At 58.2% G+C, this 55,465-nt stretch carries 57 protein-coding genes and 1 tRNA gene (2 of these 58 cut by a window edge); 25 read left to right on the top strand and 33 right to left on the bottom strand.

Annotated features, from left to right (window positions below; all coding sequences use genetic code 11):
* The 6 genes in view from ADH66_RS02750 to ADH66_RS02725 are tightly spaced (at most 17 nt apart) and all read left to right on the top strand, a layout consistent with a single transcriptional unit that may run on beyond the window.
* Positions 1–648: the end of a CdaR family protein gene (locus tag ADH66_RS02750; protein WP_066535956.1), read on the top strand. Its footprint begins 789 nt before the window's first position; 648 of the gene's 1,437 nt are visible here — the last part of the coding sequence; its start codon lies beyond the left edge, outside the window; the stop codon is at positions 646–648.
* Between the two features lie 17 nt (positions 649–665).
* Positions 666–851, top strand: coding sequence for a DUF951 domain-containing protein (locus ADH66_RS02745; protein ID WP_066535958.1), 186 nt, complete (start codon positions 666–668; stop codon positions 849–851).
* 1 nt (position 852) lies between these two features.
* Positions 853–1,185, top strand: coding sequence for a putative quinol monooxygenase (locus ADH66_RS02740; RefSeq protein ID WP_066535961.1), 333 nt, complete (start codon positions 853–855; stop codon positions 1,183–1,185).
* 9 nt (positions 1,186–1,194) lie between these two features.
* Positions 1,195–2,262 (top strand): peptide chain release factor 1, encoded by a 1,068-nt coding sequence (gene prfA / locus ADH66_RS02735; RefSeq protein WP_066535963.1) that lies wholly within the window; start codon positions 1,195–1,197, stop codon positions 2,260–2,262.
* On the top strand, positions 2,259–3,878 hold the full coding sequence (locus tag ADH66_RS21460; protein ID WP_066535965.1) for an L-threonylcarbamoyladenylate synthase: 1,620 nt from the start codon (positions 2,259–2,261) through the stop codon (positions 3,876–3,878). Before prfA ends, ADH66_RS21460 begins: the two co-directional genes overlap by 4 nt.
* Positions 3,875–4,447, top strand: a complete 573-nt coding sequence (locus tag ADH66_RS02725; protein WP_066535968.1) for a lytic transglycosylase domain-containing protein — start codon at positions 3,875–3,877, stop codon at positions 4,445–4,447. The genes ADH66_RS21460 and ADH66_RS02725 overlap by 4 nt, the downstream gene beginning before the upstream one ends.
* 7 nt (positions 4,448–4,454) lie before the next feature.
* Here ADH66_RS02725 and ADH66_RS02720 read toward each other — a convergent pair whose 3' ends face one another.
* Positions 4,455–4,841, bottom strand: a complete 387-nt coding sequence (locus ADH66_RS02720; protein ID WP_066535969.1) for a hypothetical protein — start codon at positions 4,839–4,841, stop codon at positions 4,455–4,457.
* A 179-nt stretch (positions 4,842–5,020) separates the two neighbouring features.
* Between ADH66_RS02720 and ADH66_RS02715 the strand changes: the two genes are divergently transcribed.
* Positions 5,021–5,096, top strand: a tRNA-Thr gene (locus ADH66_RS02715).
* Between the two features lie 313 nt (positions 5,097–5,409).
* Here the strand turns inward: ADH66_RS02715 and ADH66_RS02710 are convergent.
* Entirely contained in the window at positions 5,410–6,618 is a 1,209-nt protein-coding gene (locus tag ADH66_RS02710) for an acetate/propionate family kinase (RefSeq protein WP_066535971.1), read from the bottom strand.
* A gap of 123 nt (positions 6,619–6,741) precedes the next feature.
* Between ADH66_RS02710 and ADH66_RS02705 the strand changes: the two genes are divergently transcribed.
* Positions 6,742–7,917, top strand: a complete 1,176-nt coding sequence (locus ADH66_RS02705) for a tRNA(Met) cytidine acetate ligase (protein ID WP_066535974.1) — start codon at positions 6,742–6,744, stop codon at positions 7,915–7,917.
* On the opposite strand, the gene ADH66_RS02700 is transcribed toward ADH66_RS02705, so the two are convergent.
* Complete coding sequence (locus tag ADH66_RS02700) at positions 7,914–9,239, bottom strand: RsmB/NOP family class I SAM-dependent RNA methyltransferase (RefSeq protein ID WP_257789559.1); 1,326 nt, start codon at positions 9,237–9,239, stop codon at positions 7,914–7,916. The genes ADH66_RS02705 and ADH66_RS02700 overlap by 4 nt on opposite strands.
* Positions 9,240–9,248: 9 nt before the next feature.
* Positions 9,249–9,785 (bottom strand): GNAT family N-acetyltransferase, encoded by a 537-nt coding sequence (locus tag ADH66_RS02695; protein ID WP_066535983.1) that lies wholly within the window; start codon positions 9,783–9,785, stop codon positions 9,249–9,251.
* Positions 9,786–9,944: 159 nt separating this feature from the next.
* On the opposite strand from ADH66_RS02695, the gene ADH66_RS02690 reads away from it, so the two are divergent.
* Positions 9,945–10,130 carry a hypothetical protein gene (locus ADH66_RS02690; RefSeq protein ID WP_066535986.1) on the top strand — a complete coding sequence of 62 codons (186 nt, stop codon included), beginning with the start codon at positions 9,945–9,947 and terminating at the stop codon, positions 10,128–10,130.
* 144 nt (positions 10,131–10,274) lie between these two features.
* Here ADH66_RS02690 and ADH66_RS02685 read toward each other — a convergent pair whose 3' ends face one another.
* The 11 genes from ADH66_RS02685 to ADH66_RS02635 form a co-directional block, all read right to left on the bottom strand.
* A complete protein-coding gene (locus ADH66_RS02685) occupies positions 10,275–11,189 on the bottom strand; it encodes a YitT family protein (RefSeq protein ID WP_066535989.1) in 915 nt (304 codons plus the stop codon).
* Between the two features lie 97 nt (positions 11,190–11,286).
* On the bottom strand, positions 11,287–11,688 hold the full coding sequence (locus ADH66_RS02680; protein WP_084384275.1) for a Mini-ribonuclease 3: 402 nt from the start codon (positions 11,686–11,688) through the stop codon (positions 11,287–11,289).
* Positions 11,689–11,702: 14 nt separating this feature from the next.
* Entirely contained in the window at positions 11,703–12,974 is a 1,272-nt protein-coding gene (gene obgE, locus ADH66_RS02675) for a GTPase ObgE (protein WP_066535992.1), read from the bottom strand.
* A 3-nt stretch (positions 12,975–12,977) separates the two neighbouring features.
* The gene (locus ADH66_RS02670; protein ID WP_066535994.1) at positions 12,978–13,493 is read right to left on the bottom strand and encodes a GNAT family N-acetyltransferase; all 516 of its coding nucleotides are present in this window, start codon (positions 13,491–13,493) and stop codon (positions 12,978–12,980) included.
* Between the two features lies 1 nt (position 13,494).
* Positions 13,495–14,196: an alpha/beta fold hydrolase gene (locus ADH66_RS02665; protein WP_330397677.1), complete on the bottom strand. Its 702-nt coding sequence runs from the start codon at positions 14,194–14,196 to the stop codon at positions 13,495–13,497.
* Entirely contained in the window at positions 14,197–15,000 is an 804-nt protein-coding gene (locus ADH66_RS02660) for a P-loop NTPase family protein (protein WP_066535996.1), read from the bottom strand.
* Positions 14,997–15,608, bottom strand: a complete 612-nt coding sequence (locus tag ADH66_RS02655) for a DUF1349 domain-containing protein (protein WP_066535998.1) — start codon at positions 15,606–15,608, stop codon at positions 14,997–14,999. The genes ADH66_RS02660 and ADH66_RS02655 overlap by 4 nt, the downstream gene beginning before the upstream one ends.
* 71 nt (positions 15,609–15,679) lie before the next feature.
* On the bottom strand, positions 15,680–15,958 hold the full coding sequence (rpmA, locus tag ADH66_RS02650) for a 50S ribosomal protein L27 (RefSeq protein ID WP_066536004.1): 279 nt from the start codon (positions 15,956–15,958) through the stop codon (positions 15,680–15,682).
* 38 nt (positions 15,959–15,996) lie between these two features.
* Entirely contained in the window at positions 15,997–16,314 is a 318-nt protein-coding gene (locus ADH66_RS02645; RefSeq protein WP_066536007.1) for a ribosomal-processing cysteine protease Prp, read from the bottom strand.
* On the bottom strand, positions 16,314–16,622 hold the full coding sequence (gene rplU, locus ADH66_RS02640) for a 50S ribosomal protein L21 (RefSeq protein ID WP_066536014.1): 309 nt from the start codon (positions 16,620–16,622) through the stop codon (positions 16,314–16,316). Before rplU ends, ADH66_RS02645 begins: the two co-directional genes overlap by 1 nt.
* Before the next feature lie 139 nt (positions 16,623–16,761).
* Entirely contained in the window at positions 16,762–16,989 is a 228-nt protein-coding gene (locus ADH66_RS02635; protein WP_084384276.1) for a helix-turn-helix transcriptional regulator, read from the bottom strand.
* 152 nt (positions 16,990–17,141) lie between these two features.
* On the opposite strand from ADH66_RS02635, the gene ADH66_RS02630 reads away from it, so the two are divergent.
* Complete coding sequence (locus ADH66_RS02630; protein ID WP_066536016.1) at positions 17,142–17,342, top strand: hypothetical protein; 201 nt, start codon at positions 17,142–17,144, stop codon at positions 17,340–17,342.
* Between the two features lie 30 nt (positions 17,343–17,372).
* On the opposite strand, the gene ADH66_RS02625 is transcribed toward ADH66_RS02630, so the two are convergent.
* Both ADH66_RS02625 and ADH66_RS02620 read right to left on the bottom strand, forming a co-directional pair.
* On the bottom strand, positions 17,373–18,953 hold the full coding sequence (locus ADH66_RS02625; RefSeq protein ID WP_236757163.1) for a DUF4091 domain-containing protein: 1,581 nt from the start codon (positions 18,951–18,953) through the stop codon (positions 17,373–17,375).
* Positions 18,954–18,979: 26 nt separating this feature from the next.
* Positions 18,980–20,977 carry a DUF5054 domain-containing protein gene (locus ADH66_RS02620; RefSeq protein WP_066536021.1) on the bottom strand — a complete coding sequence of 666 codons (1,998 nt, stop codon included), beginning with the start codon at positions 20,975–20,977 and terminating at the stop codon, positions 18,980–18,982.
* 153 nt (positions 20,978–21,130) lie between these two features.
* On the opposite strand from ADH66_RS02620, the gene ADH66_RS02615 reads away from it, so the two are divergent.
* The 3 genes from ADH66_RS02615 to ADH66_RS02605 all read left to right on the top strand — a co-directional run bounded on the left by ADH66_RS02615 (position 21,131) and on the right by ADH66_RS02605 (position 23,282).
* Positions 21,131–21,823, top strand: coding sequence for a hypothetical protein (locus ADH66_RS02615; protein ID WP_066536023.1), 693 nt, complete (start codon positions 21,131–21,133; stop codon positions 21,821–21,823).
* Between the two features lie 22 nt (positions 21,824–21,845).
* Positions 21,846–22,460, top strand: coding sequence for a hypothetical protein (locus tag ADH66_RS02610; RefSeq protein ID WP_066536025.1), 615 nt, complete (start codon positions 21,846–21,848; stop codon positions 22,458–22,460).
* An 84-nt stretch (positions 22,461–22,544) separates the two neighbouring features.
* Positions 22,545–23,282, top strand: a complete 738-nt coding sequence (locus ADH66_RS02605) for a TraX family protein (protein ID WP_066536030.1) — start codon at positions 22,545–22,547, stop codon at positions 23,280–23,282.
* Between the two features lie 37 nt (positions 23,283–23,319).
* Here the strand turns inward: ADH66_RS02605 and ADH66_RS02600 are convergent, their stop codons facing one another.
* From ADH66_RS02600 to ADH66_RS02580, 5 genes are all read right to left on the bottom strand, one after another.
* Positions 23,320–23,736, bottom strand: a complete 417-nt coding sequence (locus ADH66_RS02600; protein ID WP_066536033.1) for a YjdF family protein — start codon at positions 23,734–23,736, stop codon at positions 23,320–23,322.
* A 167-nt stretch (positions 23,737–23,903) separates the two neighbouring features.
* On the bottom strand, positions 23,904–24,647 hold the full coding sequence (locus ADH66_RS02595; protein ID WP_066536035.1) for a YebC/PmpR family DNA-binding transcriptional regulator: 744 nt from the start codon (positions 24,645–24,647) through the stop codon (positions 23,904–23,906).
* A gap of 41 nt (positions 24,648–24,688) precedes the next feature.
* On the bottom strand, positions 24,689–25,276 hold the full coding sequence (locus ADH66_RS02590; protein ID WP_066536038.1) for a flavodoxin family protein: 588 nt from the start codon (positions 25,274–25,276) through the stop codon (positions 24,689–24,691).
* A gap of 63 nt (positions 25,277–25,339) precedes the next feature.
* Positions 25,340–25,840 carry an NUDIX hydrolase gene (locus ADH66_RS02585; protein ID WP_066536040.1) on the bottom strand — a complete coding sequence of 167 codons (501 nt, stop codon included), beginning with the start codon at positions 25,838–25,840 and terminating at the stop codon, positions 25,340–25,342.
* Between the two features lie 44 nt (positions 25,841–25,884).
* Positions 25,885–26,454 (bottom strand): manganese efflux pump MntP, encoded by a 570-nt coding sequence (locus ADH66_RS02580; protein ID WP_066536042.1) that lies wholly within the window; start codon positions 26,452–26,454, stop codon positions 25,885–25,887.
* 90 nt (positions 26,455–26,544) lie between these two features.
* Here ADH66_RS02580 and ADH66_RS02575 point away from each other — a divergent pair, with 90 nt between their 5' ends.
* The 5 genes from ADH66_RS02575 (at position 26,545) to ADH66_RS02555 (ending at position 32,806) form a co-directional block, all read left to right on the top strand.
* Complete coding sequence (locus ADH66_RS02575) at positions 26,545–27,612, top strand: branched-chain amino acid aminotransferase (protein ID WP_066536043.1); 1,068 nt, start codon at positions 26,545–26,547, stop codon at positions 27,610–27,612.
* 9 nt (positions 27,613–27,621) lie between these two features.
* A complete protein-coding gene (locus ADH66_RS02570; protein WP_066536045.1) occupies positions 27,622–28,353 on the top strand; it encodes an AAA family ATPase in 732 nt (243 codons plus the stop codon).
* Between the two features lie 31 nt (positions 28,354–28,384).
* On the top strand, positions 28,385–28,882 hold the full coding sequence (locus ADH66_RS02565; protein ID WP_066536048.1) for a hypothetical protein: 498 nt from the start codon (positions 28,385–28,387) through the stop codon (positions 28,880–28,882).
* A 158-nt stretch (positions 28,883–29,040) separates the two neighbouring features.
* Positions 29,041–30,582: a 4-alpha-glucanotransferase gene (gene malQ / locus ADH66_RS02560; protein WP_066541687.1), complete on the top strand. Its 1,542-nt coding sequence runs from the start codon at positions 29,041–29,043 to the stop codon at positions 30,580–30,582.
* Positions 30,533–32,806, top strand: coding sequence for a glycogen/starch/alpha-glucan phosphorylase (locus ADH66_RS02555; protein ID WP_066536051.1), 2,274 nt, complete (start codon positions 30,533–30,535; stop codon positions 32,804–32,806). Before malQ ends, ADH66_RS02555 begins: the two co-directional genes overlap by 50 nt.
* A 134-nt stretch (positions 32,807–32,940) precedes the next feature.
* Here ADH66_RS02555 and ADH66_RS02550 read toward each other — a convergent pair whose 3' ends face one another.
* The 6 genes from ADH66_RS02550 to ADH66_RS02525 form a co-directional block, all read right to left on the bottom strand.
* A complete protein-coding gene (locus ADH66_RS02550) occupies positions 32,941–33,492 on the bottom strand; it encodes a DEAD/DEAH box helicase family protein (RefSeq protein ID WP_066536054.1) in 552 nt (183 codons plus the stop codon).
* 76 nt (positions 33,493–33,568) lie between these two features.
* Entirely contained in the window at positions 33,569–35,260 is a 1,692-nt protein-coding gene (locus ADH66_RS02545) for an FtsW/RodA/SpoVE family cell cycle protein (protein WP_066536056.1), read from the bottom strand.
* Positions 35,261–35,280: 20 nt separating this feature from the next.
* Positions 35,281–35,946: an acyltransferase gene (locus ADH66_RS02540; protein WP_066536059.1), complete on the bottom strand. Its 666-nt coding sequence runs from the start codon at positions 35,944–35,946 to the stop codon at positions 35,281–35,283.
* A 15-nt stretch (positions 35,947–35,961) separates the two neighbouring features.
* Positions 35,962–36,756 (bottom strand): hypothetical protein, encoded by a 795-nt coding sequence (locus tag ADH66_RS02535; protein ID WP_066536062.1) that lies wholly within the window; start codon positions 36,754–36,756, stop codon positions 35,962–35,964.
* 66 nt (positions 36,757–36,822) lie between these two features.
* Positions 36,823–39,576 (bottom strand): preprotein translocase subunit SecA, encoded by a 2,754-nt coding sequence (gene secA / locus ADH66_RS02530; protein WP_066536065.1) that lies wholly within the window; start codon positions 39,574–39,576, stop codon positions 36,823–36,825.
* Positions 39,577–39,664: 88 nt separating this feature from the next.
* Complete coding sequence (locus ADH66_RS02525) at positions 39,665–42,754, bottom strand: glycosyltransferase family 39 protein (RefSeq protein ID WP_066536071.1); 3,090 nt, start codon at positions 42,752–42,754, stop codon at positions 39,665–39,667.
* A gap of 210 nt (positions 42,755–42,964) precedes the next feature.
* Here ADH66_RS02525 and ADH66_RS02520 point away from each other — a divergent pair, with 210 nt between their 5' ends.
* Genes ADH66_RS02520 through ADH66_RS02505 form a run of 4 tightly spaced genes read left to right on the top strand, consistent with a single transcriptional unit; the run spans position 42,965 to position 48,242 of the window.
* Entirely contained in the window at positions 42,965–45,991 is a 3,027-nt protein-coding gene (locus tag ADH66_RS02520) for a glycoside hydrolase family 2 TIM barrel-domain containing protein (protein ID WP_066536072.1), read from the top strand.
* On the top strand, positions 45,988–46,419 hold the full coding sequence (locus tag ADH66_RS02515; RefSeq protein ID WP_066536075.1) for an RNHCP domain-containing protein: 432 nt from the start codon (positions 45,988–45,990) through the stop codon (positions 46,417–46,419). Before ADH66_RS02520 ends, ADH66_RS02515 begins: the two co-directional genes overlap by 4 nt.
* Positions 46,412–47,278, top strand: coding sequence for a PQQ-binding-like beta-propeller repeat protein (locus ADH66_RS02510; protein WP_066536081.1), 867 nt, complete (start codon positions 46,412–46,414; stop codon positions 47,276–47,278). The genes ADH66_RS02515 and ADH66_RS02510 overlap by 8 nt, the downstream gene beginning before the upstream one ends.
* A 55-nt stretch (positions 47,279–47,333) precedes the next feature.
* Positions 47,334–48,242 (top strand): sugar phosphate isomerase/epimerase family protein, encoded by a 909-nt coding sequence (locus ADH66_RS02505; RefSeq protein ID WP_066536083.1) that lies wholly within the window; start codon positions 47,334–47,336, stop codon positions 48,240–48,242.
* 148 nt (positions 48,243–48,390) lie between these two features.
* Here ADH66_RS02505 and ADH66_RS02500 read toward each other — a convergent pair whose 3' ends face one another.
* The 3 genes from ADH66_RS02500 to ADH66_RS02490 are packed head-to-tail and all read right to left on the bottom strand — an operon-like array spanning position 48,391 to position 51,967.
* Positions 48,391–48,936: a GNAT family N-acetyltransferase gene (locus tag ADH66_RS02500; protein WP_201448063.1), complete on the bottom strand. Its 546-nt coding sequence runs from the start codon at positions 48,934–48,936 to the stop codon at positions 48,391–48,393.
* A 35-nt stretch (positions 48,937–48,971) separates the two neighbouring features.
* A complete protein-coding gene (locus tag ADH66_RS02495) occupies positions 48,972–49,808 on the bottom strand; it encodes a metallophosphoesterase (RefSeq protein ID WP_066536087.1) in 837 nt (278 codons plus the stop codon).
* Positions 49,805–51,967, bottom strand: a complete 2,163-nt coding sequence (locus ADH66_RS02490; protein ID WP_066541693.1) for a Tex family protein — start codon at positions 51,965–51,967, stop codon at positions 49,805–49,807. The genes ADH66_RS02495 and ADH66_RS02490 overlap by 4 nt, the downstream gene beginning before the upstream one ends.
* Positions 51,968–52,148: 181 nt before the next feature.
* Here ADH66_RS02490 and ADH66_RS02485 point away from each other — a divergent pair, with 181 nt between their 5' ends.
* On the top strand, positions 52,149–52,694 hold the full coding sequence (locus ADH66_RS02485) for a helix-turn-helix domain-containing protein (RefSeq protein ID WP_066536097.1): 546 nt from the start codon (positions 52,149–52,151) through the stop codon (positions 52,692–52,694).
* 266 nt (positions 52,695–52,960) lie between these two features.
* On the opposite strand, the gene ADH66_RS19820 is transcribed toward ADH66_RS02485, so the two are convergent.
* Together ADH66_RS19820 and ADH66_RS02480 are read right to left on the bottom strand one after the other, a co-directional pair.
* The gene (locus ADH66_RS19820) at positions 52,961–53,119 is read right to left on the bottom strand and encodes a hypothetical protein (protein ID WP_157130606.1); all 159 of its coding nucleotides are present in this window, start codon (positions 53,117–53,119) and stop codon (positions 52,961–52,963) included.
* 71 nt (positions 53,120–53,190) lie between these two features.
* On the bottom strand, positions 53,191–53,922 hold the full coding sequence (locus ADH66_RS02480; protein WP_066536101.1) for a histidine phosphatase family protein: 732 nt from the start codon (positions 53,920–53,922) through the stop codon (positions 53,191–53,193).
* 321 nt (positions 53,923–54,243) lie between these two features.
* On the opposite strand from ADH66_RS02480, the gene ADH66_RS02475 reads away from it, so the two are divergent.
* Both ADH66_RS02475 and ADH66_RS02470 read left to right on the top strand, forming a co-directional pair.
* Positions 54,244–55,005, top strand: coding sequence for a class I SAM-dependent methyltransferase (locus tag ADH66_RS02475; RefSeq protein WP_066536107.1), 762 nt, complete (start codon positions 54,244–54,246; stop codon positions 55,003–55,005).
* Positions 55,006–55,142: 137 nt separating this feature from the next.
* On the top strand, positions 55,143–55,465 hold the 5' portion of the coding sequence (locus ADH66_RS02470; RefSeq protein WP_066536110.1) for a PadR family transcriptional regulator. 4 nt of this gene lie beyond the right edge of the window; 323 of the gene's 327 nt are visible here — the first part of the coding sequence; the start codon lies at positions 55,143–55,145; its stop codon lies off the right edge, out of view.

Below are 55,465 nucleotides of genomic sequence, written 5' to 3'. Positions count from 1 at the left end.
CCGGTGGTGGTCACTCTGGCCCACAGGCCCGCCCAGTTCTCCGACAGCCGCATTACCGTGGAGCCCGAGAGCATCGATCTGGCCGGCTCCGCCGAGGCTCTGGGGAGCGTCTCCGAGATACGTATGGACAACGTGATGGACTTTGCCGAGCTGGACCTGAGCCACGGCACGGTGACAAGGAGCTTTGAGATACCCATACCCCAGAACACCAGGGACATCACCAACACCGGCACAAACACCATCAGCCAGGTGACGGTGACCATCAACCTTAACGGCTACCGGCAGCAGACGGTAACCGTGCCCGAGGACAATATCCAGGTGATAAACGGCCCCACAGGCGAGCTTGCGGCCCTGCCCATTGCCAAGACCCTGGACGTGGCGGTGGCCGGACCCGAAGCCCACGTGAACAAGCTTACCGGGGATTCTGTAATGGTGCAGGTGGATATGAGCAACGTGACGGCCAGCTCCGGCAGCGTGGACGTGCCGGTTACCGTGAGCATACCGGGCTCGGCGGGAGAGGCCTGCTGGGTCATCGGCAGCTATACCATGGCCGTGACCATCGGCAGCGCCCAGGAGGCCATAGCCCAGAACGAGCCCGCCCCCAAGAACTTCTCCGGGGGCCTGGCGGCCACGCCGCCCTCTGATTAGGGAGGCGGCGGAATAGTATGGACGTACAGGTGGGCGACCGCTTACAGATGAAGAAGAACCACCCCTGCGGCAGCCGGGAGTTCCTGGTGCTGCGGGCAGGGATGGATTTTAAGCTCAGATGCACAGGCTGCGGCCGGGAGGTCATGGTCTCAAGGCGCAAGATAGAGAAGAATATAAAGAAGATAATCCGGGAAGGTGAATAGAGTGGCGATTACTGTCAATATATACTATACGGGCAAGGACGGCAGCGCCGGGGAGTTCGCTAGGGAGATGACAGAAACTGGCGTTGTGGACCGTATCCGCACCGAGGAGGGAAACCTCAGGTATGAGTATTTCATACCCGTGGACGACCCCGGGACAGTGCTCCTCATCGACAGCTGGCGGGATCAGGCGGCCATAGACGCTCACCACGCCACGCCAATGATGGACGAGATAACCCGGCTTCGGGAAAAATACGACCTGCATATGCGGGTGGAGCGCTATGTAACCGACGAGGGCGGCGTGCCCGAGAGGGACGCGGCGTTCCTGCGGGAGTGAGGAAAATCGATGTTTGAGAATTTGCAGGTGTTCGAGAACCGCTATGAGGAGCTTTCGGAAAAGCTCTATGACCCGGAGAGTGCCGGGGACCCCGCCCTCTTTACCGCCCTTATGAAGGAGAGCCGGGAGCTGGAGCCAATAGTTACGGCGTACCGGGAGTATAGGCAGTGCGAAGGGGCCATAGAGGACGCAAAGGAGCTGCTGGAGTCCTCTGACAAGGAGCTTCGGGAGCTGGCTCAGCAGGAGCTTCGGGAGAATACCCAGCGGGCCGGGGAGCTTTCCGAGGAGATAAAGCTGCTGCTGCTCCCCAAAGACCCCAACGACGAAAAGAACGTAATAGTGGAGATACGCGGCGGCACCGGCGGTGAGGAGGCGGCGCTGTTTGCCTATGACCTCTATAGGATGTACACCGCCTATGCCGAGGGCCGTGGCTGGCGCACGGAGATAGTCTCCCTTAACGAGACGGAGCTGGGGGGCTTTAAGGAGGTCAGCTTTCTTATCGACGGCCAGGGGGCCTATAGCAGGCTGAAGTTTGAGAGTGGGGCCCACCGGGTCCAGAGGGTGCCCGAAACCGAGACCCAGGGCCGGATACACACCTCCGCCGCCACGGTGGCGGTGCTGCCGGAGGCGGAGGAGGTAGAGATAGACATCGACCCCAAGGACCTGCAGATAGACACCTTCCGCTCCAGCGGAGCCGGGGGCCAGCACATCAACAAGACCTCCTCGGCCATACGCATCACCCACCTGCCCACAGGGATGGTGGTGGAGTGCCAGGACGAGCGAAGCCAGTATAAGAATAAGGACAAAGCCATGAAGGTATTAAGAGCCCGGCTCCTAAACCGCGAACAGGAGAAACAGAGCAGCGAGGTGGCTGAGGCCCGCCGCTCCCAAGTGGGCAGCGGGGACCGCTCCGAGCGCATACGCACCTATAACTTCCCCCAGTCCCGGGTGACGGATCATCGGATAGGCCTGACCCTCTATAAGTTGGAGGAGGTGCTGGCCGGTGGGTTGGACGCTCTTATCGACCCCCTAATCGCCGCCGACCGGGCCGAAAAGCTGCGGGAGAGCGTATCATGATAACGGAGATACTGCGCGACAGCCAGGGGGGCTTCGCCCGGGCCGGCGAGATACTGCGGGCCGGGGGCTTAGTTGCCATACCCACCGAGACGGTATACGGCCTTGCGGCCAACGCCCTGGACCCCGAGGCCGTTAAGGGGATTTTTAAGGCCAAGGGCAGGCCCGGGGACAACCCGCTGATAGTGCACATCACAGAGGTCAGCCAGTGGGCCCCGCTGGTGAGCTCCCTGCCCGGGAGAGCTCTGAAGCTGGCGGAGAGGTGCTGGCCCGGCCCCCTGACCATAATACTGCCAAAGTCGCCGCTGGTGCCATACGAGACCAGCGGCGGGCTTGATACCGTGGCTGTGCGCTGTCCGTCACACCCGGCGGCGAGAGCCGTTATAAACGCGGCAGGCGTGCCTCTGGCTGCGCCCTCGGCAAATATTTCAGGACGGCCCAGCCCCACCACCTTCGCCCATACCTATGAGGACCTCTCGGGCCTGGTGGACGCGGTGCTGGACGGCGGCGACTGCCAGGTGGGGGTAGAGTCCACGGTGGTGTCCCTCTGCGGGGATGTGCCCAGGCTCCTGCGGCCCGGCGGGGTCACAGAGGGGCAGCTTCGCTCCGTCTTGGGGGAGCTTGAGGTAGACCCTGCCGTTATAGGGGAGCTTAAGCCCGGAGAGCCCGCCCGGTCCCCGGGGATGAAGTATAAGCACTACGCCCCCAGGGCCCGGATAGAGGTGATTGACGGCTCGCCTGAGGAATATATAGAGTATGTAAACAGCCTCGGGGAAACACAGGGCACATACGCCCTGTGCTTTGACGAGACGGCGGCAGAGGTGAAAATGCCCGCCCTAGCCTATGGGCCCCGCTATGACCGGGAGACCCAGGCAAGGCGGCTGTTTTACGCTTTGCACCGTCTGGATGAGTTAGGGGCCAAAAGGGCCCTCGCCCAGCTGCCAGGCAGGACGGGGGTAGGCCTTGCCGTGTACAACCGGCTGGCCCGAGCCGCCGGGTTCTGTATTGAAAAGCTGCCGGGACCCATGATAGTGGGTCTGGTAGGGCCCAGCGGCGCGGGAAAATCCACCGTGGCGGCAGAACTTGTAAATCGGGGTTTCCAGTTGATAGACTGCGACGGACTGACCCGGCGCGACGACGTATACGACGCGGACTGTATAGAAAAGCTTTGCAGGGCCTTCGGGTCAGAGGTGGCCCCGATGGGTAAGCTGGACCGGCGGGAACTGGCGGCGCGGGCCTTCCGGGACCCGGAGGGCGTGGAGCTCTTGGGCGAGATAACCTTCCCCCCCATTCTCCGGGCGGTCCGGCGGGAGCTAAAGAGCCTGAAAGACTCTGGACTTTCCGGCCCGATGCTTTTGGACGCGCCCACCCTGTTCGAGGCGGGTCTTGACAGGATATGCCGGAAGATACTCGCCGTGACCGCCCCGGAGGCCATAAGGCTGCGGCGGGTTCTGGAGCGGGACGGACTTACCCGGGAGCGGGCGCTGGAGAGGTTTCGGTCCCAGCAGCCCGAGGGCTTCTATGCCGCGCGGGCGGACTATATAGTTGACAACGGCGGCGGTACCTTAGAGCCCCAAATAGAGCGGATATGCGCAGAGCTGAAGGGGGCAGTCGGATGAAAAGAAGAAGGAAATGGCTGTTGCCGGTGATGGCGGCGTTGGCGGTCCTGGCCGTGGCCGCAGCGCTGAACGCCCCAAAAATAAGCGGCTGGGCGCTCCGTCAGATGTACCCCTGCCGGTTTAGCGAGACGGTGGGCAGGGAGGCGGAGGAATTCGGCCTGCCCCCGGAGCTGGTCTATGCCGTCATAAAGGCGGAGAGCGGCTTTGACCCCAATGCCCGCTCCAGGGCAGGGGCTATGGGGCTTATGCAGCTGACCGAGGAGACCTTCCTTTGGATGGCAGAGGAGCATCCGCCGGAGAACGGTGGCCTGGACAGATATGACGTAGACGACAACGTGCACTGCGGCTGCGCCCTTCTAAGGCGGCTTTTAGACCACTATGCCGCGCCGGAGGTGGCCCTCGCCGCCTACAATGCCGGGATTGGCAATGTTGACCGATGGCTTATGGAGCCGGAGCACTCCAATGATGGGCGCACCTTAAAAAGTATACCCTTCCCGGAGACGGCAGCCTATGTGAAGAAGGTCACAAAGAACTGGCAGGTCTACGAGAAGCTTTATTCAGATGTGTGAGCAGGGCTTATCCCAAGCCGTCAGGCTCTGCAAATTCAACCACTTCCTCCTGGAGGGTCTGTTCCGGGGCCAGCAGCTTCATCAGGCGTATCAGGCCGATGGTAAGGCTTGCGGAACCCAGGGTCTGGTCACATGGGTCAGATAACTCCCCGGCCTGACGGTTAAAGCCCATCAGGGCCCATACGGACAGTAGGGAAGCTGAAAGCTGCAACTGCTCCACCCCCTGGACCCGCGCCCCCAGCAGCCGGCAGCGCTCCAGCTCCAGAGAGCGCATCTGCATAATGACGCCCAGAAGTATGGCCGAAAGGAGCCTGTGGGATTCGTCCAAGAGCCTCAGCACATCCTCCGAGCCCGCCTGGGGCGATGGCGCCCATAACGAGCTTTCCTGCTTCATGGTCTTGTCCCCCTTTCATAATATAGTAAACGCAACTTGAAAATCGGAAATAATGATTTTCAAGTGCGTTTGCTATATTCCTCTTATACAGGATATGCCGGGCGGAGAAAAATGTGACAGCAGGGTAAGATTTGGCTTGACGTATGCCACAAAAGGGTGTATAATATGATATGTTTGGTGCTGGATTAGCTCATTCGGTAGAGCACATCACTCGTAATGATGAGGTGGTCGGTTCGATTCCGACATCCAGCTCCATAAGACGTTGGCTCCGCCAAGTCTAACCCCCTAGAAATCATAAGGTTTCTGGGGGTTATTTTTTATCACTGTTCTGGCGTATATCAAGAAGCCCATATGCTCCAAAAGTATCATTTTGCCTATTCCCCATTTTCGGCATGAAATCCCCCGGTATAGGCAGTATGATTCTTTCCATGTACCGCCCACTCCGTATACCAGTAACCATGCCCCAAACCAAGACAAAAGCGCCCACCCCACGCGGACGCTCCTGTCAAAACTCACCTAAATATTCAATTACCCCTATTGAGGGTTCGCGCGGCCGGCTGGCACCGGCTCACTGCCCCTCGACCAACGCCTTCGTGTCCCTGGCTATCACCAGTTCCTCGTTGGTGGGTATGACGTAAACTTGTATCTTGCTGTCGGGGGTGGATATTTTCCCCTCCTTGCCAAGGATGGTCTCCTCGTTGAGCTTCTCGTCCAGCTTCACGCCCAGGAACTCCAGGTATTTCCCGATTTCCCAGCGGTGCATCCACTGGTTCTCGCCCACGCCCGCCGTGAATACCATGGCGTCGCAGCCGCCCAGGGCCACCATATAGCCGCCGATAAACTTCGATATCTGATACTCCAGAATGTCGTGGGCCAGCTTCGCCCTCTCGTTCCCGGCCTTGCGGGCGGCGGTGACATCCCTATCGTCGCTGGACACGCCGGAAATGCCCAGAAGCCCGGATTTCTTGTTCATTATCTGGTCCATCTCCGCGGGAGACAGCTGTTCCTTCTCCATTATGAAGGTGACCACCGAGGGGTCAAGGGTTCCTGTGCGCCCGCCCATCATGAAGCCGTCAAGAGGAGTCAGGCCCATGCTGGTGTCGATGACCTTGCCGCCGTCCACGGCTGTTATAGAGGAGCCGTTGCCCAAATGGCAGGTGATTATCTTCAGGTCCTTTATGTCCCTGCCCATAAGCTCTGCGCAGCGCGCGCTTACATAGCGGTGGGAGGTGCCGTGGGCCCCGTAGCGCCGCACGGCGTACTTCTCGTAATACTCGTAGGGGACGTTGTACATATAGGCCTTCGGGGGCATGGTGGCGTGGAAGGAGGTGTCGAAGACCACCGCCTCGGGGACCTCCTCGCCGAACAGGTTCCGGCAGGCCTTGATGCCTTGTACATGGGCTCCGTTATGTAGGGGGGCAAGTGGAATAAGACTCTCGATATCCGCTATCACCTTGTCGTCCACAAGGCAGGACTGGTGGAAGATGGCCCCGCCCTGGACCACCCTGTGGCCTATGGCAGACACCTCACTGAGGTGCTTTATAACGCCCTTCTCCGGGTCCAGCAGCGCGTCCTTCACCTGGGTAAAGGCGGCGGTGTGATCAGGCATGTCCACGTCCTTATGCAGCTCCCTGCCATCGGCGGTCTTGTGGGTAAAGATGCCCCCGTCAAGGCCTATGCGCTCGCAGTTGCCCTTGCAGAGCATCTTTTCCCCGTCCATATCGATAAGCTGATATTTGAGCGAGGAGCTGCCCGCATTGATTACAAGAATTTTCATATCTCTCTTTCCTTTCAGACAATAATTTCGTATAATAGATACAGTTAAGACCTTCAACCATATTATCTGCGCATATCACATTATACTATACAATATTGAAAAATTCAAGGAGTTTTACAGAAAATGCCACAGAAAAATGCCCTTTCTGCCATTATTTGCGAGTTCGACCCCCTGCACTACGGCCATAGGCTCCTTTTAGAGCGGGCCCGGGCCTTCGGGAACCCGGTGGTATGCGTCATGAGCGGCAATTTTGTCCAGCGGGGGGGCCCCTCTATGCTGGACAAGTGGGAGCGCGCCCGGCTGGCCCTTTTAAACGGCGCGGACCTAGTGGTGGAGCTGCCCCTCAGCTGGGCCTGCGCCGGGGCGGAGCGGTTCGCCGGGGGTGGCGTGGCTCTGGCCGCCGCCCTGGGAGCCGGACCGCTGTGCTTTGGCAGCGAGGTCCCTGACATAGATCTGTTGCAAAGGATAGCGGAGGCCCTGCTCTCAGAGGAGTTCTCCCAGGCCCTCGGGGAAGGCCCCCCAAACCTAGGCTTTGCCGCCCGGCGGCAGCTGGCCATAGAGAAGCTGCTGGGCAGTGAAGCTGGCTTTGCCCTGTCCAGACCAAACGCAAACCTGGGCATAGAATACTGCAAGGCCATACTGTGCCAGGGCGCGGCCCTTGAGCCCACCGCCATAAAGCGGGAGGGCGCTGGGCATGATGAAGCTGGGGGAGAAAGCGGCCCCCTCTCCGGCAGCGAGATAAGGCGGCGGGCCCTCTCCGGCGGGGACCTTCACGGCCTTGTGCCCGAGAGCACCCTTCGGTGCGTTGAAGCCGCCCGGCGGGAGGGGCGGCTGGCGGATATCGCGTATCTTGAGCGGGCAATTCTCTCAAGGCTGCGGGCCATGCCGAAGGAGGAACTCGCCGCCCTGCCGGACCTCTCCGAGGGTATCGAGCACCGGCTGTTCCGGGCCGCGGGACAGGCCCGCTCCTTAGAAGAGTTGTACGTCCTCACAAAGGTCAAGCGGGTCTCCCACGCCCGTGTGCGCCGGCTGGTCCTCTGGGCGTTCCTGGGGGTAAGGGCGCCCCTTATGGGGCTGCCGCCTTATCTTAGGGCCCTGGGCGGCACAAAAAAGGGCCTTGAGCTTCTTAAAGCCTCCCGCCTGCCGGTGGTGGTCAGAAGCTCGGATATCGGTCGGCTTTCCCACGGGGCCCAGGATATTTTCAGGCTGGAGGCCCTTGCGGACGACCTCTATGCCCTTGCCGCGCCCACAATACAGCCCACGGGCCGGGACTATACAGAGGGGTTTATAAGGCTCTAGCCCCGGTTCCTGAGCCCCTTGGGATAGCGGTTCTTCAGCCGTCCTCCAGAGGCCTTGCCAAAGCCGGTGACAACGCCGTTCACGCACACCGCCGTATACCCGCCGCCCTCACAGTCCAGCTCCTCGCCGCGAAGGTACGCCAGTATCTCCGGGCCGTCTATGGGTAGTTCCAGGGTGTTCCGGCAGGGCCCATGGCACATGAACGCGCCGTGTAAAGGCTCAAGCCGGTCCTTTCTCACCTCAAAGAGCTCCACCCCGGCCCGGAGCACCCCCAGCCCCGAAAGCTCCGGCAGCTTCTCTGGCAGAAGGAATATTTTGTCCCCTGCTCGGGCCAGCCCCAGGCCGCTTTTATCGCCGGGAAAGAGCTCCTCCAGAAGCCTCTGAGCCTGGGCCGCAAGCCCCCCCTTTAGGAGATCCCTATACTCCCCGGCCCTGCATATATTCTCCCCCACGCGCCTAAAGCGGGCCACAAAGTGACCCTCGCCCCCCTCCATGGGATATATCCGCCGGCCAAGCCCGCCGGCCATATCCTCCCGTCCAAACTCATGGGGTATCCTCTCAGCTATAAATTCCGGGTGGGCCGAAAGGAAGCATTTAACGGTCCCCTCGTTCTCCTCATAGGAGAAGGTACAGGTGGAGTAGACCAGCACTCCGCCCTCCTTTACGGTCAGGGCCGCCTGGTCGAGAATGGCAAGCTGGCGCTTGGCGCAGGCCCTCACCCCCTCCGGGGACCACTCCTCTATGGTCCGGGGCTCCCTTCTAAACATACCCTCCCCGGAGCAGGGCGCGTCCACCAGCACCCGGTCAAAGTAACCCGCAAGCCCCGGGCAGAGCCGCTGGGGGTAGGCGCAGGAAACCACGGCGTTCACGGCCCCCATGCGCTCCAGGTTCGACAGCAGCGCCCCAGCCCGCTGCCTTACCGGCTCATTGGCCCAGAGCAGCCCTTTGCCCTCCATAGCCCCGGCTATCTGGGTGGCCTTGCCCCCCGGGGCGGCGCAGAGGTCCAAAATGCGCTCCCCGGGCTTTGGGTCCAGGGCTGTCACCGCCGAGGAGGCCGAGGGCTCCTGTGAATAGAACATCCCGGCGTGGTGGGCCGGGAGCCTGCCAAAGCCGCCCTCATAGTCCGCGTAGAAGGAAAATCTTGAAAAGGGAGAAGCTGTCAGCATAAAGGGCAGACTTTCTTTTAGCAAACCCACGCCGCACTTCAATGTATTCAGCCGCACGCCCCGGTATGCCGGGCGGCCATAGCAGTCTAAAAAGTCCGGGAACTCGGACCCGAGCTGAGTTTTCATCCTGCTGAGGAATTCTTCGGGCAGGGACATCATACCACCTCAGTTCAAAAATTCGTGCTCCATAATGCTCATATAGAGCTTGTCCACATATCTGCCGTCCTTATATACCCACTCCCGCAGCCGCCCGTCCTCGCGGAAACCGGCTTTTTTATAGCAGGCTATCCCCGCGTGGTTATCCGCGTGGACCGAGAGCATAATATTGTGCAGGTTCAGCGTCTTAAAACCGTATTCCAGTACCAGCCCTATGGCCTCCCGGCCATAGCCCCTGCCACGATGCTTCTCATCGCCGATAAAAATGCCCAAAAAGGCGTTGCGGTTAAGGTGGTCGATATTGTGTATGCTTATGCTGCCTATCAGCTCATCGTCTTCTGTAAGCACTATTGCATACCGCTGCATATGCGCCGGGGGCTCATATATCCACTTTAAATCGTCTTTGGAGGATATTGTATTTCCATACTCGCCAAAGGGCTCCGCCACTGCTCTGTCGTTCATCCACTTGATAAAGCTGTCGGTCTCCCTTGGGTCTATTGGCGCGAGGTATATATTTTTACCCATCATCTTTTTATAATAACTCATTTGACGCCCTCCGTCAAAATTAAATTTCCCTGCACCCTGCGCATAATCCCGCCCAACCTGTCTACAATACCTTTTGGAAGACGTCCACACCGCCCAAAAAATCAGGGCCTTGTGGAGGGCTTCAGCTTCGTCATCATTGCAGGAAAGGAAGTCATTGTTATGAGCAGCAATCAGAACAATCAGAACCAGAACCAGCAGAGGAATAACTCCCAGAACCAGCAGAATCAGAACAACCAGAACAGCCGCTCTCAGAATTCTCAGAACAAGCAGAACTCTCAGAGCCAGAACCAGAAGTCCAAGAACCAGAAATCCAGCTATGAGCAGGAGCAGGACGAGCTGTACTAACTTGTCTGCCTTGTCTGCGGGCGAAGGTCCGGCTTACAGCCGGACCTTTGCTTTTTCGAGCTTCGCTCTCAGCGCAGACCTTGGGGCGCTGCCCCAAACCCTGCAAGGGGAGCATAACTCCCCTTGACCCCTTCACGCTTCGCGCTACTTTTTCTTTATTTCGCCCAGCAGCTCTTTCAGCGACTTATCGTCCGGGCGCATGGGCCTGAAGCCCTCGCCGGTTATCTGGCCCGCGTCCCCCACGATCACAAAGGCGTCCTTGTCCTCCTCCCTGATTATGGCCTGTATCTGGTAGACCTCGAACCGGCGCACCACGCAGAGCATGGTCTCGCCAGACTCGTTGCTGTAGCCCCCGTGGCTGTCAAGGTAGGTCACCGTTCGGTCCAGCTCCTCAATGACCCGTTTTCCCATCTCCCGCACCCTGGGGCTCATAACATAGAAAAGCTTTCCTGTGCCCAGGTCCGTGCCGTAGAGTATTTTGTCGATCACGCTGGTGCTGATGAAGATGGCGATACAGGCGTACATGGCGTTTTCAATGCTGCCGAAGACCACCGCCGACAGGGCTACTATCACGCCGTCCAGGGCCAACATCAGCTTGCCCATGGACATATGGGGCAGACGGCGCTCCAGGAGCCTTGCCACCATATCGGTGCCCCCAGTGGTAGCGCCCCGGATAAAGGTCAGCGACAGCCCCAGGCCCTCGCACACCCCGGAGAACACCGCCACCAGTATGGGGTTTCCGCTGTACACGGGCATGAAGCCGGTGAAAAGGTCGATGAACAGGGACGACAGCACAATGGCCGCCATGGTCCGCACCACCAGCTTATAGCCTATGTCCACCACGGCCCACAGGATTATGGGGATATTGATGAAAAAGCTCATAAGACCTATGGGCGTTCCGAACATAAAGTTCAGCATGGTACAAAGGCCCGTCACCCCGCCCGGGGCTATATTGTTTGGCGCGGTCAGGGCGGTGACCGCCGTGGCGTACACAGCGGCTCCCGCCGTTATAAACAAAACATCCAGAAAAATATCCTTTTGCCTGGCTATATGAGCCATGCTTACCCTCTCCCTTCAGAATAATAGTTAACGCAGTTCAAACGAGGTAAACACTTCTTTTGAACCAGGCGGCGCAGCCACCAATGCGTTTACTATATTAGCCCAGTACCTCCACCGCCAGGAGAAAGAGCTCTCTGGCCCTGTCTATGTCACCTATAAGGTACAGCCAGCCGAACAGCGCCTCCAGGGCCGTTGCGCCGTGATAGTCGGCTATATCCGCGTTTTTGGGCACATGGCCCACATGGGCGTTGCGCCCTCTTAAAGCTATCTCCCGCTCCTCCTGGGACAGGCCCTCCCAAAGTCCCGCCAGAGCCCTTGACTGGGCCTTGCAGCAGACCAGGGCCGTCTTGCGGACGTGGAGCTTTTTCACAGGGCTTGGCCCCTCCTGCAAAAGGTATTCTCTTGCCAAAAGGTCGTACACTCCGTCGCCCACAAACGCCAGGTCCAGAGCGCTCATGCGCCGCATATCAGGGCAGGGGGCTTTCAGTAATGTGTCCAAATTAAAGCCGCCCCCTAATCCACAAAGTCAAATTCCAGCCCGTAGATGTCCACGGTGTCCCCCTCGCCGCAGCCGGCCTCTCTCAGAGCGTCTATCACCCCGGTATCAATGAGCACCCGCTGGAAATACTGTAGGGACTCGCTGTCGTCAAAGTCTACCGTGCGCATTATCCGCAGCAGCCACTGGGCCTCCACAGAGAACACGCCATCCTCCTCTGTGACCGTCACCGCGCCCCGGTCCAGTTCCTCCAGGGGCCGCAGTTCCACCGGGTCGGGCTCGTACCGTAAAATAGGCGGGAGCTTTGAGAGCTCCGCCGTTATCGCGTCCAAAAGCGGGTCCACCTGCTCGTTTATGGGAGCTATCATGGGGAAAAAGCGGTAGCCAAGGCCCTCTATGAAGCTTCTGAACTCCTCTATCTGCCCGGGCTCCGCCAAGTCGCACTTGTTCCCGGCCACCAGCATGGGCCGCTCGGAGAGCTCTGGGTTAAACCGTTTAAGCTCACGGTTTATGGTTTCAAAGTCCTCTTTGGGGTCCCGGCCCTCGCTGCCGGACACGTCCACTATATGCACGAGAATACGGCACCGTTCCACGTGCCGCAGGAACTGGTGCCCAAGGCCCTTGCCCTCCCAAGCCCCCTCTATGAGCCCGGGGATGTCCGCCATCACAAAGGAGAGGCCCTCCCCCCGGCGTACCACCCCCAGCACCGGGGTCAGGGTGGTGAAGTGGTAGTTGGCGATATTGGGCTTTGCCTCAGACACCACAGAGATTAAAGTGGACTTGCCCACGTTGGGAAAGCCCACCAGGCCCACGTCCGCCAGAAGCTTCAGCTCCAGCTGTACCTCCAGCTCCTGTCCGGGCAGGCCGGGCTTCGCGAAGCGTGGGGCCTGCCGGGTGGGGGTGGCAAAGTGGGTGTTCCCCCAGCCGCCACGGCCGCCTCTGGCTATCACCTGGGGCTCGCCGTCCCAGATGTCCGCGATTATCCGGCCCGTTTCGGCCTCCTTCACAAGGGTCCCTATGGGCACCCTCACCACCAGATCCTGAGCCGACTTTCCGGCACACCTGCCGCCCCGGCCGTTCTCCCCCCGGGGCGCAAGATACTTGCGCTTGTACCGAAAGTCCGCCAGGGTGGAGAGGTTGCTGTCTCCCTGGAACACCACGCTGCCGCCGCGCCCGCCGTCCCCGCCGTCGGGGCCGCCCGCCGCCACGTACTTTTCCCGGTGGAAGGACACCGCGCCGTCCCCGCCGTCCCCGGCCTTGATATATATTTTTGCCATGTCTATAAACATAATTTACCTCCTGGCGCGTATATGGTAGGTCCGAAGCATCAGCTCCTTGCCGGACTCTGTTATGACCCTCTGGAGCCTGCCTCTTTCGTGGGGAAATTTCTCCACAAGACATATACTGGGCGCGTTCCTCTCGTCGGCCTCATAGATATAGTATTCGTACCGCCGAAACCCATCAAGATACCCAAGGGTCCCCTCAAGTACCTCTTTTCCGTACCCTTGCCCCTGGGCGGAGCCCTTCAGCCATATTCCCAACTCCGGGGCCTTTTCCCTAAGCCCAAAGACCTCTGCGCTGCCCAGGAATTCCCCCTTGTGGCCGAGTATCGCAAGCTCCAGCATATCCCCCCGCTCCATGTCCGCTATGAACCCGGAGAGCACCTGTTGGGCTGTCTCCGGGTCAGGGAAGGGGTCAGGGTACTGATATCTTGTGACCTCGGGGGTGAAATTTTGGTGGTAGGCTTCAAGCCATTGGAGGGTGAAGGGGGTTATTGTTAGTCTTTCGGTGGTTATCTGTAGTTTCATCTCAGCAGTTCTCCTCAATTTCTTTCAAAAACTCCCCCACCGCCACATTGAACCTCTCCGGCTTCTTCCCGGCAATAAAGTGGTCCCCCTCTATTATTGACAGCTTCGCCCCCGGGATACTCCTTGCTATCAGCCGGGTGTGGCTCTCCTTCACCATGTCCCGGGTGCCGGCTAACACCAGCGTGGGGGCTCTTATGGCTCCCAGCTCCTCCGGCTTTATATTGGGCTCGTTGACCATGAGCCCCAGAAGCTCCATATGGCGCTTCGCCTCCGCTGACCTTTTGGCGAAATTTTTTGTGAGCCTATAGCCCAGCTCGATGGGCACCTGCACACTGCGCTTTATCCCGGAGGGGTCCAGGTTGCCGCCGTTCAGTACCAGCGCCCGCACCCTCTCGGGGCAGTTGAGGGCGAACCGCATGGCGATATTTGCGCCGTCAGAGAAACCCAGGATAATAGCCCGCCGGAGCCCCAGGCCGTCCATAAAGCCCGCCAAATCTTCGGCAAACTGGGCGATGGTAAAGGGCGCGTCCCCTCTGGGGGACCTGCCATGGCCCCGGGTGTCTACGGCTATCACCCTGTAACTTTCGGAGAAAAACTCTATCTGGCTCTTAAAATACGAGCCGTCCTCGCCGTTGCCGTGCAGGAGGACAAGGGGATTGCCAGCGCCCTTTTCTTCATAGTGCAGCGCTATCTCCATAGCCATTTAAAAGCTCCTGGGGCGCACCCCGATGAAGGAGCATATCCTTGTGTTCCACTCCTGCCGAGGACCCTCAAGGACCAGGCGGTTAATGCCAAGCCTCTCCAGTATTTCCAGCTCCCTGCGCTGGCGCTCCTCAAGGCAGGCGATGTACCCCTCAAAGCCCTTCGCGCCTATGCTTTCGCCGTATGCGCCGTTTACGTGGTAGCCGATAACGGACTCCAGCCAGCCCGGGCGCTCCTCCGAGACCGCCCGGACGCTCTCCGCAATATTATCGCTTTTCAGATATATCACCGCAGGGTCCATAGGCGCGATTATCTCCGCTATTTTTTCGATATATTCCAGGGACTGCTCCATGGAAAAGTTGAACCGCATCATGGTCTCGCACATGGGGTTCTGTAGGAGAACGGCGTTGAAAACATAGAGCATATGCTCCTCGGCGCTCTCTGTAAAGCACCTCCACTTGTCCAGCATCAGGGGCATCTCCGCCTCCCAGGGCAGGGAGTCATATATCTTATAGGGTATGAGCCGCTGAAGGGCCGCACCGCCCAGCTTTGAGAGAGGGACAACATAGCCGTCCAGCCTTGGCTCTGACCGTGAGCGTATCATCTCCCGAAGCCCCGGCGGGAAGGAGGCCAGCTGCCCGCCGGTGACATAGGCGCTCTGCTCATAGTCGGCGGGGTGCTCCCCGGTGCCCTCGTCCACGCAGAGCACCCTCCTGCCCATGGCCGAAAGCCTCTCCGCCATATATTTCGCCGTGGTACTCTTGCCCGAGCAGGGTAGTCCCTCTACAATAAATAGTCTTGTCATGATTTACGCCCCTCCGGCGGCTGGCCCTCATGGGCCGGCCATTTGCACTCCGACACTTTCATATTTGTGAACACCGCTTTAAAGCTGGAATTCTCCGGCGAGCAGGCATATATCCCGAAACGTATCCTGCCCCCGCCCTTCTGCATATGGCATATGCGCATCTGCTCAAAGCTGGTCCCGTCCCGGGAGCACTCTATCTTGTAGTCGTCCTCCCGGCGGCTGAGCCTATACCACATGGACTTTACGCTAGCGGGTATCGCCGTGGTGGCCCAGTCGGAGAAGCCGCCGTTTGTAACCACGCTGCCCAGGTGGGAGAACTCCTCATTCTCGTACTCCGCCGAGGCCTTCAGCCAGTTCTCACTGTCCAGGTACATGACAACGCCGCACTGGTCAAAGCGGTGGCCGCTGTCCATAAAGTCCGTCTTCACCGTGAAGCTGAAATACTTTTCATCGGTCTCCGTCTGGAGTACCGGGGCGTTGTCATTTTGAAAATGGTAGTAGGTCCTCTGCCACAGGTCTGTATAGGGCCTTGTGACTATCTCTATCCTCTTGTCATTTATAGTAAAGCTCTCCGGCTTTCTGGTCCACTGGAACTTCGTCAAATCCACAGTATTCCTCCCCCCTATTACAAAAAAGCCCCTTCACCGCGAAGAGGCTTTTTCTACCTTCAGAACCCTGCTTACTCGGCGTAGACGCTGACCTTCTTGCGGTCCGCGCCCATGCGCTCGAAGCGCACCTTGCCGTCCACCATGGCGAACAGGGTGTCGTCCTTGCCCCTGCCCACGTTGGTGCCGGGATGGATCTTGGTGCCGCGCTGCTTGACAAGGATGTTCCCCGCCAGCACGAACTGGCCGTCGGCGCGCTTTACGCCCAGGCGCTTAGACTCGGAGTCGCGGCCGTTCTTTGTGGAGCCCATGCCCTTTTTATGGGCGAAAAGCTGGATATTGATTTTCAGCATAATAAAAGCCTTCCTTTCGATTATTGTTATAGATGCTCTCAAATTTCCATATAGCTCACCCGGATATCCTCCGGATACTGTTCCTCAAGCCCTGTAAGGTGCAGCCTGAGCCCCAGGAGCACCGTCCGGCACTTTGGCACGTCCTCCGGCGAGAGCCGCAGAAGCATATCCCCTTCTTCAGCCGTCAGCTCCCTTGGAACCGCGCCCATCACATCGGTGACGGTATTTGCCACAAGGTACGCCGCAGAGGAAACCGCCGCGCACACTATGTCCGTGCCGGCCGCTCCACCGGCGTGGCCGGTGATATGAAAGCCCAGCAGGCCTCCGGTGTGGGTGAGGAAACCCACTTCGATCATCAGGCCTTCACGGCCTCGATCTGTATCTTGGTATAGGGCTGGCGATGACCCATCTTCCGCTTGGAGTTCTTCTTGGGCTTATAGGTGAAGACGGTTATCTTCTTTGCCTTGCCGTTCTTTACCACTTTACCGGTAACCGTGGCGCCCTCCACATAGGGCGCGCCCACCTTGGGCTCCCCCTCGCCGAAGACAGCCACCACCGGGAACTCAACGGTGCTGTTCTCCTCTGCGTCCAGTTTCTCCACATAGATAACGTCGCCGTACTGAACCTTGTACTGCTTACCGCCTGTCTCGATCACTGCAAACATTTCTTATCCTGCCTTTATTATAGTCTCGCTACTCTCGGGCGGACGCTCTTTAAGCGCCGCTTTAAAAGCCCGCAGTATGCGGCTTATATAATATAGCACGAAACGCCGGGAAAGTCAAGGGAAATTTGCGGACTCCCGTCTAGTCCCGGAAGTCAAAAAGTTCTTTTGGCTTGATGCCGAAAACCTCGCACATCTTGAAGATAAGATCCATGGACACGCCCACGTTGCCAAGCTCTATGGAGCTGATATGGCTTCTGTCAATGTCCAGAAGTTCCGCCAGCTGCAGCTGGGTCATGCGCTTCATTTTGCGGTAGTACACCACGTTCAGCCCGAACCGCTCGTACATGCCCTTGTATTCCTGTTTCACGCAATCACCTCCCCCATTGATTTTAGGGTAGGTGGAGCACATAATAAACCTTGTGTAAGTAACATATTGTTATTGACACAAACAAAATTATGTGCTATCATGTCGTCAGTGGCCGAAGCGGCTCAGATTTCCTCGAAAGGAGACGCAACCCCATGGGACTCTTCACAAAACTAAAAGGCTTCATAAAGGCTCCCGGCTCCGAGCGCCGGCAGATAATTGAGTGCTATATGGCCGAGTTCCGCCGCTATGACGACGGGCATCTCAGGCAGATACACCGCACAGCTGTCTCTGAGGAGGTCAAAAGGGCTGCGGTCTCCGTGCTCCGAGAGAGGGGCAGCGGTATTGACGAATAGAAGCCCCCGGCAGCTCCGGGGGCTTCTTCTTTAAATATTCGCCTTTATCTCCTCGTTCACCCGTCTGCGCACCTCCAAAAGCCCCGCCTCGTCCGGGTAGCTTTTAAACGTCATTTCCCCGACAAGCTCCGTGACCCGCTCCCGGCCCACAAGACCCTCAAGGGCATAAAGGGCACAGTAGTCACACATGGCCTCGTCCATGAGCAGGAGCCGCTGGGACTCCTCCGGCCTGCCCTCCGGGCCGGGGTAGACGAGGAAGGGGTCGCCGGAGGGGAAGGCCCCGCCCGCGTCGGTGACGCGGTAGGGATCAATCTGGTAGAGAGACACCTGAGAGTTATAGAAGTTATAGCCCCACTGCAAAAACCCCGCAAGCTCATACTTATAGAGCAGAGCCCCAAGTATCCGGGTCCGAGACCCGGGCTGGACAATGAAGCGGTTGGGCACGTCCACCGCCTGGCCGGTGCAGTAGTAACCCCAGAGCTTTTCCGGCCGGCCCGCTAGGAACTTCTCCAGGTGGTCTATGGCGCAGACCGGCTGCTGTACAAGGCCCATATCATAGTAGGTGCGTTCTGACAGCGCGTCCATCATATTATAGCCCGCCAGCTCCTCCTTCACGCCCTCAAAGGCCCGCTTATAGCTGTCCATATGCTCTAAAGAGGGCTCGTCGGAGATGTGGAAATAGGTGCGCCCGCTTATACCTAACTCCTCAAGCACCGGCTTCAGAGCCCGCAAAAACTGCCTTAGAAAGCCGGTATACTCCTCCCCGCCGCCGTCGGTGTCCCAGCCGAAGAGCTGCCTGTACTCGCCCTTCTCCGTGCCCATGACCTTGGGCGCGGCCTTTGCCCCCCACTGGCTGAAAAGGTGGGATATCTCGATATACTCAATGCCCCGGTCCAGGGCCAGCTTCACCCAGCGCCGGAAATTTTCAAAGCCGAACCTATATCCCTCGCCCATAACCTCAACGTCCACAAGCTGGACGGTGCGGCGCTGGCCGCCTACAGCCGTATCTAAGGGCGGGGTGAACACCGGGGTCAGAAGCATATTGCACCTATGCTCCGCCGCCGTTTCCACAAAGTTCCCCACTATCTCCCACCAGCGCTCTGAGAAGACCTCCGCGCCGTAGTAGTCCGCCAGGCAGTCGCTGTGAAACCACTCGGTATGGGGTATGGGCAGCTTCGGCAGCTCCATATCCAGTATCTCCACTGGGGCGCTCTCCTCACAGAGCACGCCCTCCTCTCCCACTATCCTTACAGTTACCGGGTATTTTCCGGCCGTGATACCTTCTGTCTTAACGTCCAGCCAGACGCTCCTCCACTGGCCCGCTACCAGTGGTATGCCAAACCGCTTTGGCTCCCTGAGAAGATCCGGGTAAAGTCCCGGCTCTGTGGCCAGATACCCCTCGTCGTGCCAGGGGTGGCAGGGGTATTCGCAGGGCACTAAGCCCACCTCCCGCACCCGCACAGGGAGCTTTGACTCCACCTCCACCTTGCCCCAGGCTCTATAGGGCCCCTCCCAGCGGTAGGCCAGCTGAAACGACAGGCTCTCGCCCCTAAGGGCGCAAAGCTCCCCCAGGACCGGGCCGGGCTCTCTCGTGGGAAAAACCTTGCACATTGAAGTGACTAATCTGCCGGAAATACTCATTTTCTGCCCCCGTTTATGCTTATTTTGAACTCAAATCTTGCGTTTTCCCCATACCACAGGGGGAAATTAGTACCCCAGCGGTTATTGTGAAGAAGATACCACATGCCGTCCTCCGGCCTGCCGTACTCCTCGTTTTCATCGTATAGGTGCCGGCCACCCACGCTCAGAAGGGGCGCGTGCAGGCTCTTGACCGTGCCGCTGCCGCCCTCTACTACAGGCGAAGCGTGGAGCTTGCGGTTGCCGCCCTCCCGGACGTTATAGGGATCTATGGGCAAGCTCAGCTTCTCAAGGCGCACAGGCTCCCCCTTTCCATAGCCCAAGCCGAAGCCGAAGAACAGCCCCTCGGGTATTCTGCTCTCGTCCTTATCAAACCACCGAAGCTCTACATCAATATTCTCCCCGAAGGTGTACGCCACCGTCACGGCCCGCGGCGCGCCGTACCTTTCGGCGGCACGCTCCGGGGCCTTCAGCCACAGCCGCAGTGTATTATCCTCCCGCTCCACGCCCTGGAGTTCGTAGGCAAAGGCCTCGTCCCGAAGCTCCTCCACCCTGTCAAGGCCGGGCTTTGAGAAGTCCCCCTCGGCCCAGACCCGGGTGTGCTCCAGATCTCGGTTGTACTTCTCAAGGTTGTCAAACACCGTCCTGGCGCTGTAGACCTCGTATACCAGCCTGCCCAGCCAGTTTCCGCCTGCCTTCACCGTTCCGTCATTATCCACTTCCACCTTGTACCCGCTAATTTCAAAGCTCCTCTCCGAAGTGGGCTCCGCGCACACACCAGGGCCTGCGGGGCGAAGGGTTTCGAGCCTCTCTATGGCCCTGCGCCGCCACTTCTCCGGCAGTGCCGTGACAGCCTCACGGATATACCCCCTCTGCTCCAGCCAAGACTCCTCCATAAGCTTATAGGAGCATAGCCCCTGGACAAAGGTGGGCTCGTTATGCAGGGTGAACTCCCGAAGGAGCTCCCCGGCGGGCATCACGTCTTCGGCGGTAATATGGTCCCGCTCCCGGGCCTTATAGAAGTCCTGCTTCTCCCAGTTTTTCCAGTCCGAGAGCCAGCGCTTCACGTCCCGGCCCCAGGAGTGCTCGCATACCATCAGAAGGCCCCCGCAGAAGTCCCGCCACGCCGGGGAAGCCACAGCCTTAGGCTCCTCCCGCTCCCACTGGTCCCGCAGGCGCAGAAGCTCGTAATAGGCGGCGGTCTTATACGGGTCGGTGGCCACGCCGTGTATCCAGGTGTCCCCCAGCTCCTCGGTGACTACCGGCAGCTCGTCTATGCGTTCCAGCACCACCTCTGCGAACTGGTCCATGGTCCCGGAGGCTATCTCCGCCCCGGGGTACTTCTCCCGGAGACGCTCCATCTCGGCGGCCACACTCTCCGGCGAAGGAGGGCCGCTGTTATCTGGGGTGTGGGCGAACTCCAGGGCATACTCCCCACAGACACTGGAGGCGCCATAAAGAGCCGCGTAATCCAGAATTATCTCGTCGTCTCCATAGCGCAGCCGGCAAAGAGGCGGCAGCTTCACAAGCTTGGAGGAGCCGTTTATGCCGATATGCAGGTACTTTATCCCGGCTTTCGCAAGATATGGAACCATGGCGTGAGTGTGGCTGGGCACGTCGGTCATCTTGGCTGCTATGGTGCGCCGGCCAAAGCGTTCGTCAAGCCTTTTAGATATGCTCAGACCATACTCGAAGAGCTTACCGTCCATCAGCTCCGTATGGGTGGTAAGGGGCAGACCGTGCCAGGCTATAAAGCCGTTCTTGATGGCCTCTGCCAGCATTTCGGGGTCGCTGCCCTCCTTTAAGTAGCGCTCAATAAGGTATGAGCCCACGGTCCAGACAAAGTTCCTTTTGCCGTCTTTGTTGCACTCCCGGGCGGTCCTTACGGCCCCGGGTATGAAGGTTTCCAGATATTTATGCAGGACGTTTTCGGCGGAATCGGTGAAGCCAATGTCCAGGTGTGTCTTATGTACTACGATGACTTTTTTAATGCTCATTGCGGCTATTCCCCCTTGTGGGTTATTTCAGGTTACCACGATTATATCCGCTGGCTGTGGGCTTGTCAAGACAAAAGAAAATCGGGGCTTGCATATTTATATACGCGGGTATATAATATTTTCGCAATATACAAAATTGAGAGGACTGGTATTATGAACGAGGCTCTCCGGCAGTGGCTGGACGCTGAGATGAAGGACTATGCCCCCAGGTTCAAGGCCTTTAACCGGCGGCTGATGAAACGGGTGCCCCTATGGATGGCTTTAAGCGTCGCCGCTATGGTGGCGCTGGGCTTCGGCGTTGGGTACGAGTGGCAGTACGTCATGAAGGTGCACCTGCTTATAGGCGTAGGCTTCGCGCTGTTTATCTGGCTGTGCTTCTGGATACAGACCCGCAGCACCTCTATGAAAAAGGTCCGGCAGATGTACGAGCAGACGCTTTCAAAGCTCTCGCCCTCCGACCAGGAGGCCCTTGCAAAGCAGGCTCCAACAGGCCGGGCGGACTTTACAAACGGCACCACGGACAAATACCCCGCAAGGCTCATTATAGGCCCGGAATTCTGGATATACTTCCGGGACAGCTGCCATGTGTTCCGGGTCTCGGACATGGAAAGCCTGAAGGTCATAGAGGAGACCGGCCGGATAGGCTATAATATGGGCAGCACCCGGGTGCGCCAGACCATAGGCATGGGGGTGTCCATCGTTGTCGGCTATAGAGACGGCACCGCCTTTGCCTCAAGCTATCCCAACGCGAAGGTGTATATGGAGAACATGAAGCAGATAGGAGAGGCCCAGGCCCTTATTGAAAAATTCTGCCCCAAGGCGAAAAGCCTATGGGGTGAAAAATAGAACTTAGAGGAGAGAAAAAGCTATGAGGAACGTACTTAAAATTATCTGCCTTCTGCTGGCGCTGGTCCTGCTGCTCCCCGCCTGTTCGGGGGAGAGCGGCAGCAGCAGCGAGAAGGAGCAGGAGAAGCTGCTGCCCATTAAGATCAACGGCACAGAAATACGTGTGGGCGAGACCACCGTGCAGACCCTTCTGGACCAGGGCATGAACGTAGGCTGGGTGGACGAGAATTACGAGCGGGTGGACGTGGACCCCGATATGGAGCTGGAACCCAATTCCTACTATACCGGCGGCAGCATCAATGTTAATGAGAACATCTTCGCCCAGATATCCTTTGTCACCGAGGAGGAGGCCATACCTCTGGGTGAAGCCGTGATAGCCCGGCTCGAGTTCTATATGCACAGCGAGGACGATCCGGCGGTACTCTCGAAGATAGAGTTCGACGGGGTCCCTGTGACGGAGCTCACCCGGGAGAAGGCCGGGGAGATGTACCCCGACTGGACCGGGGACGAGGTGATGTGGCTGAAATACGGCCTTGAATATAAGTACGATCTAAATTTTGACATGACCTCGGGGCAGATGACAAAGTTTACCGTGGAGCGGGAGTACGACGTGGACTGGAGCGGGGACCAGTCTTAAGACTTTCTTAAGAAAATATACATTGACAGGCGATGTATCTCTAAGATATAATTAAGGGCAGCTTACAGTAAAGGAGCTGCCCTTATGTCATATGCCGCCCGCAAAGGGCTCAATCGAAACCAGATAAAGTATGTCGCCATAATCGCCATGCTCATCGACCATATCGCCTGGGGAGTTGTGGACCCGATTCACCCCCTTCTCGGCCAGATAATGCACTTTATCGGGCGTTTTACCGGCCCGACCATGGCTTTCTTCGTGGGCCAGGGCTACATATACACCCGGGACGTGAAAAAATACCAGCTGCGCCTGGGACTCTGCGCCCTGGCGTCCTGGGGGCCGTTCATCTACTTTGAGTTCGGCTATTTCCCCTTCCTCCACCCCACCATACCCTTTGCCTTCAACATCGTCCAGGGCGTGACCTACACCCTTTTCCTGGGCCTTACGGCCATAAGGGTCTGGGAGAGCCAAAGGCTTAAAAAGCCGGTGAAGGTGCTGTGCGTAATCGGGCTCTGCATACTGTCTCTGCCCGGGGACTGGCCGGTGATGGACGTGTTGGGTGTGCTGTTCGTGCACGTGTACCGGGAGCGGCCCCGGGCCATGTGGACAGCCTATGGCCTTACGTTCCTGCTGCCCTGCGTGGGCATGGCCCTGGCGGGGGGACTTGCAAACAACTGGTTCCACCTGGGGGTGCTGCTGCCCATACTCGCGCTTCGGTTTTTATATAACGGACAGGGCGGGAGCAGGAGGCCAGTGCATAAGTGGTTCTTCTATGTGTTCTATCCGGCGCACTTATTGGCGCTGGGGCTCCTTCGGTGGACATGACGAGGTAAAGGGACCGTGCCTTTTGGCACGGTCCCTTTTAATGTCCTCTATGCTTCTCCCGGCGCTTTTCCTGCCGGAGCTCAAACTGCCGGTCTCTCCCGGCCTCCCGCCGTTCTCTGCGAAGCTCCCGGCGTTGGTCTTTGGCTGTCTCCTGCTGGAGCTTTAACGCCTGCTGAGACTTTGTCCCAATACCCGGGGCCCGCAGCTCCTTTCCGGCGCTGCGCTGCCTGCGTTTGGGGCTGCCTGCGGCGCGCTTTGCCGGGGCCCCCACCGCCGGGCTGAAGCTCAGCCGGTGGTAGTTCTTTAGGATAAACTCCCATACCTCGCCGTCCTTCGGCTCAGCCCCGAAGGTGACCTTGCACACGGTCAGCTTTCCCTCTGACACGCGCTCGAAAACGCCGACCCAAAAGGGCCCCTCGAAGAACACCGTCAGCTTTACGCTCTCCTCGTCCATAACCTTCCCTCCTAAGAATTGCCAAGGACAGGGAACGGACGACCCGGAGGGGAGGGTTACTTACCTCGTTTGATAAACGAGACGGCCGGGCTACCTACCGGCTCTGGCACAGTCCCCAAAGGGGGAGGCGCGTTGCGTTTTTATCTCTGCCGTTTATTTAGTTTTGCTTACTCCTCGTCGTCCTCCGGCGCTTCCCAGTTGTGCCAGACGTTCTGCACGTCGTCGTTGTCCTCCAAGAGGTCCAGCATCTTCTGCATCTTTATGACGGTCTCCTCGTCGGTGATGGCCGTATAGGTGTCGGGCACCATCTCCACCTCGGCGGAGACGAACTCATAGCCCTTCTTCTCCAGGTCCTCCCGGACGCCGCTGAAGTCCGCGGGCTCGGTGGATATCTCGAACACGTCCTCGTCCGCGGCGAAGTCCGAGGCTCCGGCTTCAAGGGCGTCGGCCATGACGGTATCCTCGTCCAATCCCTCGCGCTCCACCACGATAACGCCCTTCTCCTTGAACATGAAGCTGACGCAGCCGGTGGTGCCCAGGTTCCCGCCGTACTTGTCGAAGGCGTGGCGCACGTCGGCGGCGGTGCGGTTGCGGTTGTCGGTAAGGGTCTCTACGATGACCGCCACCCCGCTGGGGCCGTAGCCCTCGTAGGTGATGTTCTCATAGTTGTCGGCGTTGCCGTCGCCCATAGCCCGCTTGATTATGCGGTCGATGTTGTCGTTGGGCACATTGGCCGCCTTAGCCTTTGCTATGCAGTCCCGAAGCCGGGAGTTAGCCGCCGGGTCGCCGCTGCCGCCCTCTTTAACGGCTACGGCCAGCTCGCGGCCTATCTTAGTGAAGACCTTGGCCTTCGCGCCGTCGGCCTTCTCCTTCTTGCGCTTGATGTTGTTCCATTTTGAATGTCCAGACATATTAAAACCGCCTTACTGTTTTAAGTTTTCTTCTTATTTTATCATGGTTCCTTGAGGATTTCAAGAGCCAGCGCCCGGGCTTTTTGCTGGGCCGGGCCCAGGTTCCTGCGGCCCAGGTCCGTGCCGTCCCAGACGGCGCAGCCGGTCAAAGTGGTGTTCATGACGCTGAAGGCCCGCTGGAGCTGGTGGGCAGTAACCTCTAAGGGGAAGTCCTCCTCCCGGCCCATGGTCAAGAGCAGCACCGCGTCCCTGTGCTTCTTTATGGGCTGGCGGAGCCCCAGGGAGAACCTCGCCTCAAAATACCGCTGGGTCCTGTCCAGAATAGCCTTCATGGGCGAGGGGAAGGAGTCGTTATATACCGGCGAGGCCACCACCAGGAGGTCGCATTTTCTAAGCTCCTTGTCGAACTTGTCCAGGTCGTCATATGTACACTTCTCCTTCTTGGCGCAGGCCCGGCAGCCCGTACAGGGATGGGCGTTAAGCTCATAGGCGTTCACCTCGGCGGTTCTCCAGTCCACCCGGTCCTTGAACTCCTCCATAAAGCTGTCCAGCAGCCTCCTTGTGCTGCCGTGGGGGTTCGGGGAGCAGAACAGCACCAGCATATGCTTCTTCTGGTCGAAAAGGTTCATGTTTCTCCCTCCTTGCCGTAAAATTCAGAGCAGAGCTTATTTTAGCACAAACTCCCATGCCGGTCAAGGCTTCCGCTCCAGAATATATCCCAAAGTCCCCACCATCTCCCCGCTTTCCAGCATACGCCCTATCTCTGTAACGTCCGCCCAGCGGGTATCGCACACTTCGCCCTCGGCAGCGGTCAAGTCCGCTTCGCCCTCAAAGGGGAACTCCCATACGTCAAGAATATCCCCGAAACGCTTGCCGTCCACCCAGTCGCGGACCCTTGAGAACAGCAGCTTACCCTCTTTCGGGGGCAGGTCTATACCCAGCTCCTCCCTAACTTCCCGAAGGGCCCCCTCAAGACTGTCCTCAGAGAGGAGCACCGAGCCGCCGGTGGTCTCCCACATGAGCGGAAAGGTGGGCCTGTCCGCCGAGCGCTGTGAGATAAGGTACCGGCCCTCTGGGTTTTTCAGCCAGATGTGTACTACCAGGTGGAACAGGCCCTCCGGCAGTTCCTCGCCCCGGGTGTGGGAGCGGCCGGTCTTTACTCTGTCTTTTGTGTATAGGTCCCATTTTTCCATAAGAATACTCCTTTCTGTAATTCACCTTTAGAACTCCTCCCGCCCTAGAAGTTTATGACCCCTAAATGCTCCAGCAATATTTTTGTGCCCATAAGTATCAGTATTGCCCCTCCGGCAATCTCCGCCCGAGCCTTGTACTTTGCCCCGAAAACACTGCCCACCTTAACGCCCACCGCTGACAGCGTGAAGGTGACTGCTCCTATGAACCCGGCTGCGGCGGTGATGTTCACATCCAGAAACGCAAACCCGACCCCCACCGCCAGCGCGTCTATGCTGGTGGCTAGGGCTAAAAGCACCATAGTCTTCGGGGCCAGCGACGCGTCGCCGTCCTCGTCCTCTTCGCCGGAGAGGGCTTCTCTGAGCATATTGCCGCCTATCACTGCTAAAAGCCCAAAGGCGATCCAGTGGTCCACTGCGGTGATGGCCTCCCGGAACTGTACGCCCACCAGGTACCCCAGCACCGGCATCAGCGCCTGGAACCCGCCAAACCATAGGCCCACGAGCCCCATGCTTTTGGGGTCCGCACGGCGCATTGCAAGGCCCTTGCATATGGACACCGCGAAGGCGTCCATGGAAAGGCCCACGGCTATCAAAAACAGCTCAAACATATCCATAGTATTTCCCTGCCTTTTTTCCTTGCATTTTTCTACATAGGGTATTATAATATGTTACATCAATAAAGTAAAGAGAGAAGGTCGTCAAGCATGCAGAATATCAAGCTCCAGCGCACCACAGCGCCAAAGGAAAAGCCCAACGAGGACAAGCTGGGCTTCGGCCAGATTTTCACCGACCATATGTACATAATGGACTACGACGAGGGACGGGGATGGCACGACCCCCGAATCGTCCCCTATGGGCCCCTGAGCCTGGATCCCTCGGCCATGGTGTTCCACTATGCCCAGGAGATGTTCGAGGGGCTCAAGGCCTACCACACCGGGGACGGCCGGGTATTGCTCTTTAGGCCCGACAGGAACGCCCAGAGGGCCGAGAATTCCTGCAAGCGCCTTTGCATCCCGCCGGTGCCCCAGGAGGACTTTATCAACGCCATCAAGACCGTGGTGAGCGTGGACAGGGACTGGATACCCACAAAGCCCGGCACCTCCCTGTATATCCGCCCCTTTATCATCGCCACAGACAACCACTTGGGCGTGCACCCGTCGCTCTCCTATAAATTCCTCGTTATACTCTCCCCCTCCGGGGCCTACTACGCCAGCGGCCTGGACCCGGTAAAGATATGGATAGAGGACGACTATGTGCGCGCCGTGCGCGGGGGCATAGGCGAGGCCAAGGCCGGCGGCAACTACGCCGCGAGCCTTAAAGCCCAGGAGAAGTCCGACGCGGAGGGGTATGCCCAGGTGCTCTGGCTGGACGGCGTGGAGCGCAAGTATATCGAGGAGGTGGGCTCCATGAACATCTTCTTTAAGATTGCCGGAAAAGTTGTCACCCCTAAGCTCAACGGCAGCATCCTGCCCGGCGTAACCAGGGCCAGCTGCCTGGACCTTTGCCGCCACTGGGGCTTAGAGGTGGAGGAGCGCCGCATAAGCGTGGAGGAGCTGGTCTCGGCCGCCCGGGACGGCTCTTTGGATGAGTGCTTCGGCAGCGGCACCGCCGCCGTCATCTCCCCGGTGGGCGTGTTACGCTTTGGGGACGAGGTGATGGAGATCTCCGGGGGCGGCATAGGGCCCTTGAGCCAGCGGCTTTATGACACGGTGACCGGGATACAGACCGGGCGGATAGAGGACGAGTTCGGTTGGACGGTCGAGGTGAAGTGAGGCGGCAAAATGGACGGCCTGTTCATAAACGGCCTTGAAATAGACGCGGGCCGGCTGGGTCCGGAGAGCTATGTAAGGGATATCCCCGCTGTCAGCGGTCTTGACGGGCTGCGGTTCACAAAGCCCGTCACCCTTTTCGCTGGGGAGAACGGCAGCGGCAAATCCACTCTGCTGGAGGCCATGGCTGTGGCGGCGGGGTTTAACCCGGAGGGGGGCACGAAAAATTACAGCTTCTCCACCCGCGACAGCCACTCTGAGCTATGCGGGGCCATGCGGCTCATAAGGGGCTGGCAGAGGCCCGGCTGGGGGTACTTTCTTCGGGCCGAGAGCTTCTACAACGTGGCCACCCAGGAGGAGCTTTACGCCCGGGAGGGCCGCGTCCCCTCGGCCGGCCTGCATGAGCGCTCCCATGGGGAGAGCTTTCTGACCGTGGCGCAGAGCCACCTCCGGCCGCAGAGCCTATACTTTCTGGACGAGCCCGAGGCCGCGCTGTCCCCACAGCGCCAGCTTACACTGCTTTTAGACATACACTCCTGCGCCGCAGAGGGCTCCCAGTTCTTTATCGTCACCCACTCGCCTATTCTGCTGGGGTTTCCCGGCGCGGAGATACTCAGCTTTGACGGCGGCCAGGTGCACCCCCTCGCCTATGAGGAGACGGACAGCTTCCAGGTGACGAAGATGTTTATAGAACGCCGGGAGCAGGTGCTGAAGGAGCTGCTCGGCACAGGACCGGCCATATAGAACGTACCGATTATAAATGAGGTGACCTGCAATGGACATCACATTCCAAAAGCTCCTCTCCCTGGGCCTTGACCTGGAGCGGGTGGGGCTTATGCAGCGCGAAGATAACGAGGGTTACTTCTGCACCCCCAGGGACGCTTTCCTCCTGGGCTGGGCGGGAGTGGACGGCATACATTACTGCCAGGCGCTGGGCCTGGACGAGACCGTGTTCGTGGTGGACCCAATGGCCGGCGACGACCCTGTGCACCCCATAGCCCGCAGCGTCACCGATATGCTCCGGCTGCTGCTGGCCTGCGGTGACATGGCGGCCCCGGCTCAGGCCCATATGTTTGACAGCAAGCAGAGCTTCGGGGAGTTTCTTATTAAATGCAGGCCCGACTCTGAGACCCGGGAGGTTCTGGAGGCCATAGGGCGCGGGCTTGATATAACGCCCATGCCCCTGCCCTACAAGTACCTAAAAGAGCTGCAAGACTCCTTTGATATGAGCGCAGTGCCTTATACTGAAGAATACTATGAGGGTATAGGTTAGTGGGAAAGGCCTTTGGGCCTTTCTCTTTTTGTAAAAATTTCCCCTAACCGCCAAAATATATGGAAAAATCCGGCGGGATATGCTATACTATTACTTAAATACATCGTCCCACTCCTGGGGAGATACGGAGGAAACTTATGCCAACACAAGAAAAATGGATGAAGCGGCGGGCCGGCATACTGCTGCCGGTGAGCAGCCTGCCGTCAAAGTACGGTATCGGCAGCCTTGGAAAGGCCGCCCGGGACTGGGTGGATTTCCTGGCCCGGGCGAAGCAGGGCTTCTGGCAGGTGCTGCCCATGGGGCCCACGGGCTTTGGCAACAGCCCTTATCAGAGCTTCTCGGCCTTTGCGGGTGAACCCATCTACATCGACCTGGACCTTCTCGTGGAGGACGGGCTTATCAATGGCAAGAAGCTGAAAAAATCCGGCTGGGGCGAGGACCCTGGCCGGGTGGACTATGACGCGGTGCGTAAGGCCCGGGAGCCCCTTCTGCGCAAGGCCTTCGATAACTTCAAAAAGGACAAGGCCCTCTCCCGCTTCAGGAACCAGAACGCCGCCTGGATAGAGGACTACGCCCTCTTTATGGCCCTGAAATCGGCCCACGAGGGACGGCCCTGGTACCAGTGGGAGGAGGATATCCGCCTTAGAAAACCCGCCGCCATGAAGAGGGCAAAAAAGGAGCTGGAGGGGGAGATAAGCTATCACGTCTTCACCCAGTACCTTTTCTTCGGGCAGTGGGAGAAGGTTAAGAAGTACGCCAACAAGAAGGGCGTCTCCATTATCGGCGACACGCCCATATACGTGTCCGGGGACAGCTCGGACGTTTGGGCCAACCCCGGTCAGTTCCAGCTGGACGCAGACAACAACCCCACGGTGGTGGCCGGGTGCCCGCCGGACGCGTTCTCTGAGGACGGCCAGCTCTGGGGCAACCCCATATACCGCTGGGACCTGATGAAGAAGGAGGGCTACTCCTGGTGGATAGAGTGCATAAAGGCGAAGCTTAGTATGTTCGACGTGCTGCGCATCGACCACTTTAGGGGCTTTGAGAGCTACTGGGCCATGCCCTACGGGGACGAGACCGCCCGGGGCGGCAAGTGGGTGAAGGGCCCGGGGTACGACTTTATCTCCGCCATAAACAAGGCCGTGCCCGGCGCGCCCATTATCGCCGAGGACCTGGGATATTTGACCCCGGCGGTGAAGACACTGTTAAAGAGGAGCACCTATCCGGGAATGAAGGTGCTGCACTTCGCCTTTACTTCATGGGAGGACAGCAGCTATCTGCCCCATAACTACGGCACCCACTGTGTGGTATATACCGGCACCCATGATAACGACACAACCCTTGGCTGGATACGCCACGCCCCGGAGGGGGACCTGGAGATGGCAAAGGACTATCTGGGCTTTACGGACGAGGAGCAGGGGGTCTGGTGCTTTATCCGCGCGGCCCTCACAAGCGTTGGGGATTTGGCTGTAGTGCCCATGCAGGACTATCTTGTGCTGGGCTCCGAAGCCCGCATGAACGCCCCCTCTACCGTCAGCCCCATGAACTGGAGCTGGCGCATGGAGAAGGGCGCGAACACTAAAGAGCTTGCAGAAAAAATTGCCCGGCTGACAATTATAACCGCAAGGGCGGAAATGGAGGAACCTAAGAATGATAAAAAACGAACTGGAAAAAAGGCTAAACGGAAAAAGTCTGAGTGAGGCGGAGAACGGCGAAATTTACGCCGCGCTTCTGGAGCTGACAAAGGAAAAGCTGGCGGCGGCTCCGCGCATAGCGGGGGACAGGAAGCTCTACTATGTATCGGCGGAGTTCCTTGTGGGCAAGCTGCTGTCCAATAACCTCATAAATCTGGGGTTGTTCGACGAGGTCCGAGAGGCCCTTGAAGATGCCGGGAAGTCCCTTTCGGAGATAGAGGAGATAGAGCCGGAGCCCTCTCTTGGCAACGGCGGCCTTGGCAGGCTTGCGGCCTGCTATCTGGATTCTGCGGCGACGCTTGACCTGCCAGCGGACGGCGTGGGACTGCTGTATCACTTCGGGCTCTTCCGTCAGAGCTTCTGGGACCATAAGCAATATGAGAAGCCCGACCGCTGGCTGCCCGCAGAGAGCGGCCCAGAGTGCTGGGCGGAGAAAACGGACGTGAGCTTCACGGTACCCTTCCTGGGAGGCGCGGTGAAGTCGGTGATGTACGACGTGACCGTGTCCGGCTATGAGGGCGGGACCAACCGGCTGCACCTGTTCGACCTTGAGACGGTAGATGAAAGCCTTGTGAAGGACGGTATTGACTTTGACAAGACAGATATAGCGAAGAACCTGACCCTGTTCCTGTACCCCGACGACAGCGACGACAACGGACGGCTTTTGCGGGTGTACCAGCAGTATTTCATGGTGAGCAACGCGGCCCAGCTTATTATAAAGGAGCTCGCAGGGAAGGGGTATGCCCTTCGGGATCTGCACAAGCACGCGGTGGTACAGATAAACGACACCCACCCGTCCATGATAATCCCGGAGCTCATAAGGCTCATGCTAAAGGACGGCATACACATGGACGAGGCCATCTCCCTTGTGTCCAAGACCTGCGCGTATACCAACCACACCATACTGGCCGAGGCCTTGGAGAAGTGGCCCCTGCACTACCTGGAGAAGGCCGTGCCGGAGCTGGTGCCCATAATCAAAGAGCTTGACCGACGGGTGCGGGCGAAGTTTGACGACGAAAAGCTGGCAATTATTGATGAGCACAACCTGGTGCATATGGCCAATATGGATATACACTATGGCTTCTCGGTGAACGGCGTGGCGGCCCTGCACACGGACATTTTGAAGGAGGCAGAGCTCAAGTGCTTTGCAGAGGTGTACCCGGAGAAGTTTAACAATAAGACCAACGGGGTGACCTTCCGGCGGTGGCTGATGCACTGCGACCCGGAACTGAGCGCTTTTATTACCAGGAAGATAGGGGACGGCTGGAAGAAGAACGCGGACGAGCTGGAAAAGCTCCTGGCGTTCAAGGACGACCCCGAAGCCCTTGAGGAACTCCTTAAGATAAAGGGACAGAAGAAGGAGCAGCTCTGCCAGTATATGAAGGAGCGGGCCGGGGTGGAGCTGGACCCGGAGTCCATCTTCGACATACAGATAAAGCGGCTGCACGAGTATAAGCGGCAGCAGATGAACGCGCTGTATATTATCTGGAAGTATAAGCAGATAAAGGCAGGGCATAAGCCCGCAAGAAAGCTTACCCTGCTCTTTGGGGCAAAGGCGGCCCCGGCGTATATCATCGCAAAGGACATTATACACCTGATACTGTGCCTGTCTGATTTGATTGCCAATGACCCCGAGGTTTCGCCCTGGCTTGAGGTGCGCATGGTGGAAAACTACAACGTCACCTGGGCAGAGAAGCTGATACCTGCCTGCGATATCTCCGAGCAGATATCCCTGGCCTCTAAGGAGGCCAGCGGCACCGGGAACATGAAGTTCATGCTAAACGGCGCGGTGACCCTGGGCACAGAGGACGGGGCCAATGTGGAGATACACGAGCTGGTGGGAGACGAGAATATCTGCATATTCGGCAAGTCCAGCGAGGAGGTCCTTGAGCTCTATAAGGAGGGCGAGGGGCGGTACAGCCCAGCGGCCTACTATCCCTGCGACCCGGAGATAGAGGAGCTTTTGGACTTTATCATCAGCCCCGCGCTTATGCGTATGGGGGACCCGGAGAACCTGGGGCGGCTTTATCGGGATATGAGCCGGAAGGACTGGTTCATGGCGCTGCTGGATACGAAGGAGTATATCGCGGCCAAGGAGCGGCTGCTCTCTGAGTATGAGGACCGGCAGGCCTGGGCGAAGAAGATGTTGGTGAACGTGGCAAAGGCTGGGTTCTTCTCCAGCGACAGGGCAATCGCCCAATATAACGAGGACGTGTGGCACCTGAAATAACCGGCGCGCAGCGGGAAGGGGTCCAGGGGAGCAGGCTCCCTTGGCAGGGTGTGGGGCGGAGCCCCACGGTCTGGCCGTAAGGCTGTAAAAATGAAAAAAATTAGGGCTTTTCCTTGCGGAAAAGCCCTAAAAATTTATAAGCCGAAGCTTTCTTTTATCATCTTCGCTACCTCATCAGGCGGCAGGTCAGTGTTGTCTATCTTGACGTAGTTCTCAAAGGGTATCTCCCCGTCCAGGCTCTCAATGCGGTAGTTAGCGTCATCGCTGATAAGCCGCTGATTGGAGAAGTCCAGATCGCGTTTGGAGGCCTTGTGCTTCAGGCGGTTCTCAGTGGCATTACGCTCTAACCGTACCTCCTGGGACGCGACCAGCTCTACATAGTAAAACTCAGTGCTATATGGGGCAAAGATACTCTTGACGTGCTCCACGTAGTCCCAGTCGCTCTGCTGGTCGAAGGCCCACATATAAGTGAAAATCATGCCGTAATTGTCGGACTTGGCGAACTCCTCAAAGATGACCTCTCTGACGCGTTCTATGGCCGGCGGGTGGAAATGTCCGAATATCTCTATTACCGGCTCGATGGTCATGTGGTTGTGGAACAGGCGCAGGTCCGTTATTTTCATGAGCTCCTGGCCCACGGTCATTTTGCCGACAGCGCCGTTGCCGATCAGGAATAGAAGTTTCATAAGGGACTCCTTTCTTCGCTTCGCTCGAAACAAGACCGCAGGGGCTCTGCCCCCGCACCCCTGCAACTTTTTCGTTTTAGTGCTTGCCCGCGCGGCGCACGGCGTAGGTGCGCTCGTCCGAGGCTTTCAGGAAGGCCATCAGGCCCCAGGTGGAGGCCATGCTTGAACCACCCGCACTTATAAACGGCAGGGTCACGCCGGTCAATGGTAAGATGTCAGTTACTCCGAACACATTAAGGCAGGTCTGGAACAGCAGCAGCCCCGCCACGGCGCAGGCCGCGATGGAGAAGAAGGTGGAGCGGCTGCGGGTAACGTCGCTGCGGGCGTAGAGGGTGAAGCCCGCTATGCTCATGATCACTATAAGCCCCAGAAGCAGCCCCTGTTCCTCGCAGAGGAGCCCGAACACCAGGTCGCTGTCTGCGGCGAAGATGCCGCCCAGGTACCCATGCCCCAGGCCCATGCCGAAGAGCCCGCCGCTGGCGGTGTAGGTAAGCACCCGGGTCTGCTGGAGGCCGGAGTCGTAGGGGTCCTCCCAGACGTGGCCCCAGGAGCTGAAACGGTCGGCAACGTAGGGCATAAAGGTGAGGATAAGGAACACCCCAAGGGCCGCCGCGGCTAAAATAAGCACGATAGTGCGCACGCTGCCCGAGCGCATGAAGGCTATCACCAGGAAGGTGGCGAAGAATATCAGCGCCGTGCCCAGGTCACGCATGAGGAATAAAAAGCCTATGCAGGCCCCGGTGAACACCAGGAACTCCGTTATATTCTTCTTGGTCTGAAGCCTGTCCAGTGTGGAGGTGCCCACAAACACAAAGGCTATCTTTATGAACTCAGAGGGCTGTAGGCTGATGGGTCCGATGTATATCCAGTTGCGAGAGCCGAAGCTGGTGGTGCCCAGAATAAGGTTCAGAACGAACAGGCAGAGGGCCCCAATGCCGATGGGCAGTCTGAACTTTGCCACCCGGTCCATGTCGTTCATGAACCATATGAGGAAACAGAACATTATTATACCCATAAGCATGGCTATAAGCTGTGTCCGGGCCGTACCCAGATCAGCAGCCGCCAGCAGGTTTATGCCTATGCCCGAGAGCAGATAGGCCACCGTCTCTATCTCAAAGCTTATGCGGTGCTGTGCCCCCATGGAGTAAGCATAGAGCCCCCAGCCCAGGACCAGCACCCCAGCCTCTGGCAGCAGAAGCATGGGGTCAAAGCCCTCGCTTGTGGCCGAGGCCTGCAGCGCCATTAAAAGGTGCGCAATAGTCGCCATGAGCATGAGAAAGAAAGGGCTCGCCCCCTGACCCCTCAGGAACGCCTGGAACCTGCGCTTCTTCTCCGGCAGCTGAGAAGTGTTATATAGGGTCAGAGTCACGCCGCCGAAGGTCATGCTGTCGCCGATGCGCACAAGCCTTGGGCCGCTTATCCTGCGCCCGTTTACCAGCACGCCCCCTTTCGAGCCGGTGTCGCAGACAAACCAGCCCTCCTCCCGGCGCATAAACACCGCGTGGTCCCTTGAGACCTCGGCCACCGGCAGGCAGATGTCACAGCTGCGGCTGCGGCCCACAGAGTTCTCCCAGTACAGCACGGGAAACCGGGCCCCCGAGCTCTCGTCCAGCAGCATTACCACCGGGTCCCGGCGGCGCTGGCCGGCCTTGAAGGAGGTATAGCACCGAAAGGACACATAGCCCGCCAAAAGGGGGACTATTATTCGGATTATCAGCAGCGCCGTGGGCGCCACCCCTGACTCTAAAAAAGCTCCTATCTGCTCCAAAGCAAACCTCCGCTATCTCCCTATCTTATCCCTGTTATATCTCCAGCGCGCTTATAAATGCTGTTCTCCGGCACGGCCCCCCGCACCATGGATAGGGGGTACACCCTGCTCCCCCGGCCGATGACGGTCCCCGGGTTCAGCACCGAGTTACAGCCTATCTCCACATGGTCGCCCAGTATTGCCCCGAACTTTTTAAGGCCGGTCTCTATCCTCTCTCCGCCGGGCAGGCCGACAGTTACCAGGGACTTATCCTGCTTCACGTTCGAGGTAAGGGCCCCCGCGCCCATATGGGACTTGAAGCCCAGTATGGAGTCCCCCACATAGTTATAGTGTGGCACCTGCACGCTGTCAAAGATTATCACATTTTTAAGCTCCGTGGAGTTTCCCACCACGCAGCCCGCGCCAACTAAGGCGTTCCCCCGGATAAACGCCCCGGGGCGCACCTCGGTTTCCGGTCCTATGATACAGGGCCCGGCGATGAAGTTCCCCGGAAAACGCTTCACGGTTTTATGGAGCCACACCTGCTCCTCTATCTCCTCATAATCGTCCCCGGAGAGCGCCGCTCCCAGCTCCAAAATGAACTCCCCTATCCCCGGCAGCGCCTGCCAGGGGTATTCGGTCCCCGCCAGCAGGGGCGCGGCGGCGGTATGGGTCAGGTCCAGAAGTCTGTGGGTTCCAAGCTCCATATGCTCCACCTCTTTCTATGATAATATAGGGCTGTTTACTGTAAAGGCCAGCACCGCCCGGTCGATCTCGTCGATCTGGTTCAAATCCAGCTGAAGCTCGCCCTTGTCCGTCAGCCTGATATCCAGGACTATCACCGTATCCTCGCCGCCGAACTCCAGCGCCGCGGCCTTCTGCTCGCACAGGTCCAGCACCCTGTCCAGATACAGCTCTGCGGCGGTTTTCATCTGGGGCGCGGGCGTTGGAACCGGCGTGGGAGCGGGCTCCTCGCCCTCCTCCCCATTCCATTCGTCTCCGTCTTCGCCGCCGTCCTCCTGGTCCTCTCCCTCCTGGAGGTTCACCATGCTGGTCCTGTTGACCTCCTCCTGGGCCTGACTCCTGATAGAGGTAAACTCCCCGGTAAGCCCCGCAAAAGTGGTTATGGGCGAGACGGTGACCTCTACGGTATAGCCGGTCTCCACCTTTACCTCGTCCTTCACCTGGTATCTTGCCCCCATCAGCGCCGTGGCCATAACGCCCTCCAGCCGCTCCATCTGCTCCTCGTCAGGGTTCAGGCTGTAGGCGTTGCAGAAGTTTATTGCGGCGTTCTCCACGGTGGTGATATTGTTGGCCTTGGCGCTGTCCTCAAGGGCCTGGGATATGGCCATAAAGGCGCGGTGGTCGTCGTGGTAGCTGCTGTCCAGAAGGGCCTGGATATAGCCGGAAACGTCATAGTCGTTGAACTCCTCAGAGGGCAGAAAATCGCACCCCGAAAGTCCCATGCACATCAGCGCCGCCAGCAGAAGCGCCGCCAATCTTTTCAAAGCTGTCATAACAGAAATTTCCCCTTTCCTCCTCCCGGTTTACAAGAGATGGGTTTATTCATCCAGAGATGAATTTTATTCATCTCTTCCGCAGCACTTCTTATACTTCTTCCCGCTGCCGCAGGGGCACGGGTCGTTGCGCCCGGGCTTCTGGGCCTTCTTCACGGGTTGGCGCTTTGCGGCCCGGGCTCCCGCCGCGGCCCCCGTGCCGGTCTCCTTGGCCACCTGCTCACGTTTGGGGGCCTCCTTGGTGCGCAGCCGCACGGTGAGTATGGCTTTGGCGGTCTGCTCGCGTATGGCGGCTATCATGGCGTCGAACATATCGAAGCCCTCTAAACGGTACTCCACCACCGGGTCCTGCTGGGCGTAGGCACGAAGGCGTATGCCCTCCTGCAGCTGCTCCATGGCGTCGATGTGGTCCATCCACTCCTGGTCCACGGTGCGCAGCAGCACCACCCGCTCCAGTTCCCGCATGACCTGCGGGGTGAACTCCTGCTCCCGGCTCTCATAGAGCTTCCGGGCCTTCTCCAGGAGGAAATTTTTGGCATACTCCGGCTCCAGGTCCTCCAGCTCCCGAAGGCTGTAATCCATGTCCTCCTCGCCTATGAGCCAGCCCATATAGTGCTCCCGAAGGCCGGTAAGGTCCCAGTCGTCGTGGGGCACGTTCTCGGGCAGGTGGGTGCTGACCTTCTCGCCGATGGCCTCTTCTATCATCTTCATGATAGCCTCTTTCATGTCCCTGCCGTCCAGCACCTGGTCCCGCTGGCCGTAGATTATCTGGCGCTGGTTGTTCATGACCTCGTCATACTGCAATACATTCTTGCGTATGCCGAAGTTCCTGCTCTCCACCTTGCTCTGGGCGTTCTCGATGGCGTTGGAGACCATTCCCGCCTCGATAGGTATATCGTCGTCTATCCTCAGCTTTTCCATCATGTTATAGAGCCGCTCGCCGCCGAACAGGCGCATCAGGTCGTCCTCCAGAGAGATATAGAAGCGGCTCTTGCCCGGGTCGCCCTGACGGCCTGAACGTCCTCTCAGCTGATTATCAATACGCCTTGACTCATGCCTCTCGGTGCCGATGATATACAGTCCTCCCAGCTCCTTGACCTCTCTGGCCTCTGGGGCTATCTGCTCCTCGAACTCCTTATTGAGCCGCGCGAACTCCTCCCGGGCGTCCAGTATCTCCTGGTCCTCGGTATGGCTGAAGGCCGTGGCTTCAACTAAGAGCTCGTCGCTGTAGCCTTTCTTTCTCATTTCAGCCTTGGCCATGAACTCGGCGTTGCCTCCCAGAAGTATATCCGTGCCGCGGCCAGCCATGTTGGTGGCGATGGTGACGGCCCCCTTGCGGCCGGCCTGGGCCACTATCTGGGCCTCCTTCTCATGGAACTTGGCGTTGAGCACCTGGTGCTTCACGCCCCGCTGCTTTAAGAGCTTGCTCAGTTCCTCAGACTTCTCGATGGTGATGGTACCCACCAGCACCGGCTGGCCCTTCTGATGGTGCTCCACAATGTCGTCTATCACCGCCTTATACTTGGCGTTAACAGTCTTATACACCACGTCCGGGCAGTCCTCCCGAATCATAGGCCTGTTTGTGGGTATCTCCACCACGTCCAGCTTGTATATCTCCGAAAACTCCTCCTGCTCGGTCATGGCTGTGCCCGTCATACCGGAGAGCTTCTCGTACATTCTAAAGTAGTTCTGGAAGGTGATGGTAGCTAAAGTCCTGCTCTCCCTTGCGACCTGCACGCCCTCCTTGGCCTCTATGGCCTGGTGCAGGCCCTCGTTATACCTTCTGCCGTACATCAGGCGCCCGGTGAACTCGTCGACGATTATCACCTCGCCGTCCTTCACCACGTAGTCCTGGTCCCGGTGCATTATGCCCCAGGCCCGTATGGCTTGGTTTATGCGGTGTTGTAGGAGAATATTTTCCGGGTCCGTCAGGTTGTCGATATGAAAGGCCTCCTCGGCCTTCTTAACGCCCCGACGGGTCAAAGAACAGGTTTTCAGCTTCTCGTTTACGATATAGTCATAGTCTGCGTAGAGTTCGTCGTTGTCCTCCTTCTGGTCGGTCTCCTTGACCTTTATGGGCTTCAGTCTGCTGGCGAAGCTGTTGGCAAGAGCATAATACTCATCGGCCTTCTCCCCCTGGCCTGAGATGATAAGGGGGGTGCGGGCCTCGTCGATGAGTATGGAGTCCACCTCGTCCACAATGGCGTAGTGGTGGCCCCGCTGTACCTTTCGGTCCTTATATATCACCATATTGTCCCTAAGGTAGTCAAAGCCAAACTCGTTGTTGGTGCCGTAGGTGATGTCACAGTTATAGGCCGCCTGCTTCTCCTCCGAGTTCATACCCACAAGGCAGAGACCCACAGTGAGCCCCATAAAGTTGAAGACACGGGCCATCATCTCTCCCTGGTACTTTGCCAGATACTCGTTGACGGTGACGATATGCACGCCCTTGCCCGACAGGCCGTTAAGGTAGGCGGGCAGGGCCAGGGTGAAGGTCTTGCCCTCGCCGGTCTTCATCTCGGCTATGCGCCCCTGGTGGAGTATCACGCCGCCCTGTACCTGCACAGGGAAAAGACGCTTGCCCAGCACCCGGTCCATGGCCTCCCGGCAGGCGGCGAAGGCCTCGGGGAGGAGGTCGTCAAGGCTGCTGCCCTCCTCCAGCCGCTTTCTGAGCCTTGGGGTCTCTCCCTTGAGCTCATCATCCGAAAGCCCCTTATATTTCTCCTCCAGCCTCAGGACCTCGTCTACCAGGGGCTGGATACGCTTCAGCTCCTTTTTGCTATAGTTTCCGAAAAGCTTTGTAAGGAAATTATTAGCCATATCAGTTTTCCTTTCTTTTGTCTCGATAAGGCCTATTATACCATGCCTTTACCATGGATTGCAAGAAAAGCCACAGTTTATTTACATTTTAGCCGAAGTACCAGCTTTCAAACAGCTCCAGGCTGTCCGCGTAGCCCCGTGTGGTGGGCGCGCCGGAGATTATGGGGAAGTAGATGATAAACAGCGCTACGCACCCCACGGCCATGGCCCCCATCAAAAGCTGGGCCCACCGTACCTCTATCCTGCCGCCTATGGTGACCCGCCCTGATAATGGCCCGCTCTCTGAGAGGCGTTTAAAGAGGGCCAGCAGGGCCAGCACCAAAAAGGGCACAGCTGTGAAGTAATGATAGATGAAGGTGAGTCTTGGCACCAGCACCCAGGGCAGGTACACCGACAAAAAGCCCGTCAGGGCCACGGCGCAGTATAGACTTCGCTTTCTCAGCCACTCCCAGAGGGCGTATGCCAGGGCGGGCAGACAGCCCCACCACAGGAGGGGACTGCCCATAGAGGAAATGGTGCTGTACTGTCCCAGCTCATTGCAGGGGTCGGAGCTGAAGAACCAGATGGGCCGCACGTCCAAAGGCCAGTCGTACCAAGGGGAGGCGAAGCTGTGCTCGGCCACCAGGCCCGAGTGGTAGTTGAACATGGTGGTCTGATAGTTCCAGAAGGCCCAGAGCATATCGCCCCGGTTGTGGGGCAGGGTGGTCATTGGCAGGAAGGCGCAGAAGTATATGCCCAAGGGCACCGCTAGGAACAGCAGGCAGCACCAGCCGCAGAGTACCCCGCAGCGCCGGAGCGCCGGGGTGAGCCCACCGGCCTTTTTTTCATACAGGCAGGTGTGAAGGAGCTTTCCGAAGTACAGCACCGCAAGACCCACGGCCCCATAGGCCGCCGTCCACTTGGAGGCTATGCCAAGGCCCATAAATACCCCGCCCAGGGCAAGAGGCAGGAGCAGCTCGCGGAGCTTTGCCCTTACGATATCCTTATGCATGAAGCGCACCATGGCGTCGTACATCAGCAGCAGGAAGAACACTGAATAGGTGTCGATGGTGGCAATACGCGTCTGGGTGAAGTGCATGAAGTCAAAGGCGAACATCAGCGTTCCAAGGGCGCACAGCCATGTCTTTCCGAACAGGTCCTTACAGAGAACATACAGCGCCGGGAGCATTAGCACCCCGAACAGGGTCCCCATGAACCGCCAGCCAAAGGGGTTCATGCCGAACACGCGTATTCCCAAAGAGATGATATGCTTTCCCAAGGGCGGGTGGGTGTTTTCATAGGGCTCAAGGCCCAGGATATGCTCATAGGCCGTCCGGGCATGGTATATCTCGTCGAAGTAGCTGGAATTCTCATAGGTTTTATATAGGGGCACAGTGCCCTGCTCATCTGTGAGTAGCTCCGCCCCCGGACCCGTGGCGGTAATGGCAGGTATGCTGCCGGAGCCCGCCGGGACTATGGCCATCTCGCTGACAGTAACATTTCCGTCCAGGGCCGTTACCCGCACATATTTACCGGGGACCTCCAGGTACTCTCTGCACCAGGCGAACACATAGGCATTCTCCAGCTCCCCGCAGTCCTCCCAGGTAACTCCATCCTCGCTGGACTCTACCCGCATAGCTGACCCCACCCGGGCCCTATAGTGCCGGCCGTCGGGCTCCAGCCCCGGAAGGTAGTAGAGGATATGGCAGGTGCGGTCCGTCTCCAGCACCACGCTCTGGCCCTCCTCCGGGGTCCAGTTGGTAAGGGGCAGCGACCTGTCCCCAAGCTGCCAGAAGGCCACGACGCCGTAGATCAGCGTGATGCCCAGCATCAGCGCCCAGTCAGGCCCTGAGAGCCGCCTGTCCTCTGGGGGGGCGATGGGCTCCCTGCTCTGGCGGAGGAAGGGCTCCCCCTCCTTCGGCTCCTTTATCCCGCCCATTATATATACGCTGTAGTCCACCCATATCAGATAGAGTAGGGCCGCTATCTGCAGCAGGGCTATTATCCTGCCCGGCTGGCTGTTGGGGTCGTAGTTGTTGCCCTTCTCCCGGAATATCCACAGGGTGTAGCTGACGTTCAGGTAGTTAGCCCCGGCCATGAAGGCGAAGGCCCGGATAAGCCGCCTGTCCCTTGTGAACAGATAGCAGAGCAGGAGGAAAATGAACGCCGGAAAGAGATACCGCTCGTGCATCTTCACACCGAAGATGTACACTATGCCCATCAGAAGCGGCGCGGCGGCGAATACCGCGTCTTTTCTCTTGGAAAACAGCATAAGCCCCCCGCAGGCCGCCGTGGCTATCACCGGCGCGGTCCAGGTCAGCAGGGCGCCACTTATGCCGCCCGGCAGCCCCCACCAGTTGCGGCCGATAAGGGTCCAGAAGTTATAGGCGTTCACCGAGTAGTAGTTGTAGTAGTCCATGGTAGACTGGTACTTCTGCACCAGCCACCAGTAGTCAAAGCTTTTGGTGAAGGGTGCGGCCACCAGCAGCACCGCCCCTATGGCGCATACTATGCCCACGCCAAGGCCCGCCCATTTTCTGCGTTTCACGGCGAAGAAGATATACATGGGCGCGAAAGCCAGCATCTGTGGCTTGCAGATCACCGCAAGGCCGTACAGCAGCCCCGAGGGGATCCATTTTTCCCCATAGAGCAGCAGCGCCGAGCAGACGAGTATCATGGTGCAGAAGGAATCCGCCTGCCCCCACTGTACCGAGTTTACGAATACCGCCGGACAGAACAGATAAGCCGCCGAGACCAGCAGGGCGGCCCGGTCCCCCAGCTTTCTCCGGCCCAGCCACAAAAGGGCCCCGCCGCAGAGCAGGTCCGCGCCTATTGAGGGCAGCTTCATCACAAGGGTGTACATCTGACCCTCCCAGGCCAGGTGCGTCCACTGGCGTATCTTCTCAAGGAGCATAAGCACGTAGAGGTACCCCGGGGGATAGTCCAGGAACATATCCTGCTGGTATATCTCGGAAAGGCCCACCCTGCCGAGAGTCATGCCCCAGGACTTGAAGGTATCCATGTCCACGCTGAAGCCGTCGGAGTTGTAGCCCAGCGCCAGCCGAAGGGCCAGCGCCCCCAGCAGCAGAAGCCCCGCCCATACCGGAAAGCCCGGGCGCCCTTGTTCCTTCTGCCTTCTGCCGCAGAGCAGGAGACAGAGGGCGCAGAAGACGGCGCACATATATATTATACCGCTCATCGTATGTTCTCCTTTGATATCTGTTATAGTTGAATACGTTTAGAAAATTTTTGATTTTTTACATATTTCTTATTGACTATTTCCTCGGTTTAGTGTAGACTTCACATATAGGGGAGCTGGAAAAAGCTCCCAAAGCACACAACTTATAGTATAGTGCTTTTTTGGCCGAAAGTCAAACCCTACTACCATTCAAAGAGAAAGGAAAATCCTATGAAGATCACCACCCGCTATCATGAGGACCCCTATGCCCTGCACATCGGCACGGAGCCCCCAAGAGCCTACTACCTGCCCCAGACCCCGGACCGCCGCCCAAGCGTCATAAACCTTAATGGAGAGTGGGCCTTCCACTATTTTGACTCCTTCTTAGACGCCGTCGATATGGACGGCAACGTGAAGGAGCCTGAGCTCTGCCCCCTCCAGGTGCCCTCCTGCTGGCAGTGCATGGGCTGGGGCCGGCATATGTACACCAACGTCCGTTTCCCCATCCCCTGCGACCCGCCCTATGTGCCCGAGGAGAACCCCTGCGGCCTGTATGAGCGCCGCTTTGATTTGAAAAAGGGTGAAAGCGCCCGGTATTTCCTCAACTTCGAGGGTGTTGACTCCTGCTTCTACCTGTGGGTGAACGGCGACTTCCAGGGCTACAGCCAGGTGTCACACAGCACCTCCGAATTCGAGATAACCGATAAGCTCACAGACGGGGAGAACGTCATAAGCGCCCTTGTGCTCCAGTGGTGCGACGGCACATACCTTGAGGACCAGGACAAGCTCAGGATGAGCGGCATCTTCCGGGACGTGTACATTTTAGAGCGACCCGCCGCTTTCCTTAAAGACTTCTTCGTCAAGGAGAGCTTTAACGACGACTTCTCCCATGCGGACATTACCGTTGAGCTCACAGTGGACGGCGCGGCCCAGGTCACCGGCACCCTCTTTGCCCCCGACGGCACAGAGCTTGCAAGCTCCGGCCCCGCCGCCGATAAGCTCTGCTTCTCCGTCGACAATCCCGTCCTCTGGAACGCCGAGAACCCGGCGCAGTACACCCTTGTGCTCTCCACCGGCGATGAAGTTATCGAGCAGAAGGTGGGCCTTAGGAGGATCGAGATAAAGGACGACGTTGTGTACCTCAACGGCGTGAACATCAAGTTCAGGGGCGTGAACCGCCACGACAGCGACCCGGTCACCGGCTATACCATCAGCCGGGAGCAGGCCCTTCGGGATATGCTCCTTATGAAGCAGCATAACGTCAACGCCATACGCACCAGCCACTACCCCAACGCCCCCTGGTTCAACCAGCTGGCAAGCGAGCTGGGCTTCTATGTTATCGGCGAGGCGGATCTGGAGAGCCACGGCTTTGCCACCCGCTATGAGGGCCGCTTCGGCAAGGACCACCTGGATACCTATCCCGACGCCATGGACGACCCCCAATTCAAGGAGGCCATCGTCGACCGCAGCCAGCGGAACGTCCACCGGGACAAGAACAACGCGGCAGTGGTCATCTGGTCCCTCGGAAACGAGAGCGGCTGGGGCGAGAACGGCGAGGCCGCCGGACGCTGGGTCAAGGAGTACGACCCGAGCCGCCTGCTGCACTACGAGGGCAATATGACCTATCATAAGGAGCGCAAGCCCGACTTCTCCATGATAGACCTCTACAGCCGTATGTACGCCCCCACCGCGGCCCAGGACCATCCCTGGTTCAAGAAGGCCTCCATCGATGAGTATTTTGACGGGGTTGAGATAGACGAGAATTGGAACGGCCGCAGGCCCCCCTATATCCTCTGCGAGTACATCCACGCCATGGGCAACGGCCCCGGGGACGCCGAGGACTATCAGCAGCTCATCATGAAGCACGACGGCTTCGTGGGCGGCTTTGTGTGGGAGTGGTGCGACCACGCGGTGTACGGCGGGCAGACCCCCGACAACCGGCCCATCTACCGCTATGGCGGCGACCACGAGGAGTTCCCCCACGACGGCAACTTCTGTATGGACGGCCTGGTCTATCCCGACCGCACGCCCCATACTGGGCTTATCGAATTCAAGAACGTGATACGGCCCATAAGGGTCAGGAAAACCGGGGAGAACACCTTTGTCCTGCACAACTACCGTGACTTTACAAACGCCAATGACTTCGCGGAGCTGAGCTTCGAGGTCATGAAGGACGGCAAGATAATCGCCTCCGGCAAGCTGGATATGCCCTCCATAGAGCCCCACGGCGAGGCCGAAATTACTGTGGACGGACTGCCAAAGGACGGCGACAGCACCGTGACCTTCATCTATACCGCCAAGGCCGGCGTACCCATCCTGGAGCTCGGCCACCCGCTGGGCTTTGACGAGATAGTGCTCTCCGAGGAGAAGCAGGCCCTGCCCGCCGTGGCGGAGGGCAAGGTGGAAATAAGCGAGACCAACCGGGTGATAGCCGTCAACGGTCCCGGCTTCAGGTATGAGCTCTGCCGCCAGACCGGCCTTTGGAACCAGCTCTCCTATGAGAACAAGTCCCTCTTTACCCGTCCCATGGACTGGAACCTCTTTAGGGCTCCCCTGGATAACGACCAGTACCTCTCCGGCAAATGGAGGGAGTCCGGGCTTGACCGCGTGACCCCCAGGGTCTACAGCATCAAGGCAGAAAACGCGGAGAACGGCGCGGCGGTGATAACCCTGGAGGTGGGCATAGCGGCCCTTATCGTGTCTCCCTTCGTAAAGGCCAAGGTTATTTGGACAGTGGACGCCTTTGGACATATTGCCTGTTCCATGGACTGCGAGCGCGACATGAAATTCGGTGGGTTCCTCCCCAGGTTCGGTATGCGTATGTTCCTGCCCAAGGCCTTCTCTGAGGCAAAATACTTCGGCTATGGCCCCTTCGAGAGCTACAGCGACAAGCACCGGGCCTCCCGCCTTGGCATATACAGCTCCGCTGTAAAGGACATGACCGAGCACTATCTGAAACCCCAGGAGAACGGCTCCCACTACGCCTGCCGCTGGGCCAGCGTCACCGACGGCTGCTTCAGGCTCTGCGCCGCGTCCCCGGACACCTTCTCGGTGAATATCTCCAACTACACCCAGGAGGAGCTTACCAATAAGAAGCACGACTATGAACTGACCCCGGCGGACGAGACTATAATGTGCCTGGATTATAAGATGAGCGGCGTGGGCTCCAACAGCTGCGGGCCGGTGCTGCTTGAGAAATACCAGCTTAAAGAGGAGAAGTTCTCCTTCACCTTCGGGCTGGCCCCCTCCCGCAAATGAACCGGGAGATAAAGCGCAGGAGAGCCCAGGGCGGCTACTATATGGACCACCCCAATACCGAGAGCTTCACCTGCAAGGCCTGCGGGCATTTGGTCACCCCAGAGGAGGCCGGCACCCAGCACCGAAACCACTGCCCCAACTGCCTCTCGAGCCTGCACGTGGACAACGAGCCCGGGGACCGGGCGGCGGACTGTGGGGGCGTAATGGAGCCCATAAGCGTATGGGTCAGGAATAACGGCGAGTGGGCCATCATCCACCGCTGTAAGCGCTGCGGCGCCCTCAGCTCCAACCGGGTGGCCGCCGACGATAACCCTCTAAAGCTCATGTCCATCGCCCTTCGACCCTTAGCGGAGCCCCCCTTTCCCATTGAGCGGATAAAGGAGCTCTCAGATTTGCTGGCCGGGGAACAGGACCCGGAGGATGAATAAGCCCGCGGAACGGATAGCGGACCTGGGCGGGGCCGTGGCGGATTTTGCCGTGGCCGGGCCGCGTATAGACTGTATCTTCGGCAGGGAGCTATTGAAGCTTGACAAGAATACCGGGGATATCCTGCTCAGACGGACCGTTTTTGAGAAGGACGGACTGTCAAGAAAGCTAATTGCCCGCGGCGGAGAGCTGTTCGTCTATGATTTCTGCACGCTGCATATTTTCCGGCGGGAGGATTTCGAGCCCCTCTGGAGCCGGCAGCTGGGAGAGGACCTGAGCTCCGATATCTGCGGCATGGCCGTGGACAAGAACGCCGTCTACTGCTCCATCCGAAACGGAAAGCTTATGGCCCTTGACAGGCAGTCATACTTGATGAGGGAAAACCTGGTCTCCGGCAGCAGCATGTGGAGCGTAAAGGTTTATGGCAATGGTCTCCTATGCGGGACGGTGAACGGAAAACTGCTGGACATTGATAAGAGCAGCTTAACCGTTAAAAGGGAGCTGGCACTGGGGAAGAAGAACATCGCCAGCCTGCTTGCCGGCGGCGGTATTCTCTACGCCGCCGGGCAGGACGGCAGGCTCTTTAAAATCGACCCGGATACCCTTGAGGTACTGGCGCAGGTCAAGAACGCCCACAAAAAGATGTTCCGTCTTGCGGGGGTGTATGGAGACGCGATTATTACGGTCTCACATCCCTGCTCGGAGATTGCCTTCTGGGACCGGGGCAGCATGGAGAGGACACAGCTTCTTAGCGTGCCGCTGAAGCTTTCAGGAAGGGCTGTTATAGACGTGGATCGCCTGTACATTTCCTCCCGGAACATACCGGGGATAGATATGCTCAGGCTGGACCTGACAAACTGAACAAGTTTATAAAAGCAATACCAAATATTATAAAAATGTCAAGGAGGAAAATTTTATGAAACTAGGCATTATCATGCCGCCAAAACCCGAGAGCTTCCAGCAGGCCAAGTCCTTAGGCCTTGACTTCGTGGAGTTCGACTGCAACCCCACAAGCTTCTTCGGCGTGCCGGTGTCCGAGCTGGAGGCCGGCAAGGAGGAGCTGAAGGCCGCCAGCGAGTCCACCGGCGTTGAGGTGGGCGCGGTAGGCCGCTGGGCCAGCCCGGTGCTGGGCCCCAACGGCGAGCCCGACCCCGACGAGTGGGCCCAGGTCAAGGCCGTTATCGACTTTGGCGCGTACCTGGGGGCCAAGCACTATCTGTGCAGCGTGAACTACGTGCAGGAGCTCAGCTACTATAAGAACATCACGGCGGCCATCAAAATTCTCAATGAGATAGTGGCCTACGCCAAAGAGCGTGGCATGGAGACCGCCATCGTCAACTGCATGATGGGCGGCAACTACATCCGCACCCCCGAGCAGTGGAAGCTGGTTCTAAGCGAGGTGCCGGGGCTGGGCATCAAGTACGACCCCTCCCACAGCTTTGTCCACGGCGGCCAGAACGGCGCGTACCTGGAGGAGGGCCTGGAGTGGGGCGCCCACTTCAAATACTGCCACGTGAAGGGCGTTATACAGAGGGGCGACTCTCAGGAGCCCGAGCACTGGGCCCTCCGCGACTTCGCCATGGCTCACCCGGAGCTTAAAGACGAGCTGCTGGCTAAAGCCTTCGGCCCGGACAACTCCTATGACAACCCCCCTGCGGGCATCGATGTGATAAACTGGCGGGCCTTCTTCGCCCTTCTCTACAAGTACGGTTATGACGGCTATCTTGCCATCGAGCCCCACTCCGCCACCTGGCGCGGCGACAAGGGCGAGAAGGGCGTTAAGTACACCATCAAGTATATCCGCGATTTGATGATTTTGGATTAAAGCACATAAGAGCGCCCCTTGTGAAGGGTAAAGCATCATAAATAAGTTAAGGACAAGGCAGACCGCAAGGATTTGCCTTGTCCTTTTTATGGTGTTGGGCCCATCATAAAGCTTTCAGGGCCTTGTTTTGGGGGCAGGAGGCCCGAATTTACACTGTTCTTTCCAATGAATATACTTGAACAGTAAACGATTCATTCCCCGGCATTTTTCCTTCTTCGATCCCTTTAAGCCTGAACCCAAGGCTTTCATACAGCTTTAGTACCGGCACATTGCCTTTAAGCGCTTCAATATACCTGATTCCGGGATGCATTTTCATGGCATATTGGGAAAGGCTGCGTCCGACTCCACGGCGCATCTTTTCGGGAGCAACGTACAGCCACGCAAGCTCGTCCTCCGTGCAGGCCGCAAAGCCGATTACCGTGCCCTTCTCTTCCGCTACGTAAAGGCCAGGATAATCAAACAGGCCCTCCCGTTCTGCGGCGATCCTTAACGGCAAAAAGGCCTCCTTCAGACCGGCAAGTTCCAGCTCCAGCCTTCTTGCTCTGTCATGAATGCTGCTGACAGAGTCCCAATCCATATCCTGGTAATTTCTGATACTTATCACAGTTTCCACCTCAAATCCATAGTTCCCTATCAGTTTATAACGATACCCGCTGTGGACCAGCCCGCTCCCGGCGGATATTTCCCTCCACATTATATGTGCCCTGCCGCCCGGAGCCGGGGTTTCTTTCATTCCTCCACAAGCTCAACTATTACTATCTCCGGCCTGTTGTTAAAGCGCAGGGGTATAATACTGTTCCCAAGCCCCCGGCTGACCACCATATTTGTCCGGCCGTCCGTATAGAGCCCGGAGTCATACTTTGGGAAAAAGCCCTGATTAGGAGCTATAAGCCCGCCGATAAAGGGCAGCCGGAACTGTCCGCCGTGGGCGTGGCCGGTGAGGACCAGGTCTATGCCGCTGTCTTTATAGGTCTCAAAATGCTCCGGCCTATGGGAGAGCAGGAGGTTATAGCCTCCAGGGTCCGTAAGCTCTGAGAGCTTTGCCCTTGTCATGGCCGGGACCTCCCCGAAGATATCCCCCAAAAGGGCGAAGTCCGGGTCCGAAAGGCCGATAAGGTTCGCCCCCATGTACTTCACGGCCCGGTCCTCCAGCACCACGGCTCCCGCCGCCTCAAGGCCGGCCCGGAGCTCTCCATAATCCGAAAGCCGCGCCTCGTGGTTGCCGGGCACATAATACACCGGGGCAATTTCCACCGCCTCCCCCACAAAGCTCAGGGCTGTGTTCATGTCCGTATGTCTTGAGTCCACAAGGTCCCCGGTGACGGCGATAAGGTCAGGCTCCTGCTCTGCCAGCAGCCCGAGAAGCTCCCGGTTCCCCGCCCCGAACTCCGCATTGTGCAGGTCGGAGACGTGGGCTATCCGCAGGCCGGAGACCTCCCTGGGGGCTTTCACCGTGATATTCGTGACCATCATCGCGGTGTTCCCCCAGAGGGTCCACACTATAAGCGCCAGCAGGGCGGCTCCCGCAAAGGCCAGCAGCTTCTTCCTAAAACCCGGCTTCTTCACTGGGCCTGCTTCTTCATGCTCAGGGAGATGCGCTTCTTCCTCTCGTCCACCTCCAGCACCGTCACCTCTACAATGTCGCCAACCTTCACCACAAGGCTAGGGTCCCTGACGAACCTATCTGAAAGCTGGGAGATGTGTACAAGTCCGTCCTGGTGCACGCCGATATCCACAAAGGCCCCAAAGTCCACCACGTTGCGCACCGTGCCGGTGAGCTTCATGCCGGGCTTCAGGTCCGCTATATCCATCACGTCTGTCCTGAGAATTGGCGGGGGCAGCTGGTCACGGGGGTCCCGGCCGGGCTTCTGGAGCTCTGCCGCGATGTCCCTAAGAGTGGGCACGCCCACGCCGCAGGCCTCGGCGGCTTTATCAGTACCCAGCTCTTTCAGACGCTTATCCAGCTCAAACAGGCTGCCCACGTCCTTTAAAGTGTACCCGCATATCTCAAGGAGCTTCTCCGCGGCTTTGTAGGACTCCGGGTGCACGGCGGTGCGGTCCAGCACCTGCCTGCTCTCGGGCACCCTTAAAAAGCCCGCGCACTGCTCGAAGGCCTTTGGGCCCAGCTTGGGGACTTTTAAGAGCTCCCGCCGGGTCTTGAAGCTGCCGTTCTCCTCCCGGTACACCGTAACGTTTTTGGCCACCGTGGGGGTTATCCCCGCCACCCTTCTGAGCAGCGAGGGCGACGCCGTGTTCAGATCCACCCCCACTGCGTTCACGCAGTCCTCCACCACGCCGTCCAAAGTCTCCGAAAGCCGGGCCTGGGGCATATCATGCTGGTACTGCCCCACACCGATGGCCTTGGGGTCTATCTTCACAAGCTCGGCAAGAGGGTCCTGCAGCCGCCTTGCGATGGACACCGCCGAACGCAGGCTTACGTCGAAGTCCGGGAACTCCTCGGCCCCCAGCTTCGACGCTGAATACACCGAGGCCCCCGCCTCGCTGACCACCATGTACGACAGATTACTCGGGTACTCCTTTATGAACTCGCTTATAAATATTTCCGACTCCCGGCTGGCCGTACCGTTGCCGATGGCTATGCACTCTACCTTGTGCTTATCACAGAGCTTTTTCAGCACCGCTTTGGATTTCTCCGTCTGGTTATGGGGCTTTGTGGGGTATATGACGGCGGTCTCCAGCACCTTGCCGGTGCCGTCCACCACCGCCAGCTTGCAGCCGGTCCTATAGGCCGGGTCAAAGCCCAGGGTCACCTTGGATTTCACCGGCGGCTGCATGAGAAGGGGCCGCAGATTTAATGCGAAGGTGTGTATGGCCTGCTCCGCCGCCCGCTCGGTCAGCTCCTTTCTGATCTCCCGCTCAAGGGACGGGAAGATGAGCCTGTCCCAGGCATCCTCCGCCACCTCCCGCAGCAGCTCCATAAAGGGGTGCCGGGAGTAGACCTTTTGCAGCATCACCTGCACCGGCCCGAACTCCCCGGACAGCACCGACACCTTCAGCACCCCCTCCCGCTCGCCCCGGTCCATAGCAAGTATCTGGTGGCTCTGGAGCTTCTTCAGAGATTCCTGGAAGTCGTAGTACAGCCTATAGACCGTGTCCTCCTCCGTATTCGCCGAGGATTTCAGCGCGCCGCCCTGCTGTATGCGCTCCCGAAGCTTCTTGCGTATCTCCGCGTCGTCCGACAGGTCCTCGGCGATAATGTCCTTGGCCCCCTGCAGGGCCTCCTCAATAGTATTTACGTCCTTTTCCGGGTCTATATACCCCCCCGCAAGGCTTTCCGCACTCTCTTTGGTGATTTTCCCGTCATCATCAAGGCCGGTGAAAAGGAGCTTCGCAAGGGGCTCCAGCCCCTTCTCTCTGGCTATGCCGGCCCTGGTGCGGCGCTTGGGGCGGTAGGGCCGGTAGAGGTCCTCCACCTCGGCCATGGTGGCGGCGTTCATAACGGCGCTCTCCAGCTCCGGGGTAAGCTTCTCAAGGGCCGTAACCGCAGCTATCACCTCGTTCTTGCGCTGCTCAAGGCCGCGAAGGTACTGTAATCTGTCCGCCAAGGTGCGTATGGTCTGGTCGTCCATGGTGCCGTGCTGCTCCTTACGGTATCGGGCGATGAAGGGAACGGTATTGCCTTCGTCCAGCAGGCTTACAACGGCCCCGGCGTGCTCCGGGCGGACGTTCAGCTCCTTTGAGAGGGTCTCTATAATCTTGTCCATATAAGGCTCCTTTACATGAAATTTTACCAAGATATTATAGCACAACCCTCCCGGCCCCTCAACCCCTAATTGAGCCCTCGCCCGGAAAATAACCTGAGGGGTTATTGCGCGAAATGCGCCCCCGGGGCTATAATATACCTGTAAAGCGCGCTTAAAAAACGCACCAAAGGAGGACACAAAAATGCCAGTTGACCCCATAAAAGTAGGGCGGCACATCCACGCCCTGCGCAGGGCCCGGGACCTGACTCAGAACCAGCTGGGGGAGCTGCTCCACATCTCCTTCCAGGCCGTCAGCAAGTGGGAGCGGGGGGAGACCCTCCCGGATGTGAACCTGCTGCCAGACCTGGCAGAGGTGCTGTCCACGACAGTTGACAATATTCTTAACGGAGGTGAAAGACCTATGAAAACACCCGAACAGTACACACGCACGGCCACTATAGCCCAGATGCGCGAGGGCATCGACTGCTTTGAGCGCATAGGGGAGCTTTTGGGGAAGGGGAGCTTCTTCTATAAGGGAGCCATCGGTGGCGTGAACCTTAAGATGAACACTGACCTGGAGGAGGGCCTGGCGGATGACTACCTGCGCGAGTGCTTTATAGCAGAGGCGGCCATCCAGGCAATGATGGATGGGGCGTATTTCAGTCCGGAGGACATCGAGCATGGGTTTGTGCATGAGCACTGGAGGGATGTGCTGAAGGAGTATGCTAAGAAGTATGGGATAGAGTAGAGCGCGGAATCGGTCCGCGGAAGCTTTGACTTGACAAACGGGCCGCTATGGTCTATAATAGAGACAGAAAAAAGTGGAGCCCGCCGACAGACGGCTGGCCCGGGTTTAGGTATTGCTATGAGAACAGCAACCGTTCCGTGCCCTGGAACGGTTGCTTACTTTTTTGTGATTTATACTATCACATATTCCTATTACGGTCAGTAAGAGCTGTAACAGCATCATGACCAGGTGCAGTATCTGATAGTCACTCATTAAGCTCTCCTCCTTTACACCAGATTCCTGCCCTTGATAGAGCGGGTTTCTATGTAATCAGAGGTTTCAGGCCCTCTGTAGAGGCAGGAGTTTTCCGGTACTTTTCCGAAGGAAAAGGCGGCTATTTCATAGCCGAGGAAAATCTCCGGGACCTGGCGCAAGCCAGCGTCCACCGCTTGGCGAACTCCTTACAGACATAACACCAAGATATTTCCGGCAAAAGCAAGAGATTTCTTCGGCCCTGTCAATCTACTCGCTCCCCGGGGTTCCCCCACTTCTCAACAAACCGCGCCGCAAAGGCTGGCGGCTCGCCGTTTGCATATAGGTGCGACGTGTCCCCGAAGGCCGTCATCCTAAAGTAGGCCGTGCCCTCCCGGCGCTCCTCTGTCACCACCGTGGTCACCGACGTAGGGGCTGCCGCCATACCGTGCCAGATGAGCATGGGCGGGAGGTTTATCAGCCGACTCAATAGCACCGACTCCACCCCGAAGTGGCAGAACAGCACTATGGCGTCGTTGTTTCCCTGCTCCACCTTATAGAGGTTTCCCTCCCGCCTGTAGCCGTGGCGGAGGAGGAGCTCGTCCAGGCCGCTTATGACCCAGTCGTACTCCCTCCTGACGTTCCCCTCCTCCATGGCGGGGTGGGTAAGCCAGTCAGCCTGCCGGTGGAACTCTGGCACCTCTGCCCAGTCGCCGGGCAGCCAGTCCCAACAGTTCATCAGCCGGTCGGGCACGTCGGGCCTATGTATAGCCGTCTGGAATTCCCGGAGCCAAGGAAGGACCTCATAGCTCCTATGAAGTCTTTCCATTGTCTCCTTGGCCGTATCCTGCGCCCGGCCCAGAGGCGAGCAGTAGTAGAAGTCGGCGGGTGTTTTTGTAAGCCTATCCGCAAGGTAGTGGGCCTCCCGCCAGCCCTTTTCGGTCAGGGAGTCTATGCTGTAGTCCGGGTCGCCGTGGCGCACGATAAGAAGTTTCATTTTATCAGGACCTTTCCGTTTGTTTTTGAATATTGTATACGATTGCCACGGATTTTGCAAGGGGGGTGCCCTATAAGTGACAAACTGATATAATATTGGGGAAGATGAGACCGGCCTGACGGTACTGGCCCCAAGGCTCTGCGGGGTGAAGCAGTTCGCTATAGAAACCGGCAGGTACATCGTGTTCCTCTTTACCGCCGACAGGTACGAGGGGGAACTTCTCTCCTCGGAGGAGGGGGAGCGGAATGTTGTGATGAAATAGGGCTTATATGAATTTCCCGCGCTGAGTAAGATAATAAAAAAGTGAAAAGGAGTATAAAAATGGCTGACCTTTACGATTTCCCCGAGATATACGACGAGCGCTTCACCGACGGCGCTAACCAAGCATATAAGCAGCACTATGAAAAAATGCTCGTCAGCAAAAGCCTCCGTTCTATCCTTGATTGCAGCTTCGGCACCGGCAACCTGACCTTTCCCCTTCTGGAGCTGGGCTATGAGGTATCAGGTTCAGACATCAGCGCGCCAATGTTGGAAAAGGCGGCAAAGAAGGCCCGGGAGAAGGGATTTGACGTTCCCCTTGCCCAGTGCGATTTCCGGGAGCTTTCCGGCCATTTTGACCGTAAATTTGACTGCGTTATGAGCACAGGCAGCGCCCTTGGTCACGTGACGAATGCCGATGTTCTCAAAACCATACATGAAATGGACAAATGTATCGTCCCCGGCGGCTGGCTCTATTTTGACAGCAGAAACTGGGACGCGGCCCCAAAAAGCGCCAATCGGTTTATCATACCCCAGCCCTTCTATAAGGAGGACGGAACCCGCATTGGCTGCGTCCAGGTGTGGGACTATAACGCCGACGGGACCATAACCATAAACATCGTTCACAGCTACGAAAAAGGACGCAGAATATTCGATACCAACAACTTTCAGGAGCACCTGCACCCCTTTTCCCTGGAAACCGTCAAGACTGAGCTCCATAATATGGGCTACTCCCAGCCCGAGATAAGGCCCTGCCCATGGTTTGAGGACAAGCCCTTTGATGAGATTGGCTGGTACTGCCTGATGGCCAGAAAGCCCGGCTGATTTATTGAATATCAGGACAGCTCCATTTATGGAGCTGTCTGTTTTTTTGTAATAAATCCGTAAGTATATTTTGCGCAAATATACCTTGACAGTCGAAGTATATGGATATATAATAATACCATGAAAGGAGGGGTAATATGTCCATTGCGTCGGATATGATACGCGGACACACCGACACCATCATTTTGGCCCATCTGCTGAGCGGCGACAGCTACGGCTACAAGATAAACCGCTCTATAGCCGAGAAGACCGGCGGACAGTATGAGCTTAAGGAGGCCACGCTCTATACGGCCTTTCGCAGGCTTGAACAGATGGGGCTCATCACCTCTTACTGGGGGGACGAGAACACCGGGGCCCGGCGGCGGTACTACTCCATCACCCAGGCGGGAGTGCAGGAGTACCACCGTATGCTGGGAGAATGGGAGCAGTCCCAGCGGCTTATCGAGACACTTATAACCCC

Origin of the sequence: Acutalibacter muris, assembly GCF_002201475.1 — a bacterium.
Taxonomy (GTDB): domain Bacteria; phylum Bacillota; class Clostridia; order Oscillospirales; family Acutalibacteraceae; genus Acutalibacter; species Acutalibacter muris.
This window is presented reverse-complemented; position numbering and strand designations above follow the sequence as displayed.

Excerpts from the sequence above, each read along its gene's own strand:
- ADH66_RS02745 (WP_066535958.1), top strand. The coding sequence starts at position 666 with ATGGACGTACAGGTGGGCGACCGCTTACAGATGAAGAAGAACCACCCC.
- prfA (WP_066535963.1), top strand. The coding sequence starts at position 1,195 with ATGTTTGAGAATTTGCAGGTGTTCGAGAACCGCTATGAGGAGCTTTCG.
- ADH66_RS21460 (WP_066535965.1), top strand. The coding sequence starts at position 2,259 with ATGATAACGGAGATACTGCGCGACAGCCAGGGGGGCTTCGCCCGGGCC.
- ADH66_RS02725 (WP_066535968.1), top strand. The coding sequence starts at position 3,875 with ATGAAAAGAAGAAGGAAATGGCTGTTGCCGGTGATGGCGGCGTTGGCG.
- ADH66_RS02720 (WP_066535969.1), bottom strand. The coding sequence starts at position 4,841 with ATGAAGCAGGAAAGCTCGTTATGGGCGCCATCGCCCCAGGCGGGCTCG.
- ADH66_RS02710 (WP_066535971.1), bottom strand. The coding sequence starts at position 6,618 with ATGAAAATTCTTGTAATCAATGCGGGCAGCTCCTCGCTCAAATATCAG.
- ADH66_RS02705 (WP_066535974.1), top strand. The coding sequence starts at position 6,742 with ATGCCACAGAAAAATGCCCTTTCTGCCATTATTTGCGAGTTCGACCCC.
- ADH66_RS02700 (WP_257789559.1), bottom strand. The coding sequence starts at position 9,239 with ATGTCCCTGCCCGAAGAATTCCTCAGCAGGATGAAAACTCAGCTCGGG.
- ADH66_RS02695 (WP_066535983.1), bottom strand. The coding sequence starts at position 9,785 with ATGAGTTATTATAAAAAGATGATGGGTAAAAATATATACCTCGCGCCA.
- ADH66_RS02690 (WP_066535986.1), top strand. The coding sequence starts at position 9,945 with ATGAGCAGCAATCAGAACAATCAGAACCAGAACCAGCAGAGGAATAAC.
- ADH66_RS02685 (WP_066535989.1), bottom strand. The coding sequence starts at position 11,189 with ATGGCTCATATAGCCAGGCAAAAGGATATTTTTCTGGATGTTTTGTTT.
- obgE (WP_066535992.1), bottom strand. The coding sequence starts at position 12,974 with ATGTTTATAGACATGGCAAAAATATATATCAAGGCCGGGGACGGCGGG.
- ADH66_RS02670 (WP_066535994.1), bottom strand. The coding sequence starts at position 13,493 with ATGAAACTACAGATAACCACCGAAAGACTAACAATAACCCCCTTCACC.
- ADH66_RS02665 (WP_330397677.1), bottom strand. The coding sequence starts at position 14,196 with ATGGCTATGGAGATAGCGCTGCACTATGAAGAAAAGGGCGCTGGCAAT.
- ADH66_RS02660 (WP_066535996.1), bottom strand. The coding sequence starts at position 15,000 with ATGACAAGACTATTTATTGTAGAGGGACTACCCTGCTCGGGCAAGAGT.
- rpmA (WP_066536004.1), bottom strand. The coding sequence starts at position 15,958 with ATGCTGAAAATCAATATCCAGCTTTTCGCCCATAAAAAGGGCATGGGC.
- ADH66_RS02645 (WP_066536007.1), bottom strand. The coding sequence starts at position 16,314 with ATGATCGAAGTGGGTTTCCTCACCCACACCGGAGGCCTGCTGGGCTTT.
- rplU (WP_066536014.1), bottom strand. The coding sequence starts at position 16,622 with ATGTTTGCAGTGATCGAGACAGGCGGTAAGCAGTACAAGGTTCAGTAC.
- ADH66_RS02630 (WP_066536016.1), top strand. The coding sequence starts at position 17,142 with ATGGGACTCTTCACAAAACTAAAAGGCTTCATAAAGGCTCCCGGCTCC.
- ADH66_RS02625 (WP_236757163.1), bottom strand. The coding sequence starts at position 18,953 with ATGTGCAAGGTTTTTCCCACGAGAGAGCCCGGCCCGGTCCTGGGGGAG.
- ADH66_RS02620 (WP_066536021.1), bottom strand. The coding sequence starts at position 20,977 with ATGAGCATTAAAAAAGTCATCGTAGTACATAAGACACACCTGGACATT.
- ADH66_RS02615 (WP_066536023.1), top strand. The coding sequence starts at position 21,131 with ATGAACGAGGCTCTCCGGCAGTGGCTGGACGCTGAGATGAAGGACTAT.
- ADH66_RS02610 (WP_066536025.1), top strand. The coding sequence starts at position 21,846 with ATGAGGAACGTACTTAAAATTATCTGCCTTCTGCTGGCGCTGGTCCTG.
- ADH66_RS02605 (WP_066536030.1), top strand. The coding sequence starts at position 22,545 with ATGTCATATGCCGCCCGCAAAGGGCTCAATCGAAACCAGATAAAGTAT.
- ADH66_RS02600 (WP_066536033.1), bottom strand. The coding sequence starts at position 23,736 with ATGGACGAGGAGAGCGTAAAGCTGACGGTGTTCTTCGAGGGGCCCTTT.
- ADH66_RS02595 (WP_066536035.1), bottom strand. The coding sequence starts at position 24,647 with ATGTCTGGACATTCAAAATGGAACAACATCAAGCGCAAGAAGGAGAAG.
- ADH66_RS02590 (WP_066536038.1), bottom strand. The coding sequence starts at position 25,276 with ATGAACCTTTTCGACCAGAAGAAGCATATGCTGGTGCTGTTCTGCTCC.
- ADH66_RS02585 (WP_066536040.1), bottom strand. The coding sequence starts at position 25,840 with ATGGAAAAATGGGACCTATACACAAAAGACAGAGTAAAGACCGGCCGC.
- ADH66_RS02580 (WP_066536042.1), bottom strand. The coding sequence starts at position 26,454 with ATGGATATGTTTGAGCTGTTTTTGATAGCCGTGGGCCTTTCCATGGAC.
- ADH66_RS02575 (WP_066536043.1), top strand. The coding sequence starts at position 26,545 with ATGCAGAATATCAAGCTCCAGCGCACCACAGCGCCAAAGGAAAAGCCC.
- ADH66_RS02570 (WP_066536045.1), top strand. The coding sequence starts at position 27,622 with ATGGACGGCCTGTTCATAAACGGCCTTGAAATAGACGCGGGCCGGCTG.
- ADH66_RS02565 (WP_066536048.1), top strand. The coding sequence starts at position 28,385 with ATGGACATCACATTCCAAAAGCTCCTCTCCCTGGGCCTTGACCTGGAG.
- malQ (WP_066541687.1), top strand. The coding sequence starts at position 29,041 with ATGAAGCGGCGGGCCGGCATACTGCTGCCGGTGAGCAGCCTGCCGTCA.
- ADH66_RS02555 (WP_066536051.1), top strand. The coding sequence starts at position 30,533 with ATGATAAAAAACGAACTGGAAAAAAGGCTAAACGGAAAAAGTCTGAGT.
- ADH66_RS02550 (WP_066536054.1), bottom strand. The coding sequence starts at position 33,492 with ATGAAACTTCTATTCCTGATCGGCAACGGCGCTGTCGGCAAAATGACC.
- ADH66_RS02540 (WP_066536059.1), bottom strand. The coding sequence starts at position 35,946 with ATGGAGCTTGGAACCCACAGACTTCTGGACCTGACCCATACCGCCGCC.
- ADH66_RS02535 (WP_066536062.1), bottom strand. The coding sequence starts at position 36,756 with ATGACAGCTTTGAAAAGATTGGCGGCGCTTCTGCTGGCGGCGCTGATG.
- secA (WP_066536065.1), bottom strand. The coding sequence starts at position 39,576 with ATGGCTAATAATTTCCTTACAAAGCTTTTCGGAAACTATAGCAAAAAG.
- ADH66_RS02525 (WP_066536071.1), bottom strand. The coding sequence starts at position 42,754 with ATGAGCGGTATAATATATATGTGCGCCGTCTTCTGCGCCCTCTGTCTC.
- ADH66_RS02520 (WP_066536072.1), top strand. The coding sequence starts at position 42,965 with ATGAAGATCACCACCCGCTATCATGAGGACCCCTATGCCCTGCACATC.
- ADH66_RS02515 (WP_066536075.1), top strand. The coding sequence starts at position 45,988 with ATGAACCGGGAGATAAAGCGCAGGAGAGCCCAGGGCGGCTACTATATG.
- ADH66_RS02510 (WP_066536081.1), top strand. The coding sequence starts at position 46,412 with ATGAATAAGCCCGCGGAACGGATAGCGGACCTGGGCGGGGCCGTGGCG.
- ADH66_RS02505 (WP_066536083.1), top strand. The coding sequence starts at position 47,334 with ATGAAACTAGGCATTATCATGCCGCCAAAACCCGAGAGCTTCCAGCAG.
- ADH66_RS02500 (WP_201448063.1), bottom strand. The coding sequence starts at position 48,936 with ATGTGGAGGGAAATATCCGCCGGGAGCGGGCTGGTCCACAGCGGGTAT.
- ADH66_RS02490 (WP_066541693.1), bottom strand. The coding sequence starts at position 51,967 with ATGGACAAGATTATAGAGACCCTCTCAAAGGAGCTGAACGTCCGCCCG.
- ADH66_RS02485 (WP_066536097.1), top strand. The coding sequence starts at position 52,149 with ATGCCAGTTGACCCCATAAAAGTAGGGCGGCACATCCACGCCCTGCGC.
- ADH66_RS02480 (WP_066536101.1), bottom strand. The coding sequence starts at position 53,922 with ATGAAACTTCTTATCGTGCGCCACGGCGACCCGGACTACAGCATAGAC.
- ADH66_RS02475 (WP_066536107.1), top strand. The coding sequence starts at position 54,244 with ATGGCTGACCTTTACGATTTCCCCGAGATATACGACGAGCGCTTCACC.